Source organism: Roseateles sp. GW821-FHT09H11 (assembly GCF_059415845.1).
Window position 1 is genome coordinate 113087 of the sequence record NZ_JBWKOA010000003.1, and the last position, 57671, is coordinate 170757.

At 69.8% G+C, this 57671-nt stretch carries 41 protein-coding genes and 1 tRNA gene (2 of these 42 running past the window's edge); 24 read left to right on the plus strand and 18 right to left on the minus strand.

All coding sequences use genetic code 11. The annotated features are described in order from the left end of the window. The 3 genes from AC07PR_RS11355 to hutU all read right to left on the minus strand — a co-directional run. Positions 1 to 499 carry the 5' end (the start) of an alpha/beta hydrolase gene (locus tag AC07PR_RS11355; RefSeq protein WP_495135364.1) on the minus strand. It extends 875 nt beyond the left edge of the window, so 499 of the gene's 1374 nt are visible here — the first part of the coding sequence; its start codon is at positions 497 to 499; the stop codon falls past the left edge of the window. 49 nt (positions 500 to 548) lie between these two features. Then, complete coding sequence (gene hutH, locus AC07PR_RS11360) at positions 549 to 2108, minus strand: histidine ammonia-lyase (RefSeq protein ID WP_483107558.1); 1560 nt, start codon at positions 2106 to 2108, stop codon at positions 549 to 551. Between the two features lie 75 nt (positions 2109 to 2183). Next, on the minus strand, positions 2184 to 3899 hold the full coding sequence (hutU, locus tag AC07PR_RS11365; RefSeq protein ID WP_377160983.1) for a urocanate hydratase: 1716 nt from the start codon (positions 3897 to 3899) through the stop codon (positions 2184 to 2186). Between the two features lie 141 nt (positions 3900 to 4040). On the opposite strand from hutU, the gene hutC reads away from it, so the two are divergent. The 7 genes from hutC to AC07PR_RS11400 all read left to right on the plus strand — a co-directional run bounded on the left by hutC (position 4041) and on the right by AC07PR_RS11400 (position 12406). Then, complete coding sequence (gene hutC / locus AC07PR_RS11370; RefSeq protein ID WP_483107556.1) at positions 4041 to 4775, plus strand: histidine utilization transcriptional repressor HutC; 735 nt, start codon at positions 4041 to 4043, stop codon at positions 4773 to 4775. Positions 4776 to 4897: 122 nt separating this feature from the next. After that, positions 4898 to 5452 carry a HutD/Ves family protein gene (locus AC07PR_RS11375; RefSeq protein ID WP_377160987.1) on the plus strand — a complete coding sequence of 185 codons (555 nt, stop codon included), beginning with the start codon at positions 4898 to 4900 and terminating at the stop codon, positions 5450 to 5452. Continuing rightward, positions 5449 to 6702: an imidazolonepropionase gene (gene hutI / locus AC07PR_RS11380; RefSeq protein WP_495135365.1), complete on the plus strand. Its 1254-nt coding sequence runs from the start codon at positions 5449 to 5451 to the stop codon at positions 6700 to 6702. The genes AC07PR_RS11375 and hutI overlap by 4 nt, the downstream gene beginning before the upstream one ends. 69 nt (positions 6703 to 6771) lie before the next feature. Continuing rightward, positions 6772 to 7596 carry an N-formylglutamate deformylase gene (gene hutG, locus AC07PR_RS11385; RefSeq protein WP_495135366.1) on the plus strand — a complete coding sequence of 275 codons (825 nt, stop codon included), beginning with the start codon at positions 6772 to 6774 and terminating at the stop codon, positions 7594 to 7596. After that, positions 7593 to 8948: a formimidoylglutamate deiminase gene (hutF, locus tag AC07PR_RS11390; protein WP_495135367.1), complete on the plus strand. Its 1356-nt coding sequence runs from the start codon at positions 7593 to 7595 to the stop codon at positions 8946 to 8948. The genes hutG and hutF overlap by 4 nt, the downstream gene beginning before the upstream one ends. A gap of 79 nt (positions 8949 to 9027) precedes the next feature. Continuing rightward, a complete protein-coding gene (locus AC07PR_RS11395; protein ID WP_495135368.1) occupies positions 9028 to 10584 on the plus strand; it encodes a methyl-accepting chemotaxis protein in 1557 nt (518 codons plus the stop codon). Between the two features lie 265 nt (positions 10585 to 10849). Then, entirely contained in the window at positions 10850 to 12406 is a 1557-nt protein-coding gene (locus tag AC07PR_RS11400) for a methyl-accepting chemotaxis protein (RefSeq protein WP_495135369.1), read from the plus strand. A gap of 1 nt (position 12407) precedes the next feature. Here the strand turns inward: AC07PR_RS11400 and AC07PR_RS11405 are convergent, their stop codons facing one another. Then, positions 12408 to 14090, minus strand: coding sequence for a GGDEF domain-containing protein (locus AC07PR_RS11405; RefSeq protein WP_377160999.1), 1683 nt, complete (start codon positions 14088 to 14090; stop codon positions 12408 to 12410). Positions 14091 to 14200: 110 nt separating this feature from the next. On the opposite strand from AC07PR_RS11405, the gene AC07PR_RS11410 reads away from it, so the two are divergent. Together AC07PR_RS11410 and AC07PR_RS11415 are read left to right on the plus strand one after the other, a co-directional pair. Beyond that, on the plus strand, positions 14201 to 15085 hold the full coding sequence (locus AC07PR_RS11410; protein WP_495135370.1) for a DUF429 domain-containing protein: 885 nt from the start codon (positions 14201 to 14203) through the stop codon (positions 15083 to 15085). 78 nt (positions 15086 to 15163) lie between these two features. Next, the gene (locus tag AC07PR_RS11415) at positions 15164 to 16096 is read left to right on the plus strand and encodes a ketopantoate reductase family protein (RefSeq protein ID WP_495135371.1); all 933 of its coding nucleotides are present in this window, start codon (positions 15164 to 15166) and stop codon (positions 16094 to 16096) included. 75 nt (positions 16097 to 16171) lie between these two features. On the opposite strand, the gene rocF is transcribed toward AC07PR_RS11415, so the two are convergent. The 4 genes from rocF to AC07PR_RS11435 form a co-directional block, all read right to left on the minus strand. Beyond that, the gene (gene rocF, locus AC07PR_RS11420) at positions 16172 to 17092 is read right to left on the minus strand and encodes an arginase (protein WP_377161005.1); all 921 of its coding nucleotides are present in this window, start codon (positions 17090 to 17092) and stop codon (positions 16172 to 16174) included. 44 nt (positions 17093 to 17136) lie between these two features. Beyond that, positions 17137 to 18084, minus strand: coding sequence for an LOG family protein (locus tag AC07PR_RS11425; RefSeq protein WP_495135372.1), 948 nt, complete (start codon positions 18082 to 18084; stop codon positions 17137 to 17139). A gap of 120 nt (positions 18085 to 18204) precedes the next feature. Then, complete coding sequence (locus AC07PR_RS11430) at positions 18205 to 18954, minus strand: HesA/MoeB/ThiF family protein (RefSeq protein WP_483107549.1); 750 nt, start codon at positions 18952 to 18954, stop codon at positions 18205 to 18207. 14 nt (positions 18955 to 18968) lie between these two features. Then, the gene (locus AC07PR_RS11435; RefSeq protein WP_377161011.1) at positions 18969 to 20129 is read right to left on the minus strand and encodes a trypsin-like peptidase domain-containing protein; all 1161 of its coding nucleotides are present in this window, start codon (positions 20127 to 20129) and stop codon (positions 18969 to 18971) included. A 13-nt stretch (positions 20130 to 20142) separates the two neighbouring features. Here AC07PR_RS11435 and AC07PR_RS11440 point away from each other — a divergent pair, with 13 nt between their 5' ends. Together AC07PR_RS11440 and pdxA are read left to right on the plus strand one after the other, a co-directional pair. Further along, positions 20143 to 20895, plus strand: coding sequence for a Nif3-like dinuclear metal center hexameric protein (locus tag AC07PR_RS11440; RefSeq protein ID WP_377161013.1), 753 nt, complete (start codon positions 20143 to 20145; stop codon positions 20893 to 20895). Next, entirely contained in the window at positions 20892 to 21920 is a 1029-nt protein-coding gene (pdxA, locus tag AC07PR_RS11445; RefSeq protein ID WP_495135373.1) for a 4-hydroxythreonine-4-phosphate dehydrogenase PdxA, read from the plus strand. Before AC07PR_RS11440 ends, pdxA begins: the two co-directional genes overlap by 4 nt. Positions 21921 to 21956: 36 nt before the next feature. On the opposite strand, the gene AC07PR_RS11450 is transcribed toward pdxA, so the two are convergent. Together AC07PR_RS11450 and mscL are read right to left on the minus strand one after the other, a co-directional pair. After that, a complete protein-coding gene (locus AC07PR_RS11450; protein WP_483107547.1) occupies positions 21957 to 24374 on the minus strand; it encodes a DUF1631 family protein in 2418 nt (805 codons plus the stop codon). Between the two features lie 117 nt (positions 24375 to 24491). Continuing rightward, the gene (gene mscL / locus AC07PR_RS11455; RefSeq protein WP_377161020.1) at positions 24492 to 24935 is read right to left on the minus strand and encodes a large conductance mechanosensitive channel protein MscL; all 444 of its coding nucleotides are present in this window, start codon (positions 24933 to 24935) and stop codon (positions 24492 to 24494) included. A gap of 221 nt (positions 24936 to 25156) precedes the next feature. Here mscL and petA point away from each other — a divergent pair, with 221 nt between their 5' ends. The 7 genes from petA to AC07PR_RS11490 all read left to right on the plus strand — a co-directional run bounded on the left by petA (position 25157) and on the right by AC07PR_RS11490 (position 30482). Beyond that, on the plus strand, positions 25157 to 25753 hold the full coding sequence (gene petA, locus AC07PR_RS11460) for a ubiquinol-cytochrome c reductase iron-sulfur subunit (RefSeq protein ID WP_297529861.1): 597 nt from the start codon (positions 25157 to 25159) through the stop codon (positions 25751 to 25753). A 32-nt stretch (positions 25754 to 25785) separates the two neighbouring features. Next, the gene (locus AC07PR_RS11465; RefSeq protein WP_377161023.1) at positions 25786 to 27186 is read left to right on the plus strand and encodes a cytochrome b; all 1401 of its coding nucleotides are present in this window, start codon (positions 25786 to 25788) and stop codon (positions 27184 to 27186) included. A gap of 26 nt (positions 27187 to 27212) precedes the next feature. Beyond that, entirely contained in the window at positions 27213 to 27995 is a 783-nt protein-coding gene (locus tag AC07PR_RS11470) for a cytochrome c1 (RefSeq protein WP_377161776.1), read from the plus strand. 166 nt (positions 27996 to 28161) lie between these two features. Further along, positions 28162 to 28779 (plus strand): glutathione S-transferase N-terminal domain-containing protein, encoded by a 618-nt coding sequence (locus AC07PR_RS11475; protein WP_067276593.1) that lies wholly within the window; start codon positions 28162 to 28164, stop codon positions 28777 to 28779. Positions 28780 to 28792: 13 nt separating this feature from the next. Then, on the plus strand, positions 28793 to 29329 hold the full coding sequence (locus AC07PR_RS11480) for a ClpXP protease specificity-enhancing factor (protein WP_483107545.1): 537 nt from the start codon (positions 28793 to 28795) through the stop codon (positions 29327 to 29329). A 130-nt stretch (positions 29330 to 29459) separates the two neighbouring features. Beyond that, positions 29460 to 29535, plus strand: a tRNA-Thr gene (locus AC07PR_RS11485). A 266-nt stretch (positions 29536 to 29801) separates the two neighbouring features. Beyond that, a complete protein-coding gene (locus tag AC07PR_RS11490; RefSeq protein ID WP_377161028.1) occupies positions 29802 to 30482 on the plus strand; it encodes a DVUA0089 family protein in 681 nt (226 codons plus the stop codon). Positions 30483 to 30582: 100 nt separating this feature from the next. Here AC07PR_RS11490 and AC07PR_RS11495 read toward each other — a convergent pair whose 3' ends face one another. Then, positions 30583 to 30918 carry a hypothetical protein gene (locus tag AC07PR_RS11495; RefSeq protein ID WP_088403237.1) on the minus strand — a complete coding sequence of 112 codons (336 nt, stop codon included), beginning with the start codon at positions 30916 to 30918 and terminating at the stop codon, positions 30583 to 30585. A 256-nt stretch (positions 30919 to 31174) separates the two neighbouring features. Here AC07PR_RS11495 and secA point away from each other — a divergent pair, with 256 nt between their 5' ends. Next, complete coding sequence (gene secA, locus AC07PR_RS11500) at positions 31175 to 33934, plus strand: preprotein translocase subunit SecA (RefSeq protein WP_377161031.1); 2760 nt, start codon at positions 31175 to 31177, stop codon at positions 33932 to 33934. Positions 33935 to 34258: 324 nt separating this feature from the next. Continuing rightward, positions 34259 to 35356, plus strand: a complete 1098-nt coding sequence (locus AC07PR_RS11505; protein ID WP_495135374.1) for an FxDxF family double-cut PEP-CTERM protein — start codon at positions 34259 to 34261, stop codon at positions 35354 to 35356. Here AC07PR_RS11505 and AC07PR_RS11510 read toward each other — a convergent pair whose 3' ends face one another. After that, on the minus strand, positions 35357 to 36649 hold the full coding sequence (locus tag AC07PR_RS11510; RefSeq protein WP_495135375.1) for a hypothetical protein: 1293 nt from the start codon (positions 36647 to 36649) through the stop codon (positions 35357 to 35359). Between the two features lie 138 nt (positions 36650 to 36787). Here AC07PR_RS11510 and argJ point away from each other — a divergent pair, with 138 nt between their 5' ends. Further along, positions 36788 to 38017 (plus strand): bifunctional glutamate N-acetyltransferase/amino-acid acetyltransferase ArgJ, encoded by a 1230-nt coding sequence (gene argJ, locus AC07PR_RS11515; RefSeq protein WP_495135376.1) that lies wholly within the window; start codon positions 36788 to 36790, stop codon positions 38015 to 38017. Between the two features lie 82 nt (positions 38018 to 38099). Here the strand turns inward: argJ and AC07PR_RS11520 are convergent, their stop codons facing one another. Continuing rightward, positions 38100 to 39503, minus strand: coding sequence for a hypothetical protein (locus AC07PR_RS11520; protein WP_495135377.1), 1404 nt, complete (start codon positions 39501 to 39503; stop codon positions 38100 to 38102). 146 nt (positions 39504 to 39649) lie between these two features. Between AC07PR_RS11520 and AC07PR_RS11525 the strand changes: the two genes are divergently transcribed. Next, entirely contained in the window at positions 39650 to 40627 is a 978-nt protein-coding gene (locus AC07PR_RS11525) for a response regulator (RefSeq protein ID WP_495135378.1), read from the plus strand. 42 nt (positions 40628 to 40669) lie between these two features. On the opposite strand, the gene AC07PR_RS11530 is transcribed toward AC07PR_RS11525, so the two are convergent. Further along, on the minus strand, positions 40670 to 44191 hold the full coding sequence (locus AC07PR_RS11530) for a hypothetical protein (RefSeq protein WP_495135379.1): 3522 nt from the start codon (positions 44189 to 44191) through the stop codon (positions 40670 to 40672). 102 nt (positions 44192 to 44293) lie between these two features. Beyond that, positions 44294 to 48076, minus strand: coding sequence for a hypothetical protein (locus tag AC07PR_RS11535; RefSeq protein WP_495135380.1), 3783 nt, complete (start codon positions 48074 to 48076; stop codon positions 44294 to 44296). Between the two features lie 106 nt (positions 48077 to 48182). Between AC07PR_RS11535 and AC07PR_RS11540 the strand changes: the two genes are divergently transcribed. Then, positions 48183 to 49490, plus strand: coding sequence for a class I SAM-dependent methyltransferase (locus AC07PR_RS11540; RefSeq protein ID WP_483107537.1), 1308 nt, complete (start codon positions 48183 to 48185; stop codon positions 49488 to 49490). On the opposite strand, the gene AC07PR_RS11545 is transcribed toward AC07PR_RS11540, so the two are convergent. Beyond that, complete coding sequence (locus AC07PR_RS11545; RefSeq protein WP_495135381.1) at positions 49439 to 51964, minus strand: hypothetical protein; 2526 nt, start codon at positions 51962 to 51964, stop codon at positions 49439 to 49441. The genes AC07PR_RS11540 and AC07PR_RS11545 overlap by 52 nt on opposite strands. 101 nt (positions 51965 to 52065) lie before the next feature. Here AC07PR_RS11545 and AC07PR_RS11550 point away from each other — a divergent pair, with 101 nt between their 5' ends. Next, on the plus strand, positions 52066 to 54498 hold the full coding sequence (locus tag AC07PR_RS11550) for a membrane-bound PQQ-dependent dehydrogenase, glucose/quinate/shikimate family (RefSeq protein WP_495135382.1): 2433 nt from the start codon (positions 52066 to 52068) through the stop codon (positions 54496 to 54498). A gap of 10 nt (positions 54499 to 54508) precedes the next feature. On the opposite strand, the gene AC07PR_RS11555 is transcribed toward AC07PR_RS11550, so the two are convergent. Further along, a complete protein-coding gene (locus AC07PR_RS11555; RefSeq protein ID WP_495135383.1) occupies positions 54509 to 55144 on the minus strand; it encodes a hypothetical protein in 636 nt (211 codons plus the stop codon). A 768-nt stretch (positions 55145 to 55912) separates the two neighbouring features. Next, on the minus strand, positions 55913 to 57671 hold the 3' portion of the coding sequence (locus tag AC07PR_RS11560; RefSeq protein ID WP_495135384.1) for a prolyl oligopeptidase family serine peptidase. 443 nt of this gene lie beyond the right edge of the window; only the last 1759 of its 2202 coding nucleotides appear in the window; its start codon lies beyond the right edge, outside the window — the gene reads right to left on this strand; its stop codon occupies positions 55913 to 55915.

Sequence of the window (57671 nt, forward strand, 5' to 3'; positions counted from 1 at the left end):
AGATCGGCGCGCCCGGCGCGTTGAACGCGCGCGTGACGCGCACCTCGTCGGAGACCAGTTCCAGCGACCGGTTGGAGCCGGTCTCCCAGTCGCCTTCGGGATCGTTCTGGCCGGGGTGCTCGACGTGGAACTTGTAGGGCACGTTGCCGCCGGCCGGGAGGCGCTCGAAGACGGCGGTGGCGCTGTACCAGCCCTCGCGTCCCAGGCCCGCGGCCGGCGCGACCAGCGAGCGGCCCCAGTTGAGCGGCGCCGCGCCGCCGCGCACGCCGACGATGTCCTTGGCGGGATCGAAGCGGCCGGCGGCGATCTCCTCGCGCATGTCGATGTCGAAGACGACCTTGGTCGCGGCGAAGGCGTGCGGCGCGACGAGCATCGCCGCGATCAGCAGCAACAGGCCCGCAACGAAGCGCACAAGCTGGGGCGAGGCGCGTTCCGGCACGGGCAGGGTGGAAACGCGAACGGCGCGCGGAGAGCGCGCCGTCGAGGCGGTGTGTGGCATGCGGGACTCGCGAGGCAGTGGCGGGCGAGGCCCGCCGAGGCCTCGGATATTAGTCCAGCACGACCATCTCCGTGCGCGCGCGCAGCAGCGCGGCCGGACCGCGCGGGCCGTCGTCGTTGACCAGCACGAAGGCGCGCTCGATGTCGGGCGCCAGGTAGTGGTCGGTGGGCATCGCCGGGCAGCGCTCGCGCAGCAGCGCGTGCACGTCCTCCAGCGGCGCGGAGCTGCGCAGCGGCCGCAGGAACTCGATGCCCTGCGCGGCGGCCAGCAGTTCGATGGCGACGATGTGCGCGGTGTTGTCCAGCATCGGCCCCAGGCGACGGGCGCCGAAGGTGGCCATCGAGACGTGGTCCTCCTGGTTGGCGGAGGTCGGGAGGCTGTCGACGCTCGCCGGATGCGCGAGCGACTTGTTCTCGCTGGCCAGCGCCGCGGCGGTGACGTGCGCGATCATGAAGCCGGAGTTCAGGCCGGCGTTCTCGGTCAGGAAGGCGGGCAGGCGCGAGACGCCGGTGTCGATCAGCATCGCGATGCGACGCTCGGCGATGGCGCCGACCTCGGCGATCGCGCAGGCCAGCGCGTCGGCGGCCAGCGCCACCGGCTCGGCGTGGAAGTTGCCGCCGGAGACCATCGCGGCGGGGCCGTCCTCCGACGCGAACACCAGCGGGTTGTCGGTCACCGCGTTGGCCTCGCGCAGCAGCACGTCGCGGACGTAGCGCGACTGGTCCAGGCAGGCGCCCATGACCTGCGGCTGGCAGCGCAGGCAGTACGGGTCCTGCACGCGGTCGTCGCCGTCGCGATGCGACTGGCGGATCGGGCTGCCGGCTAGCAGCGCGCGGTAGGCGGCCGCGGCCTCGATCTGGCCGGGCTGGCCACGCACCTCATGGATGCGGGGATCGAAGGGACCGTCGCTGCCGCGCGCGGCGTCCAGGCTCAGCGCGCCGCTGACGACCGCGGCGGCGTAGACGGTCTCGAAACGCAGCAGGCCCTCCAACGCCAGCGCCGTCGAGGTCTGCGTGCCGTTGATCAGCGCCAGGCCTTCCTTGGCCTCGAGCACCAGCGGCTTCAGGCCGGCCTTCTCCAGCGCCGCCAGCGCGGGCTGGCGCTGGCCGTCGACCAGCATCTCGCCTTCGCCCATCAGCGCCAGCGTCATGTGCGACAGCGGCGCCAGGTCGCCCGACGCGCCCACCGAGCCTTGCGCCGGCACGTAGGGCACGAGGCCGGCGTTGAAGGCGTCGAGGATGCTCTGCACCACCGATTCGCGCACGCCGGAGAAACCGCGCGCCAGCGAGGCGGCCTTCGTCGCCAGCATCAGCCGCACGACCGGCGGCGCCAGCGGCGCGCCGACGCCGACGCAGTGCGAGCGGATCAGGTTGCGCTGCAGGGCGGCCAGTTCGTCCTTGCCGATGCGCTTGGACGCGAGCTTGCCGAAGCCGGTGTTGACGCCGTAGACCGGGTCGTCGCCGGCCGCGGCGGCCTGCACGACGGCGGCGCCGCGGCGGATCGCCGGCCAGGCGTCGGCGTGCAGCGCGAGCGTCACGCCGCCGGCGCGGATGCGGCGCAGCTGCTCCAGCGAGAGCTTGCCGGGGATGAGTTCAAGGGAGGTCGTCATGGGATCTCGGATCGAAGTCTGAGCGGAGTCTGGGGCGGGCGGGTTCAGGAGACGCGGGGCCGGGCCGGCAGGGGCTCAGCGGCCCAGCATCGGCAGCTTCAGGCCGCGCTCCTGCGCGGTCTTCTCCGCCAGCTCGTAGCCTGCGTCGGCGTGGCGCATGACGCCGGTGCCGGGGTCGTTCCACAGCACGCGGGAGAGGCGCTTGTCGGCCGCTTCCGTGCCGTCGCACACGATCACCACGCCGCTGTGCTGCGAGTAGCCCATGCCCACGCCGCCGCCGTGATGCAGCGAGACCCAGGTCGCGCCGCCGGCGGTGTTGAGCATGGCGTTGAGCAGCGGCCAGTCGGAGACGGCGTCGGAGCCGTCCCGCATCGATTCGGTCTCGCGGTTGGGGCTGGCCACCGAGCCGGAGTCCAGGTGGTCGCGGCCGATGACGATCGGCGCCTTCAGCTCGCCGGTGCGGACCATCTCGTTGAAGGCGAGGCCGGCCTTGTGGCGCTCGCCCAGGCCCAGCCAGCAGATGCGCGCGGGCAGGCCCTGGAAGGCGATGCGCTCGCGCGCCATGTCCAGCCAGCGGTGCACGCCGGCATGGTGCGGGAACAGTTCCTTGATCTTGGCGTCGGTCTTGTAGATGTCCTCCGGATCGCCGGACAGCGCGACCCAGCGGAACGGGCCGCGGCCTTCGCAGAACTGCGGGCGCACGTAGGCGGGCACGAAGCCGGGGAAGTCGAAGGCGTTCTTCACGCCCTGGTCGAAGGCGACCTGGCGGATGTTGTTGCCGTAGTCGACGGTCGCGATGCCCATGGCCTGGAAGTCCAGCATCGCCTGCACATGCACCGCGCAGCCGCGCGCGGCGGCGGCCTTCAGGTCGGCGTGCTTGGCCGGATCGGCGGCCGCGGCCTTCCATTGCTCGACGCTCCAGCCCACCGGCAGGTAGCCGTTGATCAGGTCGTGCGCCGAGGTCTGGTCGGTGACCAGGTCCGGCTTGATCGCGCTGCCGGCCTTCACGCGCGCGACCAGCGCGGGCAGGACCTCCGCCGCGTTGCCCAGCAGGGCGATGGAGACGGCCTTCTTCTCGGCCGTGTACCTGGCGATGCGCGCCAGCGCGTCGTCGAGGTCCGTCGCCTGCTCGTCGACGTAGCGCGTCTTCAGGCGGAAATCGATGCGCGACTGCTGGCACTCGATGGTCAGCGAGCAGGCGCCGGCGAAGGTCGCCGCCAGCGGCTGCGCGCCGCCCATGCCGCCCAGGCCCGCGGTCAGCACCCAGCGGCCGACCATGTCGCCGCCGAAGTGCTGGCGGCCGGCTTCCGCGAAGGTCTCGTACGTGCCCTGCACGATGCCCTGCGAGCCGATGTAGATCCACGAGCCGGCCGTCATCTGGCCGTACATCATCAGGCCCTTGCGGTCGAGCTCGTTGAAGTGCTCCCAGTTCGCCCACGCCGGCACGAGGTTGGAGTTGGCCAGCAGTACGCGCGGCGCGTCGACATGCGACGGGAACACGCCGACCGGCTTGCCCGACTGGATCAGCAGCGTCTCGTCCTCGTTGAGGTTCTTCAGCGAGCTCAGGATCTGCTCGAAGCAGTCCCAGTTGCGCGCCGCCTTGCCGATGCCGCCGTAGACCACGAGCGCATCGGGGTTCTCCGCCACGGCCGGATCCAGGTTGTTCTGGATCATCCGGTAGGCGGCCTCGATCAGCCAGTTCTTGCAGCTCAGCTGCGTGCCGGTAGGGGCGCGCACCGGGCGCGGCTGGGCGGAGTGGATGGGCGTCGTGGTCGTCGGTGTCGTCGTCATCGAGATCTCCTGGTCTGAGCTGCGAGGTCCGGCTGCCGTGGATGGCTCGGCCGGCCGGTGCTGTGCGGTCCGATGGGGCGCGATCATAGGATCGCTTTCCGTGGTTGTCTATACAAGTACAGTCAAGTAGGATGCCGCCCCATGGCGACCCCCTCATCGAGCCCGGGCGGCGGCGGTCCCGCGCCGCAATACCTGAAGGTGAAGACGCATCTGCGCGAAGGCATCGCCAGCGGACGCTGGCGCCCGGGCGAGCGCCTGCCGTCCGAGGCGGAACTGACCGGGACCTTCGGCGTCAGCCGGATGACGGTGAACCGCGCGCTGCGCGAGTTGCATCAGGAAGGCATGATCGACCGCGTGCAGGGCGTGGGCACCTTCGTCGCGGAGCTGCACCGGATCGCCTCGACGCTGACGGTGCGCGACGTGCATGAGGAGATCGCCGAGCGCGGTCACCGGCACGAGGCCAAGGTCCATGTGCTGGAGACCTTGAAGGCGAGCGCCGAGCAGGCCGCGATGCTCGGCCTGCGCGCCGGCTCGACCTTGTTCCACAGCGTCATCGTGCACCGCGAGAACGGCATCGCGATCCAGTGCGAGGATCGCCTCGTCAATCCGGCCTGCGCCCCGGGCTACATGGACCAGGATTTCGAGCGCGTGACCCCGACGCATTACCTGCTGGAGGTCGCGCCGCTGTCGGAGGCCCGCTATACGATCGAGGCGGCCATGCCCAATGCCCTCGAGGCGAAACTGCTGGGCATGCCGCGCGGCGAGCCCTGCCTCGTGGTCAAGCGCGCCACGTCGAGCCAGGGCCGCACGGTGACGGCGGTGCGGCTGGTGCACCCGGCCAGTCGCTATTTCCTTGAAGGCAGCTTCCAGGCGTGACGCTGTTCACGAGTTGGCGGGCAAGTTGTGGCAGGAGGGCGGATGTGACGTTTCGTGACGTGACGAGATGGATGAGTCTTCGAAAATCCCGGGCTTCAACAAAAACCAACAAGCTGCCGGACATGAGCTGGATGAGGATCACCGCCGATGATGTCGCGCCCACCCCGTGGCGCAACGGGGGAGGCCGGACGCGCGAGTTGCTCGCCTGGCCGCACGTGGCGGATTGGAAGGTCCGCGTCAGCATCGCGGACATCGACCGCGACGGGCCGTTCTCCGCCTTCCCGGGCGTGGACCGTTGGTTCGGCGTGCTGTCGGGCGCAGGCGTGATCCTGCGCGGCCGGGCGCTGAAACCCAACGAGGGCATCGTGCAGTTCGCCGGCGAAGACGCGCCGAATTGCGTGCTCATCGACGGTCCGACGCAAGACTTCAACGCGATGCACCGCCGCGACGCGGGCGTGTTCCGCGTGCAGCCGGCCGACCGGCCCGTGATCCCGCACGGGGCGCAGTGGCTGGGGCTGTTCACGCAGGAGGGCGGGATGATCATCCACGGTCATCGTTCGGTGCCGCTGGCGCCGCACACGCTCGCGTGGTGCGAGTCGCCGGCCTCGCAGAGCTGCGTCTTCGACGATGGCGATCAACACGGCCCCGCCTGGTGGCTGATCTGGAGCGAGTCATGACGATCGAGTCCTCGACGGCCGCGGCGGCGTCGGCAGGTGCGCCGCGGCGCGTGCTGTACGCCAATGCGACGCTGACCACCCTGGCGGGCGACCGCGACTGGGGCCTGGTGAGCGACGGCGCGCTGCTGGTCGAGGGCGAACAACTGCGCTGGGTCGGCCCGATGGCGGACCTGCCCGCCGACCTGCGCGACAGCGCGGGCGAACTGCGCGACCTGGGCGGCCTGCTGGTGACGCCGGGCTTGATCGATTGCCACACGCACCTGGTCTACGGTGGCGAGCGCTCGGCGGAATTCGAGCTGCGCCTGCAGGGCGCGACCTACGAGGAGATCGCGCGCGCCGGCGGCGGCATCCGCTCGACGGTCGCCGCGACGCGGGCGGCGAGCGAGCCGACGCTGCACGCGCTCGCCGTGGCGCGTGCCCGGGCGCTGATGGCCGAGGGGCTGACGACGCTGGAGGTGAAGTCCGGCTACGGCCTGTCGCTGGCGGACGAGGCCAAGTGCCTGCGCGTCGCGCGCCAGCTGGGCGAGCTCGGCTTGACGGTGAAGACGACCTACCTCGGCGCGCATGCGCTGCCGCCCGAATTCGACGGTCGTCAGGACGATTACGTCGACGCCGTCTGCGCGTGGTTGCCGGAGCTGCATCAGCAGGGCCTGGTCGATGCGGTCGATGCCTTCTGCGAACGCATCGGCTTCACGCCGGAGCAGACGCGTCGCGTGTTCGAGGCGGCCCGCGCGCTCGGCCTGCCGGTGAAGCTGCATGCGGAGCAGCTCAGCGACCAGGGCGGCGCCGCGCTCGCGGCCGGGTTCAACGCGCTCTCCTGCGACCACCTCGAATACCTGAGCGATGCGGGCATCGCCGCGATGGCCCGGGCCGGCACGGTGGCAGTGCTGCTGCCCGGCGCCTTCTACTTCCTGCGCGAGACGAAGCTGCCGCCGATCCAGGCGCTGCGCGACGCCGGCGTGCCGATCGCGCTGGCCACCGATCACAACCCGGGCAGTTCGCCGGGGCTGTCGCTGCTGCTGATGCTGAACATGGCCTGCACTTTCTTCCGGATGACGCCGGAAGAGGCGCTGCGCGGCCTCACGACGAACGCGGCTCGGGCCCTCGGTTTGCCCGATCGCGGGCGGCTGGCGGCAGGCCAGCGCGCCGATTTCTGCGTCTGGGACGCGACGCACCCGCGCGAGCTGAGCTACTGGTTCGGCCGCAATCCGCTGCGGCAGACGGTCGTGGGCGGCCGGCCGCGCGGCTGAGACGAACAATGAGCCCGCGGCGCGCCCGAGGCGCCTGCCGCGGCCTCATGGAGACAAGAGGAACGAGCGATGAAGCACGACGTCTTTGAACTGCGGCGCGGCCGCACCCCGCTGCTGATCAGCATGCCGCACGTGGGCCGCGAGATCCCGGCCGACCAGCACCACCGCTACGTCGAGCGCGCGCTCGGCAGCGAGGACACCGACTGGCACCTGGAGCCGCTGTACGCGCCGATCGCCGAGCAGCTCGGCGCGGGGCTGCTGGTGCCGCGCTTCTCGCGTTACCTGATCGACCTGAACCGCCCGCCCGAGGACACGCCGATGTACCCCGGCGCCTCCAACACCGAGCTGTGCCCGACGCGCTTCTTCACCGGCGAGCCGCTCTACAAGGACGGCCTCGCGCCCGACGCCGAGGAGAAGCAGCGCCGCATCGAGGCCTACTGGGCGCCGTACCACCAGGCGCTGCAGGGCGAGCTGCAGCGGCTGCGCCAGGAGCACGGCTTCGCGCTGCTGTTCGAGGCGCACAGCATCCGCTCGGAACTGCCCTGGCTCTTCGAGGGCCGCTTGCCCGACCTGAACATCGGCACGGTCGAGGGCAAGTCCTGCAAGCAGGTCACGCGCCAGGCGATGGAGATCGCGCTGCAGGCGCAGGACCGCTTCAGCTGGGTGGTCGACGGGCGCTTCAAGGGCGGCTACATCACGCGTCAGTACGGGCGGCCGGAACTCGGCCAGCAGGCCGTGCAGCTGGAGATGTGCTATCGCTGCTACATGGTCGAGAACGACCTGGGCTACACCGGTTATGAGCTCGACGCGGCCTGCGTCGAGAGCGTCCGGCCCGTGCTGACGACGCTGCTGCAGGCCTACCTGCTGGCCAATCCGACGCGGAACGCCGCATGAGTCCGACGACCTTCCACGCGGCACTGGTCTGGCTCGACGGGCGCTGGCAGGCGGACGTGCTGATGCGCGTCGGGGCCGATGGCCATTGGGTCGAGCTGGTCGCCGGCACGCCGGCCCCGGTGGACGCCGTGCGCCTGGGCGGGCCGGTGATGCCGACGCTGGTCGACGCGCACAGCCATGCGTTCCAACGCGCCTTCGCGGGACTGGCCGAGCAGCGCGACAGCGACAGCGACGACTTCTGGTCCTGGCGCGACCGCATGTACGGCGTCGCGCTGCGCGTGACGCCGGCGCAGCTGAAGACCATCGCGGCGCAGCTCTACACCGAGCTGCTGGCCGGCGGCTACACGCAGGTCTGCGAGTTCCACTACCTGCATCACCGCGAGGACGGGACGCCGTACGAGGACGAACTCGCCATGGCGATGGCGCTGGCCGAGGCGGCCCAGGAGACCGGCATCGGCCTGACGCTGCTGCCGGTGCTGTACGCGCATGCCGGCTTCGCGCACCAGGGCCTGCGGGACACGCAGCGGCGCTTCCGCACCGATGCGGCATGGGTGTGGCGCGCCTGCGAGCGCATCAACGCGGCGGGCCTGCCGCTGGTGCGCGCCGGCGTGGCGGTGCACTCGCTGCGGGCGGCCCATGCCGAGGATGTGCGGGCGCTGCAGGCGCTCGTCGGCGACGCGGACATCCCCATCCACGTGCACGTCGCGGAGCAGCAGCAGGAAGTCGACGATTGCCTGTCGGCGACCGGGAAGCGGCCGATCGACCTGCTGGCCGACTACGGGCTGGATCCGCGCTGGCACCTGGTGCACGCGACGCACAGCACGCGGGACGAGATCGCGCGCATCGCCGCGAGCGGTGCCGGCGTGGTGATCTGTCCGGGCACCGAAGGCAACCTCGGCGACGGACTGGCGGACCTGCCCGGCTGGCTGGCGGCGGAGGTGCCGCTGACGGTGGGGTCGGACAGCCAGGTCACGCGCGGCTGGGTCGAGGAGCTGCGCTGGCTGGAATACGGCCAGCGCCTCGGCCTGCAACGGCGCAACGTGGCGGCGCGGCCGGGGCGGCAACCGTCGACGGCGGCCCGGCTGTTCGACGCCTGCGTCGCGGGCAGCGCGCGGGCGGCGGGCTTGTCCGCATGGGGCCTGAAGGCCGGCGCGCGCGCGGACTTCCTGGTGCTCGACACGGCCGCGAGCGGCCTGGCCGGACTGCCGGCGGCGGCGCTGCTCGATGGCCTGGTCTTCGCCAGCCAGGGGCCGACCTGGCGCGAGGTCTACGTCGCCGGCCAGCGACGCGCGATCGACGATGCCGGCCGCCGCGAGGACTTCGTCGCGACGATGAACACGCTCTGGCGCTGACCCCCCGTTTCCGCAGGATGTCCGGCAGGCACGCCGGCTGCTAGGCTTTTCCCACTCCTTCTTCAACGGTGGGAATGCCATGTGGTCCATGCGTAACTTCACGATCCGGACGCGCCTCATGGCGCTCGGCCTGTTGTCGGTGTTCGCGATGCTGCTGATCGGCGGCGACGGGCTGTGGGCGATGGCCCGCACGAAACAGGACGTCGAGCACTACGTGAAGCACGATGTCGAGTCGCTGGTGCAGCTCTCCGAGATCCGGGCCGGCGTCGGCAACCTGCGGCGCTACGAGAAGGACATGCTGATCAACATCGGCGACGACGCCGCCGTGAGGCGCTACCAGGAGGATTGGCGCAAGGCCTTCGAGGGCGTCAACAAGAGCCTGGACGCCATCGGCCAGCTCGACATCCTGCCGGAGATCAAGTCGATGCCGCCGGCGATGAAGGCCTCGCTGGGGAGTTATCGCAGCGGACTCGACGGCATCGTCGAGCGCATCCTGAAGCAGGAGTTCGTCGATTCCGCCGAGGCCAACCGGCAGACCGAGCCGATCAAGGGCCCGGTCCGCGAGATGGACAAGCAGCTCGGCGCCATGACGAAGGCGATCATGGAACGCGGCAACCAGGAGGTGCAGCGCATCGACGCCGAAGAGACCCGCATCCGGATGGCGCTGGGCGGCGTGATGCTCGTGGGCGTGCTGGTGATCGGGACCTTCACCTTCTTCAACATCGCGTCCATCCTGACGCCGCTGGCCCAGGCGGTCAGCACGACCGAGCGCATCGCGCGCCAGGACCTGAGCGAACGTCTCGACGTGCTCGGCACCGACGAGACCGCCGCGATGATGCGCGGCGTGCAGGGGATGCAGACCTCGATCCGCGACGTGGTCAGCGGCGTGCGCAGCGCCACCGACAGCATCGCGACGGCCTCGCGCGAGGTCGCGGCCGGGGCGCACGACCTCAGCTACCGCACGGAGCAGACCGCCTCCAACCTCGAGGAGACCGCGTCGGCGATGGAGCAGCTCACCGCGAGCGTGCAGCACAACGCGGACTCGGCGCGGCAGGCCAATGCACTGGCGGAAGAGGCGGCCGGCGCCGCCGGACGCGGCGTCAACGTGGTGGGCGAGGTGGTCCAGACCATGGGCAGGATCAGCGCGTCGTCCGCGCGCATCGGCGACATCATCGGCACCATCGACGGGATCGCGTTCCAGACCAACATCCTCGCGCTGAACGCGGCCGTCGAGGCGGCCCGCGCGGGCGAGCAGGGGCGCGGCTTCGCCGTCGTCGCCAGCGAGGTGCGCTCGCTCGCCCAGCGCAGCGCCGAAGCGGCCAAGGAGATCAAGCAGCTGATCACCGCCAGCGGGGACAGCGTCTCCAGCGGCGCCGCCCTTGTCGAACGCGCGGGGCAGACGATGAACGAGATCTCCGATTCGATCACCCGTGTGTCGCGCATCGTGGCCGAGATCAGCCACGCCACCACCGAGCAGAGCGGGGGCATCAACCAGATCGGCTCGGCGATCTCGCAGCTGGATCAGATGACGCAGCAGAACGCCGCCCTCGTCGAGGAGTCGGCGGCGGCGGCGCAGAGTCTCCAGCATCAGGCGGATGCGCTGTCTCAGTCGGTGGCGGTGTTCAAGCTGGGTTGAATGCCTGTCCTTCGACTGTCGGGGCGTTGGCCGCCATGTCATGGGGCCTTGGCGGCAAGCGCCAAAACCCCACGACATGCCGTCCCCGATCACTGTCGTACTTCCGCGGTTTTGCGACCGAGGACTGCGGGCGCTCGGGCGGGCCGTCGGGTGTGACATCGGTGCGGGAGAACTCCACGCTTGTCAGGCTTTAGAGTGCGGCGTCCTCGGGCGGTGGCATGGCGGCTGCTAGGCTTTTCCCATCGATCCATCTCGTTGGGAAAACATGCAGTCTCTGCGCAACTACACGATCCGGACGCGCCTGCTCGGCCTGGGCCTCCTGTCCGTCCTCGCACTCCTGGTCATCGGCGGCGCCGGCCTCTGGGCCATGGGCAGCTCGCGGTCCGACTTCCAGCAGTACGTCGCGCAGGACGTCGGCGCACTGACGCAACTCTCCGAAGTCCGCGCCGGCATCGGCAACCTGCGCCGCTTCGAGAAGGACATGCTCATCAACATCGGCGACGACGGCACCGTCAAGCAGGCACAGGCCGATTGGCAGAAGACCTACGCCGGCGTGATCCGCTCGCTCGACACGCTGGCCACGCTCGAGATCAGCCCGGAGATCCGCGGACTGCCGCCCAAGCTCAAGCAGTCGCTCGAGGCCTACAAGGCCGGCGTCGACGACATCGCCAAACGCATCCTGAACGCCGACTTCGTGGACGCCGCCGAGGCGAACCGCTCCACCGACGTCATCAAGGCGCCCGTGCAGGCGATGGACAGCGGCGTCGGTGAGATGACGCAAGCCATCCTGCGGCACGGCCAGGATGAGGTCGAACGCCTTGGCACGCGGGAATCGAGCGTGCGCGGCGTGCTCGGTATCGTGATGCTGATCGGCGCCGCGCTGATCGGCCTGCTCACCGTGTTGAACATCCGCTCCATCCTGGCGCCGCTGGCCCAGGCCGTGAGCACGACCGAACGCATCGCCCGCAAGGACCTGAGCCAGCCCGTCGAGGCGGAAGGCGCCGACGAGACCGCCGCGATGGCGCGCGGGGTGCAGGGCATGCAGGCCTCGATCCGGGAGGTCGTCAGCGGCGTGCGCAACGCCACCGACAGCATCGCGACGGCGTCGCGCGAAGTCGCCGCCGGCGCGCACGACCTGAGCCAGCGGACCGAGCAGGCCGCGTCGAATCTGCAGGCCACCGCCTCGGCAATGGGGCAGTTGACCTCGAGCGTGCAGCACAACGCGGCGTCCGCCGGCGAGGCGAAGGCGCTGGCCGAGCAGGCCGCCGAGGTCGCCGTCCGCGGCGTGAGCGTGGTGGGCGAGGTCGTGCAGACGATGGGCAGGATCAGCACCTCGTCGGCACGCATCGGCGACATCATCGGCACGATCGACGGCATCGCCTTCCAGACCAATATCCTGGCGCTGAACGCGGCGGTGGAAGCGGCCCGCGCCGGGGAGCAGGGCCGTGGTTTCGCGGTGGTCGCGAGCGAGGTCCGATCGCTCGCGCAGCGCAGCGCCGAAGCCGCCAAGGAGATCAAGCAGCTGATCACCGCCAGCGGCGAGAGCGTCTCCAGCGGCGCCGTGCTCGTCGAGCGCGCCGGCCAGACGATCAACGAGATCTCCGACTCGATCTCGCGGGTGTCGCGCATCGTGGCGGAGATCAGCCACGCCACCGCGGAGCAGAGCGGCGGCATCAACCAGATCGGCTCGGCGATCTCGCAGCTGGATCAGATGACGCAGCAGAACGCGGCGCTCGTCGAGGAGTCCGCGGCCGCCGCGCAGAGCCTGCAGCATCAGGCCGACGCGCTCGCCCAGTCGGTCGCGGTCTTCAAGCTCCACTGATTCAGCAGGCCATGAACTGCACGCGGTTGCGCCCCGCGTGCTTCGCGGCGTAGAGCGCCTGGTCGGCGGTTTCGACCAGGAGGGACGGTTTCGCGGGCGGCTCGCCCGCGGCCAGGCCGATGGAGACGGTGACCTGCAAGCCCGCCACCAGTTCGCCCCAGTCGTGGCTGGCGATCGCGCCGCGCAGCCGCTCGCAGATGTCCTGCGCGCGCTCGGGCGGAACGCCGACGAAGACCAGCATGAATTCTTCGCCGCCGACCCGCGCCAGCAGGTCCGCGCTGCGCAACTGACGCCGCAGCAACTGCGCGACCTTCTGCAGCGCCTGATCGCCGGCGCCATGGCCGAACGCGTCGTTGACCTGCTTGAAGTGGTCGATGTCCAGCAAGCCCAGCGAGATCGGCTTGTCCTCCTGCCGCGCGCGCTCCAGCAGCAAGGGCAGCGCGAACTCCGCATGCCGGCGGTTGTTGAGCCCCGTCAGCGCGTCCTCATGCGCCATGCGACCGAGCTCGGCCGCCTGACGCCGCAGGCGTTGCTGCTCCTGTTCCGCGAGGTCCGCGCGCTCGCGCTCGCGCCGCGCGTCCTGCATGGCGTGCTCGGCGCGCGCCTGCGCCTGCTGGAACTCCTGCCGGATCAGCATCGCCTCGGTCTGCAAGGCCATCGCGTTGCGTGCCGACTGGCGCTCCAGCGCGGTCAGCTGCTCGTGCGCCGCCAGTGCTTTCACCGCGTCGCCGCGGAGCTTGTAGCCGCGATAGATCGCCAGGGTGAGCTGCCGCCGCAAGCGGGCCGGCAGCGATTGCGGCGCCTGCTGGCCGACCAGGTCCTGGAGCGTCTCGAGCGCGGGCAAGGCGTCTCGCGCGCCCGCGGCGTCGTCGCGCTTGAGCTGCAGCAGCGCCCGCTGCGCCCGCGCCTGCAGCACCATGCCGGCATAACCGTGCCGCTGCGCGAGACGCTCGTATTCATCGGCGATCTGGAGCGCTTCCTCGATTGCGCCGGTGCCGAGCTGCAGTTCGACCAGATTGGACAGGGAGACGACGACCAGGAAGGGATTGCCTTCCTCCCGCACCAGCGTGGCGGCCCGCACCGCGTAGGGCTCGGCCTGGGCGAGCGCCTCGGCGGAGGCGGTCCTGTCCTCGTCCCGGATGGCTTCCCCATGCGCCTGCAACCAGAAATGGGCGAGGTTGTTCAGGCACGACAGCAGCAGTTCCCGCTCGCCGGGCGCCTGCTGCTGGACGATCTCCAGCGCCTGCAGCGTGTGCTGGCAGGCCTGCTCGACCTGGTCCGACACCGCGAAGGCCACGGCCAGCCGGTTCAGCGCCCAGGCCTCGCGGGCCGGATCCTCGGCGCGACGGGCCGCCGCGAGGGCCTGCCAACCGGCCTGCATCGCGTCCCGCCCCATCTGGAACTGCGCGTAGACGTAACAGAGCTCGGTGAGCGCCTCGGCCGTCCAGGCGTCCTGGTCGTCGCCGTCGATCAGCCGGACCAGCGCCGCGGCCTCGCTCGCGCGCCGCAGCGCGCCCTGCAGGTCACCCTGGCGGGGCAGGTTGTGGGCGATGAGGATCAGCGCCCGCGCCCGGTCGCGCACCGTGTCGGCGGCCACCAGGGACAGCTCCAGCGCATCGGTAGCGTCGCGGTAGGCACCGCGGCGGCTCAGATGCAGGGCTCGGGCCAGTTCGCGTTGGAACAAGGCGGACTCTCCTCCGTCGATGTTGTCGACCTTGATGCCGCAGCATTCGCCGCCGCATAGCGCACGTCAATGGCGACTGGCCCCAGTGGACGATGGATACAGTCGCAGGCATGCCAAAAGTCTCGAAAGCGCCTGCCGCATCCGGCCTCATCGCGGAGCCGCCTGCGGCCCGGCCGGCGACCGCGGTGGACCGGGCGCTGGTGGGCGTCGACTTCACCAGCGCGCCGACGGCCCGCAAGCCGATCCGGCTGGCCTTCGGCCGTCGGCAAGGGAGCGTCCTGAAGCTGGAACGCCAGGTGGCGATCGCGAGCCTGGACGCCTTCGAGGCGTGGCTCGCGGAACCCGCGCCCTGGCTCGGCGGCTTCGACCTGCCGTTCGGCCTGCCGCGTGAGCTCGTCGTCACCCTGGGCTGGCCGACCGAGTGGGCGGCGCTGATCGCGCATTACGCGAGCCTGTCGCGCGCGCAGATCCGGGACACCTTCGCCGCGTTCTGCGATGCCCGCCCGGTCGGGAGCAAGTTCGCGCACCGCGCCTGCGACGGTCCGGCGGGTTCGTCGCCGAGCATGAAGTGGGTCAATCCCCCGGTGGCCTACATGCTGCATGCCGGCGTGCCGCGTCTGCTGCGGGCGGGCGTCCATCTGCCGGGGCTGCATGCCGGCGACGAGACGCGCGTGGCCCTGGAGGCCTATCCGGGCCTGCTGGCGCGCGAGTTGATCGGCACACGCAGCTACAAGAGCGACGATCGCGCCAAGCAGACGCCCGACCGGTTGATCGCCCGCAAGGATCTGCTCGAAGCGCTGGAGCAAGGCCGCAGCCGTCTGGGCCTGCGCCTGAAGCTCAGCCACGCGCAGCGGGACGAACTCGCCGACGACGGCAGCGGCGACAAGCTCGACGCGGTGCTGTGCCTGATGCAGGCGGCCTGGGCCGATGCGCGCCCGGACTACGGCCTGCCCGCCGGGATGGATCCGCTCGAGGGCTGGATCGTCTGTGCCTGACGGCCTGTCCGTTCCCCGCCCATTTGCTTGCCCACTTCTCCGCCCACTTTCCCGACTTCCAACCACGAGGATGACGCCATGACCCGCATCGATGACACGCCGGCCCCGCAGACGCCGCTCCAGGTCGCCGTGATGGGCGCGGGCGCCGTGGGCTGCTTCTTCGGCGGCATGCTGGCCCGCGCGGGGCACGATGTGACGCTGATCGGCCGCCCCGGCCATGTGGAAGCGATCCGTGACCGTGGCTTGCGCATGGAGACGCGGATGTTCGATGAGCAGGTCCGTCTGCGCGCCGACACCGAGCCTTCCGCCGCGCGTGGCGTGCAGGTGGTGCTGTTCTGCGTGAAGTCGACCGACACGGTGTCCGCCGCGCAGGCGCTGGCGCCGTACATCGGCGCGGACACGCTGCTGCTGTCGATGCAGAACGGTGTCGACAACGCCGAGCGGCTGCGCGACACGGTGCCGCAACCCGTGTCGGCGGCGGTGGTCTATGTGGCGACGGAGATGGCCGGTCCCGGCCATGTGAAGCACCACGGGCGCGGCGAACTGGTCATCGAGCCGGCCCCCGGCGCCGAGCGCGTCGCGCAGGCGCTGATCGCGGCAGGCGTGCCCACCGAGGTCTCGGACAACGTGCGAGGCGCGCTGTGGTCCAAGCTGCTGATCAACTGCGCCTACAACGCGCTGTCGGCGCTGGCGCAGCAGCCCTACGGCGAGCTGGTGAAGGGCGAGGGCGTGTGGACGGTGATGGACCAGCTCGTCGACGAGGGCCTGGCGGTGGCCGCGGCGGATGGCGTCACGCTGGTGGGGGACGTGCGCCAGGCCGTGCGCAGGATCGCCGAGACGATGCCGGGACAGTTCTCCTCGACCGCGCAGGACATGAGCCGTGGCAAGCGCACCGAGATCGATCATCTCAACGGCTTTCTGGTCCGCCGTGGCGAGGTGCTGGGCGTGCCCACGCCTGCCAACCGCGTGTTGCACACGCTGGTGCGACTCGCCGAACTCAGTCGGGACTGAGAAGGGCAGGCGCGAGCTCGGATACCGACCGCGCGTGCATGAAGCGCGCGGCGGTGGCGGGTCGCCCGTCGCCCGTCACTTGCGCATCAGCGTCGACTTGCCGAACAGCGATTCGACAAGGTCCACCGCGACCAGCGCCGTCTTGTTCCGGACATCCAGCGCCGGGTTGAGCTCCATGATGTCCAGCGACCCCAGCCGCCCGGTGTCGGCGATCATCTCCATGCAGAGCTGGGCTTCGCGATAGGTCGGGCCGCCGGGGATCGTGGTGCCGACGCCGGGCGCGACGTCCGGATCGAGGAAGTCGACGTCGAAGCTCACATGCAGATGGGTGTTGGCGTCCATCGTCGCCAGCGCCAGTTCCATCGTGTGGCGCATGCCCATCTCGTCGATGTAGCGCATGTCGAAGACCTCGAGGCCGACCTCGTGCACGAAGCGCTTCTCGCCCTCGTCCACGCTGCGGATGCCGATCTGGCGGATCCACTTCGGATCGATGGCCGGGACCTTGCCGCCGATCTCGATCAGCTCCTGCGGACCGTAGCCGCACAGGCAGGCGACCGGCATGCCGTGGATGTTGCCGCTGGGCGTGAGCTTGCTGGTGTTGAAGTCGGCATGCGCGTCCAGCCACAGCACGCGCAGCTTCTTGCCGGTGTCGCGGCAGTGGTGGGCCACCGCGGCGATCGATCCCAGTCCCAGGCAGTGGTCGCCGCCGAGCAGGACGGACATGCGCCCGCCGTTGAGCTCCGCGTAGACCGCGTCGTGCACGGCCTGGTTCCAGGCCGTCACTTCGTCCAGGTGGCGGTAGCCGTCGGTCGGCGGCTGCCACGGATTGGACGGCCCCACGAGGTTGCCGCAGTCCTTGACCTCGACGCCGTGCGCCCGCAGCGCTTCGGCCAGTCCGGCGACCCGCAGGGCCTCCGGTCCCATGCTGGCGCCTCGGGCGCCGGCGCCCACGTCGGTCGGGGCGCCGATCAGGCTCACGTGTCGTGCTGCGGTCATGGTCGAACCTCTCTTGCTTGCTGGATGGCCCCGCGGGGCCGGAATCAGGGGCTGTCGCCCGCGACCGCGCCGGTCCCGGGGCTGCCAGTCGTGGTGCTCGTACCGCTCGTGCCGTTCGTGGCTCCGCCGATGTCGTATTCCTTCTTCAGCAGGGCCCACGCCTCGTCGGCGGTTTCAACGTAGTGGAAGAGCTGCTCGTCGCCGGGGCTGATCATGCCGGTGTCGATCAGCAGCTCGAAGTCGATCAGGCGCGACCAGAAGTCGCGTCCGAACAGCAGGATCGGACGCCGACGGCACTTGCCGGTCTGGATCAGCGTCAGCGTCTCGAAGAGCTCGTCCAGCGTCCCGTAGCCGCCCGGGAACGCCGCCAGCGCCACCGAGCGCATCAGGAAGTGCATCTTGCGCAGCCCGAAGTAGTGGAAGCGGAAGCAGAGCTCCGGCGTGATGTACTGGTTCGGACGCTGCTCGTGCGGCAGCACGATGTTCAGTCCGATGCTGCGGCCGCCGGCCTCGTGCGCGCCGCGGTTGCCCGCTTCCATGATGCCGGGCCCGCCGCCGGTGACCACATACAGCGGATGGGCGAAGTCCTTGGTCGTCTCGGTGACCAGCCGCGCGAACTTACGCGCTTCCTCGTAATAGCCACTCATCACCAGGCGGCGCTCGGCGCGTTGCACCGCCGCCTCGTCCTTGGCGGCGCGGGCGGCGTCGACGGCAGCCTGCGCCGACTCGCGGTCGGCGATGCGCGCGCTGCCGAAGATCACCACCGTCGACTGGATGTTCAGCTCCTGCTGGATCAGCTCCGGCTTCAGCAGTTCCAGCTGCATGCGCACCGGGCGAAGTTCGGGACGGACCAGGAAGTCGGTGTCGGTGAACGCGAGCTGGTAGGCCGCGGGCGGATTCGCGTCGAAGGTCGTTTCGAAAGAGGCCTGCTGTTGGACCTCCTCCTGCGCGGAGGGGAAGTTGCGGGCGGTGAGTTTGTCGCTTCTGATCATGATTCGATGGCCCGAGAGATTACGGGCGTTGGCACTTAATTTCCGTTCGTTCGCCGGCGCCGTGCGCGACCCCGGGCGGTGGTTTGTTGCGCGGGGGCGCCTGCGTGCTCCTCGACGGGGTCAGTCCGTGCCACAGCACGGGCAGCGCGGGTCGCGAGCGACCTTCAGGTCGGTCCATTCCATGCGGCGCGCGTCCAGCATCAGCAGCCGACCCGGGAGCGTCGAGCCCATCCCCGCCAGCAGCTTCAGGGCCTCGGCCGCCTGCATGCTGCCGATGATCCCGACCAGTGGCGCGAACACGCCCATCACCGCGCAGCGCTGTTCCTCGGGCGGCTGGTCGGCAGGGAACAGGCAGGCATAGCAGGGGAACGCACGATCGCGGCTGTCGTAGACGCTCAGCTGTGCGTCGAAGCCCAGCGCCGCACCGGAGACCAGCGGCTTGCCGTGCTTCACGCAGGCGGCATTGACCAGGTGGCGCGTGGGGAAGTTGTCGGTGCAGTCGAGGACGACGTCGGCCGACGGCACGAGTTCGTCCAGCAGCGCCGCGTCGGCGCGTTCGGTGACGGCCCGGACGCGCGGTTCCGGATTGATCGCCGCGATGCCGGCCGCGGCCGATTCGGCCTTGGGCTGGTCCACCCGCGCGAGGCTGTGGGCGATCTGGCGCTGCAGATTGGTCACGTCGACGCGGTCGTGATCCACCAGCGTGATGCGGCCGACACCCGCCGTCCCCAGGAACAGCGCCGCGGGCGATCCGAGCCCCCCCGCGCCGATCACCAGCGCGTGCGCCTCCATCAAGCGCTGCTGGCCCTCGACGCCGATGTCGTCCAGCAGGATGTGGCGCGAATAGCGCAGCAGTTGGTCGTCATCCATGGATCACTCCGCCCTCATTCCGGCACGGCGTCGTCCGTCGTCTGCGGCTGCCGCAGGCCGACCTGCAGCGGCAGCTTCAGCGATTCCTTGCCGCGTTGCACCGAGATCAGCGTCTGGCTCTCCGGCTTCAGTGCCGCGACGACGTTGACCAGCTCGCGCGGCGAGCGCACGGCCTGGCCGGCCACCGCGGTGACGACGTCGCCCGCCTCCAGGCCGGCCTTGGCCGCCGGACTGGCCTTGAAGACTTCCTTGACCAGCACGCCGTGGTCGACCGACAGCTTGAGCGTGTCGACGACCTCCGGGTTGATGTCGCCGGTGATCACGCCCAGCCAGCCGCGCGAGACCTTGCCGTCCTTCACCAGCGCCTCCAGCACCTGGTACGCCGAGTCCACCGGGATCGCGAACCCGATGCCCAGGCTGCCGCCGCCGGTGCGCGAATAGATCGCCGTGTTGATGCCGACCAGCCGCCCCTGCACGTCGACGAGCGCGCCGCCGGAGTTGCCGGGGTTGATCGCGGCGTCGGTCTGGATGAAGTTCTCGAAGGTGCTCAGGCCGAGCTGGGTGCGGCCCAGCGCGCTGATGATGCCGGAGGTGACGGTCTGGCCGACGTTGAACGGATTGCCGATGGCCAGCACCACGTCGCCGACCTGCAGCTCGCCGGCCTTGCCGGGATGGATCACCGGCAGCGGCGCCGGCAGCGTGATGCGCAGGACGGCCAGGTCGGTTTCCGGATCGGTGCCGACCAGGCGCGCCGGCGTGTCGCGGCCGTCGGCGAGCTGCACGCGGATCTCGGTCGCACCGGCGACGACATGGTTGTTGGTCAGCACATAGCCTTCGGGCGAGACGATCACGCCGGAGCCCAGGCCCGTCTGCGGGCGCTGCTGCTGCGGCCGCTTGCCGAAGTGGAAACGCAGCCAGGGATCGGCGTCGATCTCGCGCTGGCTGGGCGCGGGCTTGTTGGCCAGCACCGCGACGACCGCGGGCGACGCCGCCTGCGCCGCCGCGGCGAAGCTGAACTGGACCGACGCGCGCGGCGGCGCGCCCGCGGCGGCTGGCAGCGTGGGCACGATCCGGGGGGCCTCGTGCAACCATTCGGGCTTGAGCGTCGACACGACGAAATAGCCGGCCAGCGCCACCGTGGTGGCCTGGGAGAAAATCAGCCAGGTTTGACGCAAGAGAGATCCTGTCATGGCACATCGCACGGAGCTGGAGCGGCTGCTCGCCGCCACGCTGGAGCCCACGCGCTTCAAGGATTATGGGCCGAACGGTCTTCAGGTCGAGGGCCGCGACCAGATCCGGCAACTGGTGTGCGGGGTCACCGCGAGCCTCGCGCTGATCGACGCCGCCATCGAGTCCGGCGCCGATGCGATCCTGGTCCACCACGGCCTGTTCTGGCGCGGCCAGGACGGTCGCGTCACCGGCTGGATGAAGCAGCGCCTGTCGCGGCTGCTGACCCACGAGGTCAACTTGTTCGCCTACCACCTGCCGCTGGATGCGCATCCGGAACTCGGCAACAACGCGCAACTCGCGAAACATCTGGGCTGGGCCGCCGAGGGCCGGTTCGGCGACCAGGATCTGGGCTGCATCGGCGCGCTGCCGACGGCGTTCGAGTCGCTGGATGCGCTGAGCGCCCATGTCGAGCAGCGGCTCGGCCGCGCGACGATCCAGGCCGCCGGGGATGGTCGTCCGCTCAAGCGAGTCGCCTGGTGCACCGGCGGGGCGCAGGGCTACTTCGAGGCCGCGATCGCCGCGGGCGCGGACGTGTTCATCACCGGCGAGATCTCCGAGCCGCAGGCGCATTACGCGGCCGAGACCGGTGTCGCGTTCATCGCCGCCGGACACCATGCGACCGAACGCTACGGCGTGCAGGCGTTGGGCCGTCAGGTGGCCGAACAGCTGGGCCTGCAATACCGCTTCATCGACATCCCGAACCCCGCATGAGCACCGTCATCCAGAGTTCCCGCCCGTTGCTGCTGACGATGGGCGATGCCTGCGGCATCGGCCCCGAGATCGCCGTCGCGGCCTGGTCGAAGGATCGCGGGGCAGACCTGCGTCTGGTCGGCGACGTCGAGGTCTTCCGACGGGCGCTGGGCTTCGTGGGTTTGCGTTTGCCGGTGGCGGTGCTTGAGCGCGCCGACGATCCGGCTCCCCCCGATTGCCTGCCCGTGTGGCAGCCGTCGGGATTGCCGGGCGATCTGCTTGCGCAGCCGCTGGGCCGGGTGAGCGCCGCCGCCGGCGCCGCGGCGGCGCGCTGCATCGTCGCCGCCACGCAGGAGCAACGTGCGGGACGATCCCGCGCGCTGGTGACGGCGCCGATCCACAAGGAAGCCCTGCATGCCGCGGGCATCGATCATCCCGGCCACACCGAGCTGCTCCAGGCGCTGTGCGCGGATCCGGACGGTCGGCTTCCGCCGGTGCGGATGATGCTCGCCAACGAGGAGCTTCGCGTCGTGCTGGTGACCATCCACGTGGCACTGCGGCAGGCGGTCGATCAGATCACCACGGGCCGTGTGCTGCAGACGATCCGCGTCGCCGATGCCGCGCTGCGTCGCGCGGGCATCGCCGCGCCGCGCATCGCGGTGGCGGGCCTGAACCCGCATGCCGGGGAGGGCGGTCTGTTCGGCGGCGAGGAGATCGAGCACATCGTCCCGGCGATCGAGCAGGCGCGCACGCTGGGCATCGATGCGCGCGGTCCGTTCGCGCCGGACACGGTGTTCATGCGGGCGCGCCATGCACCGCCCAAGCATCCGGGCGAGTTCGACGTGGTGGTCGCGATGACGCACGACCAGGGGTTGATCCCGGTGAAGTACCTCGGCGTGGAAGAGGGCGTCAACGTGACGCTGGGCCTGCCGCTGGTACGGACGAGTCCCGATCACGGCACCGCCTTCGACATCGCCGGGACGGGCCGCGCGGACCCGTCGAGCATGTCCGCGGCGATCCGCATGGCCCGCGCGCTGGCGGGCTGAGCCTCAGTCCGGATTCAATCCGGATTCAGCCCGGCGTCAGTGCTTGGCGCCGAGCGCCGCCAGCTGCTGACGCGCGCGCGCCGTGGCGCGCTCCAGCAGGTGGGCGTGTTCGAACGCCCGCAGCCGGCCGGCCTCGCACAGCTTGTGCAGCATGCGCGAGGTCATCGTCAGCGTCTCCTGGTGCTTCGTCCCGTGGGTGAAGATGAAGAAGCTGCGCGTGGCGCTGATGTGGGCGAGCCGCACCTTGATCCAGTCGCCGTCGCGGTGCATCCGGTAGGCGGTGCCGATCTGCAGGTGGTCGATCAGCAGCTCGCCCGTGGGCGGGGAAGGGGCCTCCTCCGCGGCGGGCAGGCCGTCGATGCTGATGTCCACCGCCTGCAGCGGCTGGTGTTCGTCGGCGCCGAGGTCGAGGTCGATGTCGACATGCCCGTCCCAGTCGACGTGCTCGTCCTCCATCAGGCCGAGCCGCTTGGCTTCCTCATCGGAGAGCTTCTCGCTCAGGTCGAGGTCCAGCGGCGTCGAACCGGCCGCGGGCAGGTCCTGCTCGCGCGGAGGCGCCATGCCGAAGACGGACTCCAGCTGCTTGGCCAGCAGGTTGTATTCGAGCGGGCTGAGGGCTTGTCCCTTCAGTGAATCGGCATGCGCCGGCAGCAGCTCGGCGAAGAATTTCTTGCGGTCCGGCTCGGGCCAGCGGACCAGGTCCAGGCCCTCGTTGAGCGTGCGCATCAGCACCGGCAGCGAGGCCAGGAAGCCTTGTCGCTGCTGCGGTGTCGTCTTCGGCTGGACCGACAGGACCAGGTCGCGACCCATGTTGCGCAGCCGCTCGACCAGGGCCGCGTCCAGGTCCGGATGGCGCGAGGCGTGCACCAGGACCTCGCTCCAGGTCTGGGTCAGGAAGTCGCGCAGGAAATCGCGCATGTCCACGCTGGACATCGCCTGCTGCAGCTGCTGCATGTAGCGGCGCTGCAAGCGGAGCTCGGTCTCCTTGCGCTCCAGCAAGGCCGCCGTGTCGCCCTGCGACTTCAGCGTCTGGGCGGTCTGGTCCTGGATGAACTGTTCGAGCTGGCCCAGCTTGGACTCGTACAGCTCCATCCGGTCGAAGTCGCCGCTGACGACGTCCTGGATCAGGTCGCGCACCAGCGTCAGGTAGGACTTGCCGGGATCTTCGGTGAAGTCGTCGTAGGCGGCGGCCAGTGTCGCGATGCGATTGACCAGCCGTCGCACCGGGTGCCGGCGCGAAGAGAAGAAGGAGCGATCCCCCAGCGCCGCGCGCAGCACCGGGAGCTGCAGTCGCGCGATCTGCTGCGCCATCAGCGGCGGCAGCTTGGCGTCGGACAGGATCTGGTCGAACAGGCCGGCGACGACGTCGATCACCATGTGATCGAGCGAGCCGCTGGCCGCCTGCCGCAGTTCGTCGCGGTGCAGGTGGATCAGGTTGGGCGGCAGCACGATCGGGCCGCCCTCGACATAACTGCCGGGATCGCCGTCCCAGCCCTGCCATTGGCTGTTCACGGGCAGCGCGCCGCTGCCGGTCACGGGCATGCCGACGGACGGGCTCATGGCCAGCCGCCGCATCAGGTCCATCAGTTGCGGATCGACCGACCATCCGCCCATGCCGCCACCGGCAGGACCGCCGCCGGTCGTTGCGTAGCCTTCGTGGCTGCCGCCGTGGAATCCGCCGGCCATGCTGTGCAGACCGCCCGCGCGGCTGCCGTGGACGGCGGGATGCAGCGCGCCGGGCAGGGTGGCGTAGCGGCTGTCGTGCAGCGGCACGCCGGATGTCGTGCCGCCATGCAAGGACTGACCCCGCGAGGTTCCCGCCGTCGCCCGCACGCGCAGGTCCTGGGGACGCAGGCCGCGGCTGCGGAACAGGCCGGCGATGTCGGCATAGCAGGCGCGCATCTCCAGCGCCAGCGCCCGGGTGAGTTCGTCGGTCAGGACCTGGCGCGTGTCCGGATCGTCGGTGACGGCGTTGACGCCCTCGATCAGCGCCTGCGCGATCGCCTGCGGGCGCAGCGGGTGGCGGTCCTCGGCGATGCCGGGGATGTCGCCCATGTAGGAATTGACCTCGCGCAGCTCCCACTCGCTCTGGTGACCGAGCGCCAGGCCGATCCGGTCGGTCGCGACCATCGTGTTGACCTGGTCGTCGTCCATCAGCGAGAGCTCGTCCCACTGCGTCGCCTTGGGCGCCGCGCGCGACGCGGTGGTCGGGGCGGACCCGGCGCCCGGCGTTTCAGCCGCCTGCTGGCGCATCGACTGGTCGAAGCGCTGGGAGAACAGGGCCTGGTGCTTGCGGAAGAGGAATTGCGCGGACAGCAGCGCATCCCGCCGCTTGGCCTGTCCAGAGGACAGGGCGGCGAGACCGAGACCTTCAGCGCCGCGTTCCGCGGCTTGTTCCGCCGCGAGGCGTACGCGTTGGAGCGCAGCGTCGACGTGGGGGTTCAGACGGTTCATCGAGGCATCGAGCACATTGTGGTGACCGCACCACACGCCAAGTATCGGCGATGGCCATCCCCCGTCCGGGTGGGGCTCACCCGGCTTGTGCGCAAAAGGTGACGAATGAGAGCAGCTTTACGCTTTGTCACGCCTCAGCGCGTCGCGGATCTCGCGCAGCAGCTGGATGTCTTCCGGCGTCGCGGCGGGTTCCGCCGGCGCTGCGGGGGTGTCGCGCTTCAGGCGGTTCACCTGCTTCACCATGATGAAGATGATGAAGGCCAGGATGATGAAGTTCAACAGCACCGTCAGGAAGTTGCCGTAGGCGAAGAGCGGCACGCCCGCCTTGGTGAGGGCCTCGTAGGTCATCGGCCCCGCGTAGTTGGCCGGCGGGTCCGACAGGGTGATGAAGTAGCTGCTGAAGTCCAGTCCGCCGACCGCCTTGCCGACGATCGGCATGATGAGGTCCTTGACCACCGAGTCGACGATCTTTCCGAAGGCGGCGCCGATGATCACGCCCACGGCGAGGTCCATCACGTTGCCCTTGACGGCGAACTCACGGAATTCGGTCAAAAAACCCATCGCTTGCTCCTTGTGCTCCACGTGTGCGAAGGCGCCAACTACCAAGCGCTTTCCCGGGGGCGCCCTCCGCCTCCGGGCAAGCATCCTAACGGCGTTTGCACCACGACAAATGTCAACGTGGTGCACCGATGCACATCGGTAGAGCGCCTAGGGGCGGACCGGCACTTTCTTACCTAGAATCTTTGGTTGCCCCTGATCAGAAGTTCCCTGTAAGGACCCTCATGAGTGACCCACAAGTGGACCAAGGCAAGCGCACCTGGCTGATCGCCACCGGTTGCGCGGGAGCAGTAGGCGGCGTGGCCACCGCCGTCCCGTTCGTCAGTACCTTCGCTCCGAGCGAGCGCGCCAAGGCGGCCGGTGCCGCCGTCGAGGTGGACATCGGCGGCCTCGCCCCCGGTCAGAAGCTGACCGTCGAATGGCGTGGCAAGCCGGTGTGGATCGTCCGCCGGACCAAGGAGCAGCTCGACGCGCTCAAAGGCAACGATCCGGAACTGGCCGACCCGCAGTCCGATCGCAAGGCGTTCCCCATCCCGGAGTACGCGAAGAACGAATGGCGCTCCCTCAAGCCGGAGTACCTGGTCGTGGTGGGCATCTGCAGCCACCTCGGCTGCTCGCCCAGCGACAAGTTCCAGTCCGGTCCGCAGCCCTCGCTGCCGGACAACTGGCACGGCGGTTTCCTCTGCCCCTGCCACGGCTCGACCTTCGACATGGCCGGTCGCGTCTTCAAGAACAAGCCCGCGCCCGACAACCTCGAGGTGCCGCCGTACGCGTTCCTGTCCGACACCCGGCTGTTGATCGGTGAAGACAAGAAAGCCTAACTCCCCAGGAACAGGACCGAGGCAGACAACACATGGCTGAATTCAAGGAAGCACCCGCCGGAGCCCCCTTGGGCGTCAAGCTGATGACCTGGGTGGACAACCGGTTCCCCGCGTCCAAGCTCTACAAGGAGCACATGTCGGAGTACTACGCTCCGAAGAACTTCAACTGGTGGTACATCTTCGGCTCGCTGGCGCTGCTGGTGCTGGTGATCCAGATCGTCACCGGGATCTTCCTGGTGATGCACTACAAGCCGGACTCGACGCTCGCGTTCGCGTCGGTCGAATACATCATGCGGGACGTCCCCTGGGGATGGCTGATCCGCTACATGCATTCGACGGGCGCGTCGGCGTTCTTCGTCGTCGTCTACCTGCACATGTTCCGCGGGCTGCTGTACGGCTCGTACCGCAAGCCGCGCGAACTGGTGTGGATCTTCGGCTGCGCGATCTTCCTGTGCCTGATGGCCGAGGCCTTCATGGGCTACCTGCTGCCGTGGGGCCAGATGTCCTACTGGGGCGCGCAGGTGATCGTGAACCTGTTCGCCGCCGTGCCCTTCGTCGGCAACGACCTGGCGCTGCTGATCCGCGGCGACTACGTGGTCGGGGACGCGACGCTGAACCGCTTCTTCAGCTTCCACGTGATCGCGGTGCCGCTGGTGCTGCTGGGGCTGGTCGTCGCGCACATCATCGCGCTGCACGAGGTGGGCTCGAACAACCCGGACGGCGTGGAGATCAAGGCGAAGAAGGGACCGGACGGCCATCCGCTGGACGGCATCCCGTTCCATCCGTACTACACGGTGCACGACATCTTCGGCGTGGGCCTGTTCCTGATGGCCTTCTCGGCGGTGATCTTCTTCGCGCCGGAACTGGGCGGCTACTTCCTGGAGTACAACAACTTCATCCCCGCCGACCCGCTGAAGACGCCGCCGCATATCGCGCCGGTGTGGTACTTCACGCCGTTCTATTCGATGCTGCGCGCCACGACCGACGTGATGGTGCAGGTGCTGTGCGGCGTGATCGCGCTGTCGGCGATCATCACGCTGCTGCGCGGCGGACTCTCGGTCCTGGGCAAGGGGATCGTCGTGGTCGGCGCGGTGGTCGGCATCGCGCTGCTGCTGACCTTCGACGCGAAGTTCTGGGGCGTGGTCGTCATGGGCGGCGCGGTCATCATCCTGTTCTTCCTGCCCTGGCTGGATCACAGCCCGGTCAAGTCGATCCGCTACCGGCCCGACTGGCACAAGTACCTCTACGGCATCTTCGTGCTGCTCTTCCTTGTGCTGGGCTACCTGGGCGTCAAGCCGCCGTCGGATGCGGGAACGATCGTGTCGCAGATCGGCACGCTGTACTACTTCGGCTTCTTCCTGCTGATGCCGTGGTGGAGCAAGGCCGGCCAGTTCAAGCCGGTGCCCGATCGCGTCACGTTTCACCCGCACTGAACCGCCAACGTCACGGAGTCGAACGAATGAAGAAAATCATCGCCACGCTGCTGACGTCGCTGTGCCTGGGCGCGGGTCTGACGTCGACGGCGCTCGCGTCTGAGGGCGGCATCGAGTGGGACCGTTTCCCGACGTCGAAGATGAACGATCTGGCCGCGCTGCAGCATGGGGCCAAGATCTTCGTCAACTACTGCCTGAACTGCCACAGCGCGAACTTCATGCGCTACAACCGGCTGAAGGACATCGGCCTGACCGACGAGCAGATCAAGGGCAACCTGCTGTTCGCCGGAGAGAAGGTGGGCGAGACGATGAAGGTCTCGCTGGACCCGAAACAGGCCAAGGAATGGTTCGGCGCACTGCCGCCGGACCTCACCGTGATCGCCCGTTCGCGGGCCGACGGCGCCAAGGGAACAGGGGCTGATTACCTCTATACCTACCTCAGAAAATACTACCGCGACGAAACCAAGGCCACGGGATGGAATAATCTCGCTTTCCCCAGCGTTGCCATGCCGCATGTGCTGTGGGAGCTCCAGGGCGTCCGCACCGCCAGGTTCGAGGAAGAAAAAGACCCGCATGACCCGAGCAAGGTCACGCATGTCTTCAAGGACTTCGTACAGGTGACGCCCGGGACGATGACGCCGCAGCAATACGACGAGTCCGTTGCCGACCTGGTCGCCTATCTCCAGTGGATGGGTGAACCGGCGCAAGGGACGCGTTTCCGGCTCGGGATCATCGTGGTGCTGTTCCTGCTGGGGTTCACCGTGTTCGCCTGGCGCTTGAATGCCTCCTTCTGGAAGGACATCAAGTAAGAACCGATGACTCGGCCGAAGGCCGGGTCCTCAAGCGCAGTGGGGCGCCGAACAGGCTCCCACTGCGTTGTCGTTTGTCTGTTCGGTCTTTGACCGCGCTGGCGTTGAACTGTGTTGTTTGTAGAAATCGATGAAGCCGAGAGGCTTCGATCAGGAGTCCACTGCCATGATGGTGCTTTATTCCGGAACCACTTGCCCCTACTCGCACCGTTGCCGGTTCGTGCTGTTCGAGAAGGGCATGGACTTCGAGATCCGTGACGTCGACCTGTTCGCCAAGCCCGAAGACATCGCGCTGATGAACCCGTACAACGAGGTGCCCATCCTCGTGGAACGCGACCTCATCCTGTATGAGTCGCACATCATCAACGAGTACATCGACGAGCGCTTCCCGCATCCGCAGCTGATGCCCGGCGACCCGGTGGCCCGCGCCCGCGTGCGCCTGTTCCTGTTCAACTTCGAGAAGGAGCTGTTCGCCCACGTCAACGTGCTGGAGAACCGCGGCCAGACGGTCAAGCCGACCGAGAAGCAGCTGGAAAAGGCGCGTTCGCAGATCCGCGACCGCCTGACGCAGCTGGCGCCGATCTTCCTGAAGAACAAGTACATGCTGGGCGACGACTTCTCGATGCTGGACGTCGCGATCGCCCCGCTGCTGTGGCGCCTGGATTACTACGGCATCGACATGTCGAAGAACGCCGTGCCGCTGCTCAAGTACGCGGAACGGATCTTCTCGCGTCCGGCCTACATCGAGGCGCTGACGCCGTCCGAGAAGGTGATGCGCAAGTAATACACTGGCTCCCATGGATGACAGCAAGGACGGCGGCGGTCTCGCCGCCAGCTCGACGCGGCCGTACCTGATCCGCGCCCTGCACGAATGGTGCACCGACAACGGGTTCACGCCCTATGTCGCGGTTCACGTGGATCGCACGGTGCAGGTGCCGCTGGAGTACGTCAGCAACAACGAGATCGTGCTCAACGTCGGTTTCGACGCGACCAGCAACCTGGACCTGGGCAATGAACTGATCCAGTTCAAGGCCCGGTTCGGTGGCGTGGCGCGCGAGATCATCGTGCCGGTCGATCACGTGGTGGCGATCTATGCGCGCGAGAACGGCCAGGGCATGGCCTTCCCGCCGCCGAATCCGGAAGATGCCGCCACGCGTCAGCCCGCGCCGAGCGCGCCGCGAGGTCTGCGTCTGGCATCCGACGTCAACGGCGGTGCGCCGCAAGGCGAGTCCAAGCCGGAGCCGGTCGCACCGGCGGCGGCGACACCGTCCGACGACGACGATCCGGGCGCGGGTCCGTCGGGCGGTCGCCCGGCGCTCAAGCGCATCAAGTGATCATCCGAACCCCGTCCAAGTGCGGGGGGCGAGTCGAGAGGGAAGGCGCGGTTTTTTGCTCCGGACCTCTCGAAGCTGCGTCTAGAATGCAGCTCGCGCCGCAGCTTCTGCGGCGCTCCAGTTTCCTAGTGCCGGCTTAGCTCAGTTGGTAGAGCAACCGCCTTGTAAGCGGTAGGTCATCAGTTCGAATCCGATAGCCGGCACCATCGAACACACAGGCGACAGCCTGCCCCGAAGCCCCGTTTCGTCGACCGACGAGCCGGGGCTTCGGTCTTTTCGCCTTCGCACCTTGAGCCCGAGCACCCCCAAAAGGCGGTGTCGCCGCGCTTGACACTTGTGTGACGTTACTCGCGTAACCGCATGTACGTTATTGATTTCAAAAGGAAATCAGTCGTGGCATAGCCTTTGCTGTGGCCGCCCCCGTGTTCAACATGCCGGTCACCTCCTTGCACCGGCTCTCACGGGAAACTTCATGCACAGCTTGTTCCGTCGTGGTGTCGCCGCCCTGGCCGCCGTCGCAGCCCTTGGCATCTCTGTCGTCGCGCATGCGGCGCCGACCAACTTCTCGTTCGCCGGCAGCTTCGCGCAGGCCAACGACGTCCAGACCTTCACCTTCACGGCGAACGGCTCGTCGGCGGTCCGTCTGATCACCTACAGCTACGCGGGCGGCACGCAGTCCAACGGCAACGTGGTCGCCGCCGGCGGCTTCGACCCGATCCTGGCGCTGTTCAACGCCAGCGGCGTGCTGGTCGGCCAGAACGACGATGCCACCAGCAGCACGCCCGGCACCTGCGGTGGCGCCGCGGTGAATCCCGATCCGGCGGGCGGCATGCGTTGGGACACCTGCCTGGACCTCACCCTGGGCGCCGGGGTCTACACGGTCGCCGTCATGCAGTTCGACAACTTCGCCCTCGGCCCCAACCTGGCCAACGGCTTCACCTATGACGGCAACCCCAACTTTCTGAACGGCAAGTGCGCCAACGGCGTGTTCTGCGATGCCGGCGGCCGTGAGCGCAACGCGCTGTGGGCCTTCGACATCCTGAACGTCGAAGGCGCCCAGCAGAACGATGTGCCGGAACCGGCCTCGCTGGCTCTGGCCGTCATCGCCCTGGCTGGCCTGGGCGGCGCGCGCCGTCTGCGTCGCAAGGCCTGACCCCGACGCGGGGGAACGACAAGGGACCGCCTCGGCGGTCCCTTTCCTTTTGTTGAGCGAAGTGAGGTTGGAAAGGCAGGCGGCGGGAAAGGCGGGCGGATCAGGATTGCCTGACGCGGATCCGCAGTTCGCCTTCCAGCAACAGGCCTTCCTCGCGCAGCAGGCGCAGCAGGGTGGGCTGCAGGTGCCGCAGCTTGGCCGCGATGGCGGCGTTGTCGGCCACCAGGGTCCAGCCTTGCTCGTCGAGCGTGCCGGCCTGCACGAAGCGCTTCATCGCGCCCGGCAGCGCCACGCTCACCGCCGCCAGATGCCGCCGCGACAGCGCCAGCTGGTTCCCCAGGCGCGCCAGCATGCCGTTCTGCGACATGGCCCGGCCGAAGTCCAGCGGATCGGGCGCATCGGGCTTGGCGCGGGGGGGCAGATAGCGGGTGGCCATGGGGCGTCAGTGTAGTGCCGCCGCTCGGAAACCCGGAGTCCGCCGCCGGTCCGGGGCGGTGGCCGCCGCCCGGTGCCGCCAGGGGCCCGGTGCTAAACTCCGCCGGTTTTTCTCCGCGCAGACGCTTGCAACCCGAGGCTCCCGTCCTCATGTGCACCGGTCGCGCGGCGCTGCCCTCATCAGGCCGCCCACGAGGCGGTCCGCCGGGCGTCCAGGCCCGGTCGACCGGGCCTTCCACAGAACTTCAAAAAGCCGCATGTTGCCCAAGCTTTTGACCCAGATTTTCGGCAGTCGCAACGAGCGCCTGCTCAAGACCTATCGCAAGGACGTCGAGCGCATCAATGCGCTGGAACCGCAGTTCGAGGGCCTGAGCGACGACCAGTTGCGCGCGAAGACCGAGGAGTTCAAGCAGCGCATCGCCAACGGCGAGACCGTCGACGACATCCTGCCGGAGGCGTTCGCCGTCTGCCGCGAGGGCAGCAAGCGCGTCCTCAAGATGCGTCACTTCGACGTGCAGCTGATCGGCGGCATGGTCCTGAACGCCGGCAAGATCGCTGAAATGCGCACCGGCGAAGGCAAGACGCTGATGGCGACGCTGCCGGTCTACCTGAACGCGCTGACCGGCAAGGGCGTGCACGTCGTGACGGTCAACGACTACCTGGCCCGCCGCGACGCCGAATGGATGGGTCGCCTGTACCGCTTCCTCGGCCTGACCGTGGGCATCAACTACTCCGGCCTGCCGCGCGACGAGAAGCAGGCCGCCTACGGCGCCGACGTCACCTACGGCACCAACAACGAGTACGGCTTCGACCACCTGCGCGACAACATGGTCTACGAGGTCCGCGACCGCGTGCAGCGCAGTCTGGCCTACGCGATCGTCGACGAGGTGGACTCGATCCTGATCGACGAGGCGCGCACCCCGCTGATCATCTCCGGCCAGGCCGAGGACCACACCCAGATGTACGTGGCGATCAACGCGGTGTCGCCGCAGTTGAAGCGCCAGGTCGGCGAACTGGATCCCCGCACCGGCGAGGGCGTGATCGAGCCGGGCGACTTCACCGTCGACGAGAAGTCGCACCAGATCTACCTGACCGAGGACGGTCACGAGAACGCCGAGCGCCTGCTGAGCCAGGCCGGCCTGCTGGCCGAGGGCGCGTCGCTGTACGACGCCGCCAACATCACGCTGATGCACCACCTGTACGCGTCGCTGCGCGCACACCACGTGTATCACCGCGATACCAACTACGTCGTGCAGAACGGCGAGGTCATCATCGTCGACGAGTTCACCGGCCGCCTGATGACCGGCCGCCGCTGGAGCGACGGCCTGCACCAGGCTGTCGAGGCCAAGGAAGGCGTGCAGATCCAGGCCGAGAACCAGACGCTGGCCTCGGTCACCTTCCAGAATTACTTCCGCATGTACGGCAAGCTGTCGGGCATGACCGGCACGGCCGACACCGAGGCCTACGAGTTCCAGGAGATCTACGGCCTCGAGACCGTGGTGATCCCGCCGAACCGCCCGACGGTGCGCAAGGACGAGCTGGACCTGGTCTACAAGACGACCAAGGAGAAGTACGACGCCGTCACGCAGGACGTGCGCGACTGCCACGAGCGCGGCCAGCCGGTGCTGGTGGGCACGACCTCGATCGAGAACTCCGAGAAGGTCGCCGAGCTGCTGACCAAGGCCAAGCTGCCGCATCAGGTGCTGAACGCCAAGCAGCACGCCAGAGAGGCCGACATCATCACGCAGGCCGGTCGTCCGGGCGTGATCACGATCGCGACCAACATGGCCGGCCGCGGCACCGACATCGTGCTGGGCGGCAGCATCGAGAAGGACGTCGTCGCCATCGAGAACGACGAGTCGCTGTCGGAGTCCGACAAGCAGGCGAAGATCGCCGCGCTGAAGGCCGAGTGGCAGAAGCTGCACGAGCAGGTGAAGGCCGCGGGCGGCCTGCGCGTGATCTCGACCGAACGTCATGAGAGCCGCCGCATCGACAACCAGCTGCGGGGCCGTTCCGGTCGCCAGGGCGATCCGGGCTCGTCGCGCTTCTACCTGTCGCTGGACGACCAGCTGATGCGCATCTTCGCCGGCGACCGTGTCCGCGCGATCATGGACCGGCTCAAGATGCCGGAAGGCGAGGCGATCGAGGCCGGCATCGTCACGCGTTCCATCGAGAGCGCGCAGCGCAAGGTCGAGGCCCGCAACTTCGACATCCGCAAGCAGCTGCTCGAGTACGACGACGTGTCGAACGACCAGCGCAAGGTCATCTACCAGCAGCGCAACGAGATCCTCGAGGCGCAGGAAGTGCTGGAGCAGATCACCCACCTGCGCAAGGGCACGCTGACGGACGTGGTCCGCGGCTTCGTCCCCGAGGAATCGCTGGAAGAGCAGTGGGACCTGGCCGCGCTGGAGCGCGTGCTGCGCGACGAGTGGAAGCTCGAGGTGCCGCTGGCCGAGATGCTCAAGAAGAGCGAGACGCTGACCGACGAGGACGTGCTGGACGCCGTGCTGAAGGCGGGCGACGCGTCCTTCCAGGACAAGCTGGACCGGGTCGGCCTGGAGCAGTTCACGCCGTTCATGCGCATGGTGCTGCTGCAGAGCATCGACCAGCACTGGCGCGAGCATCTGGCCTCGCTGGACTACCTGCGCCAGGGCATCCACCTGCGCGGTTACGCCCAGAAGAACCCGAAGCAGGAATACAAGCGCGAGGCCTTCGAGCTGTTCTCGCAACTGCTGGACGCGGTGAAGCTGGAAGTGACGCGCGTGCTGCTGAATGTGCGCATCCAGTCGCAGGAGGAGGCCTCCGCCGCCGCCGAAGCGATCGAACAGCGCGCCGAGAGCGTCGGCAACGTGACCTACACGCATCCGAACGAGGACGGGTCGGTGTCGCAGGACGCGGCGCCGATCGCGGGCGGTACCGAAGCCGTGCCCGCCGAATGGGGCCACGTCGGCCGCAACGACCCCTGCCCGTGCGGCAGCGGCAAGAAGTTCAAGAGCTGCCACGGCAAGCTGGCCTGATCGGTCGCTTCTCCCCCCAATCGACGGCGCCCTTCGGGGCGCCGTCGTCGTTTCCGGTCGGGATCCGCTCGGGGATCCGCCGGGCGTGCGGCAAAGGACCGTGCAGCGGCACCGTGCCGGGGTCAGTCCTTGCGTGAGGCGTCGTGGATCGTGCGTGGCGCCCGGCGGACGCGGCGTGTCCGCCCTGTGCGCTTTCTCACGGGAACGGCGCGCACGCGCGTCGCTCCCCCCGTGGCGCGGGGGACACCGTACGGCACCCCCTCGATAGAGTCCGCCGCATCGACCTGCCGCCGCGGGTCTCCGAGGTCCCCGGACCGCATCGCCATGAAGCTCACGACCCGTCTCTTCGCCGCTGCCATCCTGACCGCTGCCGCCGCTTCCACCGCGCTGGCCGCGCCGGTGACCGCGGCCCAGTCCGTCGCGCTCCAGCAGGGCGCGAGCGCCGATACCAAGACGGCGGGCTTCAGCATCGTGCATTCGACGGCCGGAGAGTTCGTCGACACCTTCACCTTCACCGGCATCGATCGCTGGGGCATGGTCAACGCCAGCCTGACAACGATCGGCATGTCGGCCGCGTTCGACATCAACTTCGTCAGCGCGGTGCTCAACGGCGCGACCTACAACTTCACGCGCTCGACGATGGGCGGCTACAGGAACGCGCTCGAGATCGCCGCGCTGCCCGATGCGCGCCTGAGCGGGCCGCTGGTGCTGACCGTGCGCGGCTACGCCGGGCAGGGCCTGGCGGCGGGCACGCCGATCAGCGCGAGCTACTCCGGCACGCTCAACGTCACGCAGGTCCCCGAGCCGGGCACGCTGGCGCTGGCCGTGCTGGCGCTGCTGGGCGGCGGCCTGATCGTGGCGCGCCGTCGGCAAGCCCTGGTCCGTGGCGGTGCCGCGGCAGCGCTGCTGGCCGTGGCCGCGACCGGCGCCCAGGCGGTGGACCTGACCCAGAACGTCCCGTTGGCCGGCGCGGGCGCGGGCCTGACCGCGGCACCGTTCGCGATCCACACCGAGGTCGGCAGCTTCGTCGACACCTTCCACTTCAGCTTCACCGGCAATGGCTGGGTCGATGCGTCGCTGATCACCGTGTACTCGGGTCAGTCGCAGCAGATCAGCTTCAGCGAAGCCACGCTGAACGGCCAGGCGCTGTCCATCGGTGCGCCGGACGGCGACGGCAATGGCACCAGCTGGATCAGCGCCAGCCTGCCCAGCAAGCTCGTCGCCGGCGACTACACGCTGATCGTCAAGGGCTACGCCGGCGGCAACCTGGCGGCCGGCACCAACGGCATTGCCGCGAGCTACTCGGGCACCTTCAACGTGCTGCCGGCCAGCGCCGTGCCGGAACCGCAGAGCTACGCGATGTTCATCGGCGGACTCGTGTTGGTGACGGCGATGCTCGGACGCCGCCGCCGCCAGTCCTGATCAGGTGCGACGACCGACGAAGCAACTGAGCAGGTTGCTGCGCCTCGCCTGACGACTGTGCGCGGCCTGTCGCGCTGGAGCGGCAGCGGTGGCGGTGGCGGTGGCGGTGGCGGTGGAGCGTTCCTTCGGCGCGACCGGAGACGGCGGGACGCGGTCCCACGAACTGCGCGTCTGCATCGGTGCCGCCCGGCCGGTGGTTTTCAGATCCGTCGCTTCCCTGTGACTCAGCCATCCCTGCAACAGGGCGCGATCGATGCACTTGATCAGCAGCGCGTGGCAGGCGGGCTGACGCTGGGCCAGTTCGTCCATGGACCAGCCGCGTGGCAAGCAGCGGCTGAATGCCTCCCGCAGGCCGTCAACGGGCAACTCGTGGTGTTTGGCGGCATCGAAGAGCCGCTTGAAGTAGAGGCTGAGGTGGGCGCCTTTCCCCGATCGGAATGCTTCACGCAAGGGAGCGTTCGATGCGGTATCGGATGGCAGTGCCAAGCTCAGATACTGCGGCGCGTCGATGTCCAACAGGCCATTGCTGTAGACGCGCTGGTCGCGGCATCGCTTGAGGTGATGGCCATGCAAGCCCAGCAGATGACTCATGTAAGCGCCTAGGAGCTTCGCTTCGGGATGATCGAACGCCGCGTCGAGCGTCGTACCTTGAGGACCTTTTCCGAGCATCAGGGTGGCGACTTGTTCGCTGCGCAGGCCGAATGTCCAGTTGTTGCAGCGGCGCATCTCTGTCAGAAAGGCATCGAAGGCATCGGCGGAGCAACGACCGCGGATGACGTCCTGAAGCAGCGTGCCGCATTGCGGCGAACCGATGAGCACCGTTGCCATGTCCGATTCATTCAGCCAGTGCTTCTCGCGTTTCGCGTCCATGCACGCATCCATGTGCATGGCGACGAGTGAGCGGGGAGCCGTCGACGCCAGCACGTGAAAGAGCCCGCGTTCCGTCGATGAGCGACCCGACTCCGCGCCGCGCCCGGCCAGCAATTGCATGAAGCTGCCATCGCCGATGGCGCGGCACGCGCGCAATTCCGACAAGGTGCGGTACCAATGCCCCGCCGCCGCGCTGTCGCCGTCCTGCATCCACTGGACGATCATGGCAGGCGATCCGGGACGCTGCCAGTCGGTGAGCCGGCGCACGATGGCGTCCTCGTCCAAGCGGGCTGCGCGCGCCTCGGCCAACACCGCGTCGAGGCAGGCACTGGCGTAACCCGGAGGTTCATCCGGCGGCGCGGACGCTTCACGATAAGGCGGCGTCACGAGCAGAGAGGCATCCGGCAACGGGAGCTTGAACATCGGGTAGGCCTTTGGCAGTCATGTCAGAGACTGGGATCAGTGGGCCCTTCTACAATTCCGTGCACTGATGCTGTCGATTGATCTCATCCCGAACGCATCTGTCCGGACATCGTCTCTCCTTACCTTCTTCGCCCTGCCATGCCCGTCAACCTGACCGCTCCCGATCCGCAAGCCTTGCTGCCCGTGCCCGGCGTCCGCCTCGGCGTCACGATGGCGGGGGTGCGCAAGGCCAATCGCCGCGACCTGACCGTGATCGCGCTCGACGAGGGCGCCAGCGTCGCGGGCGTGTTCACCGCCAACCGCTTCTGCGCCGCGCCGGTCCAGGTCTGCCGCGAGCACCTCGCCGCCGGCAGCGCGATCCGCGCGATCGTGATCAACACCGGCAATGCCAACGCCGGCACCGGCGCGGACGGCCTGGCCCGTGCGCGCCAGACCTGCGACGCGCTCGCCGCCGAACTCCAGCTCGATGCGCGGCAGGTGCTGCCGTTCTCGACCGGCGTGATCATGGAGACGCTGCCGGTCGACCGCATCATCGCGGGCCTCCCGGCCGCGATCGCCGCGCTGAAGGCCGACAACTGGGCCGAGGCCGCCGCCGGCATCATGACCACGGACACGCTGCCCAAGGCCTGTTCGAAGCAGGTCTCGATCGGCGGCAGGACCGTGACGATCTCGGGCGTCTCCAAGGGCGCCGGCATGATCCGTCCGAACATGGCGACGATGCTGGGCTTCGTCGCGACCGACGCGGTCCTGGCGCCGGAGCTGCTGCAGCCGCTGGTCAAGGAAGCGGCGGACCTGTCCTTCAACCGCATCACGATCGACGGCGACACGTCGACGAACGACTCGTTCGTGCTGATCGCGACGCATCAGGCCGGCCACGCCCCGATCACCTCGCTGACCAGCGCCGAAGGCCGCGCGCTGCGCGACGCGGTCGTGGCGGTGTCGCAGCAGCTGGCGCAGGCCATCGTGCGCGACGGCGAGGGCGCGACCAAGTTCATCTCGGTGGTGATCGAGGGCGGCAGGGACGAGGCCGAGTGCCGCAAGGCCGCCTATGCGATCGCGCACTCGCCGCTGGTCAAGACCGCCTTCTTCGCCAGCGACCCCAACCTGGGCCGCATCCTGGCGGCGGTCGGTTATGCCGGCATCGACGACCTCGACCAGAGCCTGATCGACCTGCACCTGGACGACGTCCACGTGGTCACGCAGGGCGGCCGCCGCCCCGAGTACAAGGAAGAGGACGGTCAGCGCGTCATGAAGCAGAGCGAGATCACCGTGCGCGTGGGCCTGAACCGCGGATCGGCCCAGACCACGGTCTGGACCTGCGACTTCAGCCACGAGTACGTGACGATCAACGCCGACTACCGGTCCTGAGTGTCCTGGCTGTCCTGAGGCTCCAGGGCGCGTGGGATCCCGAGCGGTCCTGAGGCGCCCTGAGGGCCCCTGAGGGGCCCGATCAGAAGTCGACGGCCCGGGTCCCGCGGATCCCGCGGGCCAGCAGCGTGGCGTTGATCAGTTGCGCTTCCTCTCGGCTGCCGAAGGGCCACACGGCCGCGCGCCAGCCGTCCTTGGTCTGGAAGACCTCGCCGTTCGGGACCGTGCGGCCGCCGAGCGTGGCGCCGATCATCTCACGCATGCGCGCCAGTTGTGCTTCGGCGTCGGCCTTGTCCTTGTGCGGCTGGCCCACCAGCGCCACCAGCTTGGCGCCGGGCGCGGCGTCGCGCCTCATGAGACTGGTCAGCCCGGCGTCGACGCTCACGCGGCGCTCGGTTTCGGACGTCGGGGCGGAGGCGCCCGGCCGGGCCGGATCGGCAGCGGCCGTTGCACCCGCCGGCCCTGAGGGTGCCGTCGTTGCCGGTGCCGGCGGCTTCTCACCTGCGGCGCGTTCGACGGCGCCCTGTAGCGTCGGACGGATGTTGGGGATCGCCCCGGCGGGCGTCGAGGCGGCGGGGCTCTGCGCCGGCGCGGAGGCCGAAGCGCTCGCGGCCGAAGCCGGCTCGGTGGCCGTGACGGCGGATGCGGATGCAGATGCAGATGCGGCGGCGGCTTGCGCGGCCAGCGCCGCCTGACCGGCCGCGGCAGCCAGGGCGGCTGCCGAGGCGGCCTGGGCGGCGGATGCGGCGGAGGCCGCTTCGGCGGCCGCCAGCGCGGCCAGCGCCTCCTTGGAGGGCTTCGACGAGGGCCACAGGGCCCAGATCGCCGCGATCAGCACCAAGGCCGCCACGCTGCCGGCCACGCCCAGCCGCGCCGGATCCAGCGCGCGTTGTCCCAGCACCTGGTCGCGACGCCCCACGAGCACGCGTCGCCGCGCCGGACCTGCATCGAAAGCGGCGCTCAGCAGCACCAATTCCATCGGCCACGCACCAGGCTGGTTCGCGTCGGCGGCCAGCGCCCGTTCGTCGATGTCGACGCGGCGCAGCGGCAACTCGTCGGGCGCGGTGGTGAAGCCGTTGTCCAGGGCCATCGTGGCGACCGCCGCGGTCTTCAGGCCGGGAATGAATTCGTCGATCCACGCAGGCCGCGGCCCCGCGCCCGCGGCCTTGCGCTGCCAGGGCAGGCGGCGACGGGGCGGGGAGGGCGCCGCCTCGGCGGGCGTGCCGCCCTCGAGGCTGGGCTCCTTGGGCAGCGCCTGCGCCATGAAGGGCAGGGCCACGGCGCCGACCGTGTGGACGTCGGCGATGGCGAGCCGGCGCGCCAGCGGATGCTTGTTGTGCCAGTTCACCAGCAGCCAGGCGACGACATCGGGCGACGGCCCTTCCCACGGCGCCGCGGGGGCGGCGGGCGCGGGGACAGGCGCGGCGGCCCCGCCGGTGGGCGGGGCGGTCGGATCGATGTCGGGCGAGGCGGGGGTATCGTCCATGGCGCCGGCCATTGTGCGTCAGCGCTCGCGGCGCCGATCGTCGCGGGACGGGGGCGATCGCCCCGGAGTTCGCGGCTTCGGCTCCGCGTCTTTCCCGCGACGGCGGCGTCTTGAGAGGCGGGCACGGGACTTGTATGGTGAAGGCCATGCCCATGCCGCCGCCCGCCGACCTGCCCCTTCCGCGCACCACCGCGCCGGCGCGACTCCTGGTCGTCCAGTCGCTGGCCGTGCAGCCGCTCGCGGCGGTGCTGGAGGAGAGCGGTTATGAGCTCCTGCGCGCGGCGGATGCGATCGCCGCGATGCAAGGTCTGGGCGCGGGACCGGCGCTGGTGATCATGGACATGGAGCTGCCGGAGCTGCCCGGCGACGGTCCGCTGGAGTTGCTGCGTCGCCTGGGCGGCGGTGGTGTCCCGGTGCTGACGCTGAGCCGCCCGCGCGATCCCCTGCGGCTCGGCGCCCTGCTGGCGGCGGGGGCCGCGGAGTGCCTCGTCAAGCCCGTGCGGTTGAGCGAACTGCTCGCGCGCGTCGAACGCCTGCTGCACCCCGCGCCCGCGGCGGGACCCGCGGCGCCGCGCCGGCCCACGGCCAGCATGACCGTGCGGGAACGCGACGGCCATTGCGCGTGGCAGACGCCGCAGGCGCGCGCCCTGATGGCGGCGTACTTCCCGCCGCCCTGGTCGGAGCACGCGCGTCTGCCGCCGGAGGTGCTGGCCTGGCTGCATCGCGAGGCGCTGCGTCGGCGCGCGGGCGCGCCGCCCTCGTCGCTGACGATCGCGCCGCCGTCGGGGGCGCCGCGGCAGCGCCTGAGCTTCACGCTGATGATGGCGGACGCCGCCGTCATCGGCGACGGACACTGGCTGCTGGTGCTCCACGAGGCCGACGAGGCCGCGAGCCTGGCGACCCTGGCCAAGGCGCTGGACCTGCCGCTGTCGGACGCGGAGCTGCTGTTCGGCCTGCTCGGCGAACCCGCGCCGGACCAACAGGCCCGGGCGCTCGGCCTGGGGGACGCGGCCTATCGCGTGCGGCTGGAGGAACTGTGCCGGCGCCTGGGCGTGCCTGACGTCGCGCAGGCCCTGGAAAGCGCCCGCTCGGCCCTGGGGACGTCCAAGCTCGCGGAACGATGACGGGCGCGTCGCTCCGGGCGGTCCCCTGCACCGCGGAGCGGATCAGGCCTCAGGCGGCGCCTGCGCCGGATCGAGCGCCGCCAGGTCGTCGGCACTGAGCCACCCGCGCCGGGCGCTCCGCCGCAAGGCCTCGCGCCAGACCTCGAGGCAGCGGGCATGACCGCCCTCCGATGCCGCGTCGCGACCGGGGCGCTCATCCGCGCCATAGGCGATGAGCAGTTCCCGCAGGTCGCCGTCGTCCAGCAGCTTGTCGGCGCGCGCCTGCAGGACCGCGTCCAGCCACACGGTCAACGCCTCGTCGTATCCACGCGCGAAGGCGACATGCGCGCCGGCGCCGTCGGACGCGGATCCCGCTTCGAGCAGGCGCCGCACGAGCGGCTGAGACAACCGGGCTTCGCGTCCGGCACGCAGCGTCGCCCTGGCGACGGCCTCGATCACATCGGGCCGGTTGCGTTCGAAGGCGAGCGCCAACGGTGGGCGCGTTCCGTGCCGGCCCTCCAGACGCAGGCGCAGCGTCGCGCGGTCGATCCACCGCTGTGAGACGGCAGAGACCAGCGCCTGCAGCACTTCGGGGAGACCGGGGTAGCGCACCGCCGTCGTGGCGAGGTCGTCCAGTTCGTCGATGTCGAGCACGGCCGCCAGCGCCGGCACATGGCGGTCCGATCTCCGCGGCCATGACATGAGTTCGTCCAGACACTGCGTCAGCATCGAGCGATCCTCGAGGCTCATCAGCCGGCCCAGCAGCGAGGGGGCGTCGGCGGACCGAGTCGCCAGCAGCGAGCGCAGTTGCGGCGGGGACAAGCGCCGGTCTTCGACGAGCGCGCGCAGGCCTCGCAGGTAGCGCTTGAGCATCGGCCAGCCGTCGGTCGGACTGATGCCGGGCGGCGGCCAGAACAGACGGCCCCCGGCGTCGCGCAGATCCAGCCAGCCGAGCTGCTGCGCCGACATCGGCTCCGAGCCGACCACGGCGGTCTGCACCAGGGCCATGTACCGGTCGAGGGCGCCGGGGATCCGATGTTCGAAGGCTTCCGCGAGCGCCGGCACGCCGCCGGCGCTCTCCGCCCGCAGCAGGGGGCGGACCTGATCCGCGGGGAGGATTCCCCGCGCATGCATCTCGAGGATGCGCTGCCAGTAGAGCTCGACCGTGCCCAGGTGACCCTGGCGCAGCGCGAGGGCCAGGGCACCGGTGCCGTCGCCGTCCGGTGGCGGTTCGATGCGCAGCAGATCGATGGCCTGCGGCAGCGACAGCAGCCGCCGGCCCAGCGCGACGGTGACCGCCTGCAGATAGAAGGCCAGCGCCGTCGTGGCGCCGTGAGACAGCCCCTGCACCAGGGCGGTGGTCCCGGCTCCGCCCTCCGACGCGCGCAACATCCGCTGGAGCCACACGCCATCGCCGGCGTCCGGCCGGCACAGCGCCAGCAGGCAGCCGAGCACCGCCAGGACCGAGGCATCGTGGTCGCCCGCCATGCCCTCGCACAAGGGCCAGGCGCGGCGTGCCGGGGTGGCTTGCAAGGAGCCGTCCCCCGTGTCGTCCCGGAACGCCTCCGGCTCGATCAGCAGTTGTCCGATCAGCGCCCTGTCCAGATACCCACGTTGATGGAGGCGCCCCAAGGTGCCCAGGATCGTCGCCAGCCGAGAGACCTGCGCGCCCTGCGTCATCAGGACGCGCAGCCAGTGCGGCCGGTCCCGGGGCGCGCTGAACAGCGCCGCGGCCAATGCGGGATCGCGCGCCTTGTTCTCCCGGGCCGCCGCTTCCACCAGTGTCAGGTAGCGGTCGAGGACGGTCGGGCCGGCCGCCTGCAGCAGTGGCCGGGCCGACCCTTCGGCGCGAACCGCCAGCAGCAGCATGGCGACCGTGGGTGCGTCGAGCAGGGGCAGCGCGGTCGCCAGCGAATCCAGGTAGGCCTCCGCCACCGGATCCTGGCCCCGCGCGAGCTGGGCGAGGTAATGAGGCAGCACGGCGCCGTTGTGCCAGAGCTGGAGGCTTCGCTGCGCGCCCACGTTCTTCAGCAGGGAGACGATGAGCTCGACGTCCCCCCGCGACTCGGCCACGGCGATCAGCATCCGCGCGGCCTCGACGGGCAGCGTGTCCTCCCACCGGAGCTTGCACCAGCATCGGAAGCGGTCGTCTCCGAGCCGCCGCGCCATCGCGAGGGCGTCCTCCACGCGGGCGAACCAGAGGGCCGGCAGGCGGGTGATCTCGTCCACGGGGGCATGCCGCAGCACGACCTCGAGCAGGGCGGCTCGCGCGGGGGCATCGAGGCGTCCGCCAGGGTCGGCGGTCGACGGGCTCCCCAGCAGGCCCGCGCGCTCCACGCGGCGGAGATGGCGCGCCTCGGGCAAGGTGTCCACCGGCGCGTCTCCCGTCTGCGCGCTCACCACCGCCAGGTCGTCGTCCAGCAGGACCAGGCGACGCGGACCGCCCGTGCCGGGCCACTCATGGAGCGAACGCTCGCGCATCGGCAGGGTCAGGTCTTGCCTGGCGAGGTTGCGGCGGATCTGGGCGCCCACGAGCGTGGCATCGCGGTGGAGCGTCATCGCGCCGTCGCTGTCCGTCCGGACGAAGGCGTCCATCGTGAGCGGCCCGTACGCCGCCTCCAGCCCCTGCACCAGCATCGAGAGACGCGCGCAATGCGAGGTGTGGCCGTCGTCCTCCTTCCGTGTTCCGGACCTCAGATCCAATGGCTGGTCACCCAGCCAGCCCGCGAGGTCCGCCGACACGCGCGACACGCATTCTTCCGCCAGGTGCCGCGCCACGCGCATCGGCGTCAGCGTTGTCGCCAGACGTTCCCGCAGCGGTTCGACCAGGTCCGCGACACGTCCGTCGTGCGGGGTGAACACATCGTCCCTGCGCGGCGCGCGCCCGCCCAGCCGGAGTTCCTCGATGGCGGCGGCGACCAGGTGGACCTCCAGCGACGTCGTCCGCTGCTGCCCCGGCCGGTACGGGGTGCGGTGCTCCGCCCAGCGGGCTTCCTGCTCCAGGATGCCCCGGATCGCGGCGCCGGTCCGGCGGCGCAGGCTGCCGTCGCGCAGCAGGTCCAGCGCGGCCCGGGCGCGCGCGAAGTCGTCGACGATGCGCATCCCGCACAGGCCCATGCCGGCGACCATCCGGCGGAAGATCCCGCACCGTTCCCTGGCCGGGAGATCCTCGTTCGACAAGCCCTCGACGCATGCCGCGAGCAGGCGTTTGCCCCGTCCGAAGAGCTGGGGCAGGTAGGACTCGTAGAAGGCCCCGTCGTTGTCCATCAGGTGCTGGTGGAAGACCCCCAAGGGTTCCGGCGCCACGGGATGCCGACGCGCGAACGCCTGGAGCGCCGCGATGGAGGCCTGCATCTGCGCCCGCGCGCGCGGCCAGTCGGGGCCGGCACGGAACGCGAGGAACTCCGGCGGCAGACGCCCCGAGGCGTCGCAGGGGCCGTCGTAGTCCACGATGTCGGCCACGGCGCTCGCGTCGATGTGCCCGGCATGTCCGGAGCGGCGGGCGCCGGACGGCGCATCGTCGTCGGGGTCGAAGAGCGTCGCATCGAAACCGAACGGAAATGCCGAGGGAGAGGACGGTTGCATGGCCCGATCAGTGGCGCGGGCCCGCCGCATTGGCGGGACGATCGCAGCGTCCGCCGCGCTCCCGCGAGCCCGGCAGGCCCCGGCGTCCTGCGCCCCGGTCCATCAAGTCAGGCTGATCAGCCCAGGCGTGTCGAGCGGGGCCACGATTTCCTGCCACTCGTCGGCATCGATCCAGCCGCGGGACCGGGCTTCTTCCGCGGCCTCGCGCAACAGCGCCGCGCAGGCGCGTGGGCGCAGGTCGTCGGCGGCGAGGGAGCCATCGGAGGCCGCCTCGATCGCGCGTCGGTCGCCGTCGGCATCGGCCACCAGCAGGGTCACATAGTCCCCGTTGGACAGGCGGTCCGCCTCGCGCAGTCGCCGGATGCCGGCCAGCCAGGCCGTCAGCGTGTCCACGCGGCCCAGGCGCAAGGCCTCGAAGGCGCCGTGGCGGTCCAGGGCGTCGTTCCTTCCCTGGACGATGGGGACAAGCCGACGCGCCAGGACCTGGTTCGTCGTCGTGGCCGTCACCAGCCAGTCGAAGAGGATGGACAGCCGTCGCGCGCTCCCCTGCGTCATCGCCTTGTACATCGACGTCGCCCCGCGCGTGCGGTGCGCCATCCCGAGCAGCTCGACGACTTCGCCGCTGCTCAGCCATCGTCCGGCCTCGGCGGTGCCCAGACGGTCCAGCCAGTCGCGCAGACCGTTGTCCCCGATCGCCTGCGCTTCAGCGGCTGCGGCGTCATCGGCGGCGTCGGCCGGCGCAGCCGTCTGACGCGTCGTGTCGAGCAACAGCAGCAGTACGGAGTCGTCCGTCCTGTGATGGGTCGCGGCGAGATGCCTGGACAACTGCGTCGAATCGATCCAGCCGCGCTGACGCGCCAGCAACGCGCTGTCCAGCGCCAGGTTGAACGAGGGGGACGGGGCCTTGCCGAGCTGCCGGCAATAACCCGCCAGCGTTACCGAGACGTCAAAGGACTGGACGTGCAGGAGGCCGTCGACATCGACAACGCGGCCGTGCCTGGCGGCGAGCTGCGCCACCAGGTCGAAGTAGGCGCGCAGGACGGACGCCCTGCGGCCGCTCATCGCCTCCTTCTTCCACTCGTCCGGCTTGATCAACGCGATGCATTGGTCGAGCGAGAACAGGCCCTCCGCTTGGAGCCGCTTGAGCAGGCCAAGACCCCGCTCAGCGTCGAGTGCGCCCATGCCGGCGGCGCGCGCAGCGGTCGAGGACAGGGACAGGGACAGCCTCTCGCTCAATTCATCGACGCCCAGGTAGCCCTGCCGGAAACGGTGGACCAGTTGTTCCTCCAGTTGCGGCGGTGTCCATCGCCTGGAGTCGGGCAGCACCGCCTCCGGTCCGTTCGCCGTCGGTGCGTCCGTTTCAGGGCCGTTCCTGGGCGCGCCGCCAACGGCCAGCGACGCCGGGCGAGCGCTGTCGGCCGCGGCACCGTCCATGAGCGGCGGCATGCCCGCCAGTTGCTGGGCGGCCAGCCTGCGCCATTCCCGCAGAACGGCTGCGCACGGCCCGTCTTCGCCGGCGGTCGCCACGGCGCGGCGGACCAGTTCGAGACCCTGTCCCGTCGGCAGGCCGTCCGGCGTGCCGACGGGCGGCACGCGGACCAGCCGTGCCAGTCCGTGCGCGGACAGATGGCCTTGCTGATGGAGCGTGACCAGCCCTTCCAGATAGGCCTTCAGCGCCCCGGCGATCACCGCCGACCGGTTGACCCGCGGCACCAGCACCTCGTCCGGCAGCGCCAGGGCCTGGATCGGCGGCATCCAGGGGGCGCTCGCGTGCTGCGTCATCCAGGACAGGAAGGTGGACACGTGAGCCCGCTGGCCGTGCATCACGGCGCTGCACAGCGGCGAGGTCGCGGGGCGGCCGCCGAGGCCGCCCGGGTCGCCGGGCTCGTCGGGCGTCGGGCGCAGCAAGGTGCGCATGTCCTGCGGCGACAGGGCCAGTTCGTCACCGGCGCGCGCCAGGCAGGCCAGCACCTGGCGCAGGGGCTCGGGGCTGGTCTGTAAGCGGGAGAAGTCCAGGAAGGCACCCAGTCGCACGTCGGCGTGCAGCAGCGCCACGATCACCGGTCCGGACAGCAGGCCCTCGCGATGCAAGGTCCCCAGACGCTGCAACACGGCGTCGGGCCATGGCGGCAGCGTCGCGCGGGCGGTCCAGCGCGCGAGCAGGCCGCGCCGGAAGTCATTCAACGCCTTGCGGCATGGCGTCCAGCGGACCCCGTCGGCCGCGGCGCGGAGGCGATCCAGCGCCGCCAGGCACGCGTCCGCGAACGCATCGTTCCCCTCCCGCAGCGCCTGCGGCAGATGCGGCAGGACCAGCGGCCACGCGGCGCGCAGGTTCTCGAGGTCCATGGCGCCGATCAGGCCGAGCGCCGCGGCCGGAAGTCGCCGGTGGAGTGCGGTCTCCAACGCGCGACAGGTGAGCCCGGACCCCGCCGCATCGGCCCGTCCGGCGACATCCCCGAGCAGTCGCGCGGCGGCCTCGTCCTCCAGCGACGCGCACACCTGGGAGAGGACGCCCGGCACCACCAGCCAGGCCGACTCCCAGGTCTCGGGCGGGGTGGTCTGGACGGCGATGACGCCGTCGATCACCCGCATGAGGATCTTCGGATCCGACAGAGGCCTCGCGACGGGCGCCTGTCCCGCGGCGGGCAGGTCGAGCGCGCCGGACGAGGCCGCCTCGCGCAGCACCCGGAGGACGTCGGCGGGCCGCGGCGTGCGCTCGCGAGGGCCGTCGTCGTCCTCCTCGATCACCGACGGAACATCGCCCTGCTTCAGCACCAGCGCCCATCGCGTGGCGTCGGCGTCTTCCTGCCACACCGTCAGGTCGGCCTTCTCTTCCACCAGGCGATCCTTGACCAGGTTCTTGCGGATGTTCGACATCACGGCCTGCGGGTCGTCGGTGAGGACCAGCGGCTCCAGGACGCCGTCGCCGCGCACGAAGCGGCGCGCCTCCAGCTTGCCGAAACGACTGCCGGCCTTGCGCACCGTGCGATCCAGCGTGGGCCAGTCCTCGCCCTCCAGGGTCGACGTCGCGTCCGTCCATTTGCACAGCGAGCGACGCACCTTGCCCATGCACTCGTGGGCGAGCGTTCGCGCGACGGAAGCCGGCGTCACCGACTGCCGCACGGCATTGCGGCAGTCCCGGACCCGCTGCGGGAAATCGTCGGGTTCGCGGAACCAGGGATCGTTGTCGGGCGCGTACGCCCAAGGCAGACCGATCCGTTTCTCGAATTGAAGCACCACATGCGGATTCGTCTGGTACTGATCCGACGCCGATCCGCCGCTGGCGAGTGCCTGCACGATCGCGGCCTTCGCCGTGTTCCGGCACACGCGCTGGACGGCGTTCTTCAGACCGTCGCACAGTTGCCGCATCCCGTACTCGGCATCGATCAGTTCCCCCACGGTCCGGCCACCGCAGTTGCGAAGGCCCTCGCCCAGTCGCCGCAGGCACCGCAGGGCGCCCGACCGGCGATCGTCGCCGCGGGCCTCCAGCCAGCCGAGCATGGCGGCGATCAGCTCCAGGGACCGCTTGCCGCGGGTGAAGAGGTCCGGCAGATAGATGCGCTGGAGCGCGTCGGGCGTCGGCGACGTCAGAACCACCACCAGGCGATGGATGTCCGTCGCGATCGGGTCTTCGCCGCGATCGCGGGCATAACGCGCCATCGTTTCGAGGCAGTGCATCATCTGCGTGGTCGCGCGGCGCCCGTCCTCGCTCTGGCGGAAGGCCTCGAAGGCGTGGCGATCCTCCGGGCCGTAGACCGGCTCGCCAGCGGCCGCCGCGGCCAGGACGTCGACGGCCGGAGGATCGTCGGCAAAGACCTCGCGCCGGAAACCGAAATCGAGCGGTCCCGCATCGGCGGCGGGCTGGTGAAGAACAAGTTCGAGCATCCGGCTGTGTGCATCGCCATCCCGGAACGGTTTCCTGGTCGGCAACGGGTCGCCCGGCGGTCATCCGGCTTTGGCGGGACAATCACGGATTGCCCCAGGACCGCCGATGTTCAGTTCCCTGATTGCCCCCGATGCCGGCGCCGCGCCGTCCGACGCGCGCGAACGCTTCCTCCGCCTGCTGCGCACCGCGCTGGCGGAGCGCCGTTTCCAGCGCCTGCTGCTGAACCGTCACGAGGGCGAGGACGCCTCGCTCGAACGGCTGACCGTGCGCGACATCGAGCTGCGCGGCGAGCGCGCGTTGAGCTTCCTGTGGCGGCACAAGACGAAGGACGTCACCAAGAACCATCCGCTGGACGAAGGCCTCGCGCTGATCGACGGCCTGCTGGGGCGCGACTTCCAGCAGGCGCATCTGGACACGCTCGGCGAGGAGGTGCAACTGCGCTTCAGCCGCAAGGGCAAGCCGCTGTTGCAAGTGGGGAAGAAGGCGGGTGCGGGCGCGCCCGCCGCGGCCGACGGCAGCGATGCCGAGGCGGACGCGGACGGCTCGAACGGCGCGACGGCGCCCGGCGGGCATGACCGCGCCAAGCCCCGGGAGTTGTCGACCGGCAGCCCGTTCTGGCGCGACCTCGGCGTCACGCACGAGCTCAAGGGCCAGCCCACGCTGGTGCCGGCGATGGCGCGCAAGTGGAAGCAGATCAACAAGTTCATCGAGATCTTCGGCGCGGCGGTCCGCAAGGCCGGGCTGGACGAACCCGGCACGCCCGTGCGGCTGGCCGACTTCGGCTCGGGCAAGGGCTACCTGACCTTCGCCATGCACGACTGGCTGCGCGCGCAAGGCCTGGCACCGCGGGTGCAGGGCGTCGAGCTCAAGCAGGACATGGTGGCGCTGGGCAACGCGGCGGCGGCGCGTCACGGGCTCGAGGGCCTGAGCTTCGAGCACGGCGACGTGCGCGAACGCGGCGACCAGCCGCTGGACGTGATGGTCGCGCTGCATGCCTGCGACATCGCGACCGACTACGCGATGCACTTCGGCCTGCGCAGCGGCGCGCGCATCATCATGTGCGCCCCGTGCTGCCACAAGGAGATCCGGCCGCAGATGACGACGCCGGCCGCGCTGCGGCCACTGCTGCAGCACGGCATCCACCTCGGCCAGGAGGCGGAGATGGTGACCGATTCGCTGCGGGCGCTGCTGCTGGAGCTGATGGGCTACGACACGCAGGTGATCGAGTTCATCGCGCTGGAGCACACCAGCAAGAACAAGATGGTGCTGGCCGTGAAGCGCCCGCAAGACCCGACCCCGGCGCGGCGCGCGGAGCTGCTGGCGCAGCTCGACGAGATCAAGCGCTTCTACGGCCTGCGCAGTCAGGCGCTGGAGACGTTGCTGCGCGTGGAAGGCAGGCTCGAGCCCGTCTGAGCGGCCAGCAGGCCCGGGAGCGACGCGCGCCAGGCCTGGAGGTCGGCCTCGCCGCCGCCGCGCGCCGCGGCGGCGCGCAGCAAGGTGCAGGGAGTGCCCTTGGGATACCCGGCGGCGGACAGCAGATCCACCGGCCGCAGTACGCCCGCCGCGCACGCGGTATCCAATCCGCAGAGGTAACGGGTCAAGGCCGCGTGCACATGCGGCTCCTTGACGGTGGACACGACCTGCTCCGCTTCCCGTGCGTCGGCCAGCAGGATGCGCCGAGCCGCGGCACTGTCGAGCCGCTCCTCCCGCACCATGGCGGTCGCCCACTTGAACAGGCTGTCCACCAGGAAGGGCTTCCCCGCGATCAGCGCGGCGCTCATGAGCGGTGACGGCACCGGGTATTGGGCGGTGCCGCTGACCTGCAGCAGGGCGGCGGTCTCCTCGGCGCTCAGCTCGAGCTGGATCGAGAGCCGACGGATCAGGGCGAGTTCCACCAGCAGACGCTCCGGACCGCCTTGGTAGAACGTCGTTTCCAGCGCGTCGGACAAGCCAGCGGACTCGTTGAGCAGCGGCGCCGTCAATCGGCGTCCAGGCCCGCTGCGCAGCGACTGCAGCGCTGAGATCAGGTCATCCCAGGCGGGTCCGCCGACCCTGGATCGATCGCTGCCCAACGGATAGGCATTCTTGAAACGGACCAGTCCAACGCGCGCGGGGAAAAGGGGAACGGTGCGTCCGAGTTGTTTCGCGAAGCGGCCGATCAACTGGCGTTGCGGCGAGGGGCGGTCGACGACCTCCGCGTCGCCGTCCTCGACCCCGTCCCCGCCCCGGACCCGCGCCTCGGTGTTCAACGACCGGTCGCGCACCGCCTGCTCGTGCAACTGACGCTGCCAGCTGTCGGTGAAACCCTCGGCGTCCCAGGACGCCAGCAGCGCTGCGAGCGGAGCGCCCCCGTGTCCGCGGAGCAGCAGATGCAGCGCGTGGTCCAAGGCGTCGGCTTCCCAATTCGGCGCGGCCTGGCTCAGCCACGAGGCCAGTGTCAGGTCGTCCAGTCCCTGGCGCTCGATCACGGTCTCGAGGCCCGCGGCGGTGGGGCAGGCGGCGACGCGCTCACGCGTCGCCTCCGGGTCTGATCGCGCCGCCGACGACGAGTCGGCGAATGCCCTCAGCGCCTGCCGGGTCCGTGCGTCGAGCCCGCGCGGCAGCCCGGTGGGCCGGAGCAGCGCGTCGATCTCCTGGCGATTCAGGAAGCGTCGCGGCGGATTCAATTCCTCTCCGGTTCCGTCGTCGAGCGCGATGTACGGCCATCGGCCTTCGAACAGCACGATGCGTTCGCGCTTGCCGTGGACGCGACGCTCCTGGAGCACCTGCTCCTGCGGGGGCGGGGCGATGTGCTGTTCCGCCATGTTGTGGCGGATGCCGATGGCCAGGAGGCGCGGATCGTCGGTCAGGCCGCCTGTGAGATCGCCCTCGTCGTCCAGCGCCGCGACCTGGTGGACATGCAGATCGCCGAAGCGCGGGACGAACGCTTCCAGGGCCTTTTCCAGCAGGGGCCAGTGGTCGAGGTCCTCCCACACGGCGAGCGTGGCCCCCTTCAGTTCGTCCTCCAGCTTCTGGCCGACTTCCATCAGACAGTCGTCGGCGAGATGCTCCGCGATCGTCGTCATGTCCATGCGCTGCGCCAGGGCGTCGGCGCAACGCCTGATCTCGTCCGCATGGGCGCGGACGTCGATGATGAAGGTGTCGGTCAACTCCGACGCCAGCGAGAAGCCCGGCAGGCGCAAGGCGGCGGCGAAGGGGTCCAGCGCGTGGGGGGTCGAGAGATCATGGTGCGCGAGCCTGGCTTCGCCGCGCAGCAGCTCCCTCAGATGAACGAGGGCCACGTCGGAGAACGCGGACCAGACCGAGGCGCCGAGCCCGCCGGCCAGCCCCGCGAGCCGCAGCGCCGCCCGTTTGAGCTCCGAGGCGTGGCGCTGCGGACACTCTTTGAGTCCCTCGATGCGCAGCAGCGTCTGGCAGCGGTGCAGCAGGCTGATGTCTTCGTTGCCGAGATGACGGACCACCGCTTCCAGGGCCTGCTTGCACTCGGGTCGATAGAGCTCGATCTCCCCTTGGGGCTTCGGCCCCGCGTGCTTCTTGCGGAACGCGAGCAGATGCGACAGTTCCGTCGTGGCCGCCGTCAGGCGATGTTTCCCGGTGAACTCGAGGACCGCCGTGATCGCCGTCAGCCATTCCTCCCGTGCGCGATGGCCTTCGGGACTCTCGAGGAACTCGCGGTTCTGCCTCTTCAGCATCGGCTTGAACTCGCTGATTTCTGAATTCGGCGGCGGCGGCGGGGCATACGCCGGCGCGGGTCCGGCATCGAGGCCATCGGCCCGGGCGCCGTCCAGCCTGCTCTCCTCGGCGTGCTTGCTGTCGAAGAACGCCGGTTCGAAGCTGTAAGAGGTCTGGACGCTGGGCGCCCAGGAAGACGAAGAAGGAAAGGTCATGAGTCCTGGGTGTGCAAGCGCCCGGGACGGTTCGCGAAGTTGCCGGAATGAAACTTGCCATGCGGGGCCATGGCCGTGCTTGCGGCGCTCCAGGCGACTCGATGTCCAACCTCCTTGCACCGTCCCCCGCTCCCGTCCCCTGGCTGGCCCGCGTCCTCGGCGCCGCGCTGCTGATCCTCGGCTTCGTCATGCTCGCCGCGGGCGGCCTGCTGGCCTCGCTCGGCGGCAGCTGGTATTACGCGTTGTCGGGACTGGCCTGGGCCGTCATCGGCGCGTTGATGTGGGGGCGGCTGCGCGAGGCGGTGCTCGGTTATGCGCTCTACTTCCTCGCCACGCTCGTGTGGAGCCTATGGGAAGTGGGCCTGGACTGGTGGCCGCTGGGCGCGCGCATCGGCGTGCCCTTCATCCTCGGCGCGGTGTTGCTCGCGCTGGTGCCGACGATGCGCCGTCATCTGCCCGTCGACGATCTCCGACGCGTCGCCTGGCGCAGTCCGCCGGCGCTCGCGCTCGCGGTGGTGCTCGGGATTTTCGTTGTCGTCGCGTTGACGTCGTGGACACGCGACCTTCATGCCGTCGAAGGCACGATGCCGGCCAACGGCGCCGCGCGTCCGCCCGGGGTGCCGGCCTCCGGCGCGGCATCGGTGCCCGACGGGGAGTGGCACGCCTACGGCCGCACCGGCTTCGGCCAGCGCTGGTCGCCGCTGGCGCAGATCACGCCGGCCAATGTCGGCGATCTCAAGCTGGCCTGGGACTTCCGCACCGGCGATGTCCGCGGCCGGCCCGGCGACCCCGTGGAGACCACCTTCGAGGTCACGCCCCTGAAGGTCGGCGAGCGGCTCTTCCTTTGCACGCCCCACCAGACGGTGCTGGCGCTCGACGCGACCACGGGCCGCGAGCTGTGGCGCTTCGATCCGCAGGTGCGCGGACAGCTGGCGCTGCAGCATCTGACCTGCCGCGGCCTGTCCTACCAGCCGCCGGCGGACACGATGGCCGCGGCCGGGGCGCAGCCCGCCGCCTGCGCGGCCAAGCTCTTCATGCCCACCGCCGATGCGCGGCTGATCGCCCTGGATCCCGCGACGGGCAAGACCTGCCCCTCGTTCGGGCGGCAAGGCGCGGTCAGCCTGATGGCCGGCATGCCCAACGCCAAGCCGGGCGCCTACTACTCGACCTCGCCGGTGGTGGTGACCCGCAAGCTGGTGATCGTCGGCGGCACGGTGCTCGACAACGCGTCGACGAAGGAGCAGTCCGGCGTGATCCGCGCCTATGACATCGAGACCGGCGCGCTGGTCTGGAACTGGGATTCCGCCAACCCCGACGCCACCGCGCCGATCGCGGCCGGGCAGACCTACACGGCCAACTCGCCCAACAGCTGGTCGGTGGCCAGCGTCGACGAGTCGCTCGGCCTGGTCTACCTGCCGATGGGCAACCAGCCGCCCGACCAGTGGGGCGGCAAGCGCTCCGCGGCGGTGGAGAGGCACTCGTCGTCGGTGGTGGCGCTGGACCTCGCGACGGGGCAGGTGCGCTGGGTCTTCCAGACCGTGCATCACGACCTGTGGGACTACGACGTGCCCGCGCAGCCGGTGCTGGTGGACCTGACGGTGAAGGGCCGGCGCGTGCCCGCGCTCGTGCAGCCGACCAAGCAGGGCGAGCTCTTCGTGCTGGACCGCCGCGACGGCAAGCCGGTGTTCCCGGTGACCGAGACGCCGGCGCCGCAGGGCGCGGCGGCGGGCGACTTCAGCGCGCCGACGCAGCCGGTGTCGGCGATCTCGTTCAACCCGCCGGCGCTGCGCGAGCGCGACATGTGGGGCGTGTCGATGTTCGACCAGCTCTGGTGCCACATCGCCTTCCACAGGCTGCGCTACGAGGGCCGCTTCACGCCGCCGTCGGAGCAGGGCTCGCTGATCAACCCGGGCAACTTCGGCGTCTTCAACTGGGGCAGCATCGCCGTCGATCCGGTGCGCGGCATCGCGTTCACGACGCCGGCGATCCTGGGCTTCACCTCGACGCTGGTGCCGCGGCGCGACGACACCTCGCTGCTGGTGCAGGACGGCGGGCCGCCCAAGGGCGCGCTGCCGGCGCTCAACGAGAACTTCGGCGCGCCGTTCGCCGCGAAGATGAAGCCCTTCACCTCGCCGCTGGGCATCCCGTGCCAGGCGCCGCCGTGGGGCACGGTGGCCGGTGTCGACCTGAACGAGGGCAAGGTCGTCTGGCGCCATCGCAACGGGACCGTGCGCGATCTGTCGCCGGTGCCGGTGCCGTTCAAGCTCGGCGTGCCGAGCCTGGGCGGACCGATGATGACGGCCGGCGGCGTGGCCTTCCTGTCAGGCAGCATGGACGACTATGTCCGCGCCTACGACGTCAACGACGGCCGCGTGCTGTGGGAAAGCCGCCTGCCCGCCGGCGGCCAGGCCACGCCGATGACCTACCTGGGCGCGGACGGGCGGCAGTACGTGCTGGTCATTGCGGGCGGCCACGGGTCGACCGGGACGAAGCCCGGCGACCATGTACGCGCGTATGCGCTGGAGAAGCGCTGAGCGAACCGGGTCAGCCCTTGGCGGCCACGATGGCTTGTGCATCCATGTAGGCCGCCAGCGCCTCGGGTTTGTTGCTTCGCTCCAGCATGGTCCTCAACGCCGTGTTGTAGGGGCCCTGCAGCACTGTCCGAGCTTCCTTCGCGGTGATCAGGCCGGTGGCCTGCGCCTGCGAGATCAGCGTGCCCCACTGACGCAGGCGATCGGCCTTCCCCGGATCCCCCGCCCATGTCCGGATGTCGGCGTGATATCTCAAGCTGGTCGGCAGCAGGGCCTGCTTGGCCTCCCTGGCGTTCATGCGGCCGCCATCGACGGCCAGCTTGAGCGCCTGCAGCCAGGGCGCGAAGACCTCCGGATGGTCGAGCGCCTCGTTGCTCATTGCCTCGGTCAGCAACTTGCGTTCGTCCTCGACCCCGATCGCCTTGTCCTTCCGGAGCACGCCGGCGGCGGAGAGCAGCAACTGCACCGATGCTTCGTGGCCGTTCGCCATGGCCCCACGCAGTGCGCTCTGACGATGGTGACCGGACGGCTCTTTCAAGAGTCGGGCGAGCTCGACGGGCGATGCGTGCAGCGCCTGCAGCGAGGCGCTGAGTGATGGCGCGTCGCCGGCTTTGAGCGCTGCCAGGAACGATTGGCGGGCCGCGTTCAAGTCGACTTCGGAGTCGGGCAAGGACGCGGGGAGAAGGGGGGCGACGGGGGGCAAGTACATGGCAGTCTCGGCGTGACGAAAGAGTGTCAGTCGACGCTGTTCGTCGCCGGTTCACCGAGGACATCCGGTTGCCCGACGCCGAAGAGACGAAAAAAAGCCCGGCCCCTCGTGGAGAGGCCGGGCAAGGGCGCTGTGACGCCGCCTGAACGCCCTGACTGCTGAGGGCGTGGCGCTGCGGCGTGGCGAATGGGGAGCGCTTGCGCGCCGGCCATGAGGCGACCCGCGAAGGGACGCGGCCTGGACGCGTGGATCGTGAGAACTCAGGTCCGCGGGGGCGGGACCGGCGCCGGGGCTGGCTTTCCGGGGCAGGGACGCGGGGGCGTGGACTGCGGGGAGGCGGGCGTGCGGCGTGTCGTCATGCTTCGCATCATCGCCGCAGCCATAAAAGCCGAGAAGGAAAGAACAGGGCGCAAATCCGGCCAAACAAGTGGCCGGTTTTTTCGTCCATTTCCGGGTCTTCAGGGAATCGGCGGGCGCCAGGGCACCTGGGAGGCATGTCGACGTCGGAGGCGATGGTTGGAAGGATCAGTTGTCGTCCGAGACCCCTCGGTTCGATCAAAGTCGGGTCCACCAACGACAAGCCCGGCGCGTACGAGACGGGCCGGGCCTGAAGATGATCCGGTCCGGTGCGCGCAAGCGCACCGACGGGTCAGCGCGTCGCCCTGTCGGGCATCTCGCGCAGGTCGCTCATCACGTGCATCACGCGCATCACTTGACGTCCATCCCGAACGTGTTCGCGATGAAGGCCAGGATGTCCGCGCGCTCCTCGATGATCTTGGAGGTCGGCTTGCCGGCGCCGTGGCCGGCCTGCGTCTCGATGCGGATCAGCTTGGGCGCGGGGCCGGTGTCGGCGGCCTGCAGCGTCGCGGTGTACTTGAAGCTGTGGGCCGGGACGACGCGGTCGTCATGGTCGCCGGTGGTCACCAGGATGGCCGGATAACGCGCGCCGCTCTTGATCGTGTGCAGCGGCGAATAGGCCTTCAGCCACTGGAAGTCGGCGGCGTTCTCCGAGCTGCCGTAGTCCGAGGTCCATGCCCAGCCGATGGTGAACTTGTGGAAGCGCAGCATGTCCATCACGCCGACCTGCGGCACGGCGGCGCCGAACAGGTCCGGACGCTGGTTCACGACCGCCCCCACCAGCAGGCCGCCGTTGGAGCCGCCGTTGATGGCGAGCTTCGCGGGCTGCGTGTACTTGCTGGACACCAGGTACTCGCCGGCGGCGATGAAGTCGTCGAAGACGTTCTGCTTCTTGGCCTTGGTGCCGGCTTCGTGCCAGGCGGCGCCGTACTCGCCGCCGCCGCGCAGCACGGCCAGCACGTAGACGCCGCCCATCTTCATCCAGGTCGCGGCGGTGACGCCGTAGCCCGGCGTCATCGGCACGTTGAAGCCGCCGTAGCCGTAGAGCAGCGTCGGGTTGCTGCCGTCCAGCTTCAGGCCCTTGCGGTGGGCGATGAAGATCGGCAGCCTGGTGCCGTCCTTGCTGGTGACGAAGACGCGCTTGCTCTCGAATTCGCTCGCGTCGAACGCGGTCTGCGCGCGCTTGAACAGCTCGGCCTTGCCGGTCTTCGCGTCCAGGCGCCAGATCTCGCCGGGCGTGGTCAGGCTGGTGTAGCTGAAGAAGGTCTCCGGGTCGTTCCACTTGCCGCCGAAGCCGGCGGCGGTGCCGACGCCGGGCAGCTGGATGTCGCGCACATGCTTGCCGCTGGGGGCGTGCACGCGCACCAGCGTGGCGGCGTCCTGCAGGTAGCTCAGCACCAGCTGGCCGCCGACGCCGTTGGCGGCGTTCAGCGCGTCCTTGGTCTCGGGCACCAGCGTGGTCCAGGTCTTCGGATCCTTGGCCGTCCAGTCCTTGTCCAGGTCGATCGCGATCAGGCGGCCGCGCGGCGCGTCCTTGTCGGTCTTGACGATCAGGCGCTGGCCGTCCAGCACGACGGGCGCGTACTCCGCGTCGAAGCTGACGGTCAGCGGCACCGGCTTGGCGCCGGCGTAGCCGCCCTTGCCGTCCAGCGGCAGCAGCATCAGGCCGTTCTTGCGGGCGGAGCCCTTCCACACGTTGATCAGTCCGAGGCGGCCGTCGTCGGTGACGTCGACGTTGAAGCCCCATTCCTTCTCGGCCGGGTTCTCCACGACCAGCGTGTCGGCGGACTGCGGCGTGCCCAGGCGGTGGTAGTAGACCTTCTGGAAGTAGTTGGCGCCGGTCAGGGCCGCGCCTTCCTTGGGCGCGTCGTAGCGCGAATAGAAGAAGCCCTTGCCGTCCGGCGTCCAGGACGCGCCGGAGAACTTGACCCACTCGATGGTGTCGTCCAGGTCCTTGCCGGTGTCGAGGTCGCGGACCTTCCAGGTCTGCCAGTCGGAGCCGGCGCCGGCGGTGCCGTAGGCCAGCAGGCGGCCGTCCTTGGACACGACGCTGCCCGTCAGGGCCACGGTGCCGTCCTTGGACAGCGTGTTGGGGTCGAGCGCGACCTGC

Excerpts from the sequence above, each read along its gene's own strand:
- hutH (WP_483107558.1), bottom strand. The coding sequence starts at position 2,108 with ATGACGACCTCCCTTGAACTCATCCCCGGCAAGCTCTCGCTGGAGCAG.
- hutU (WP_377160983.1), bottom strand. The coding sequence starts at position 3,899 with ATGACGACGACACCGACGACCACGACGCCCATCCACTCCGCCCAGCCG.
- hutC (WP_483107556.1), top strand. The coding sequence starts at position 4,041 with ATGGCGACCCCCTCATCGAGCCCGGGCGGCGGCGGTCCCGCGCCGCAA.
- AC07PR_RS11375 (WP_377160987.1), top strand. The coding sequence starts at position 4,898 with ATGAGCTGGATGAGGATCACCGCCGATGATGTCGCGCCCACCCCGTGG.
- hutI (WP_495135365.1), top strand. The coding sequence starts at position 5,449 with ATGACGATCGAGTCCTCGACGGCCGCGGCGGCGTCGGCAGGTGCGCCG.
- hutG (WP_495135366.1), top strand. The coding sequence starts at position 6,772 with ATGAAGCACGACGTCTTTGAACTGCGGCGCGGCCGCACCCCGCTGCTG.
- hutF (WP_495135367.1), top strand. The coding sequence starts at position 7,593 with ATGAGTCCGACGACCTTCCACGCGGCACTGGTCTGGCTCGACGGGCGC.
- AC07PR_RS11395 (WP_495135368.1), top strand. The coding sequence starts at position 9,028 with ATGTGGTCCATGCGTAACTTCACGATCCGGACGCGCCTCATGGCGCTC.
- AC07PR_RS11400 (WP_495135369.1), top strand. The coding sequence starts at position 10,850 with ATGCAGTCTCTGCGCAACTACACGATCCGGACGCGCCTGCTCGGCCTG.
- AC07PR_RS11410 (WP_495135370.1), top strand. The coding sequence starts at position 14,201 with ATGCCAAAAGTCTCGAAAGCGCCTGCCGCATCCGGCCTCATCGCGGAG.
- AC07PR_RS11415 (WP_495135371.1), top strand. The coding sequence starts at position 15,164 with ATGACCCGCATCGATGACACGCCGGCCCCGCAGACGCCGCTCCAGGTC.
- rocF (WP_377161005.1), bottom strand. The coding sequence starts at position 17,092 with ATGACCGCAGCACGACACGTGAGCCTGATCGGCGCCCCGACCGACGTG.
- AC07PR_RS11425 (WP_495135372.1), bottom strand. The coding sequence starts at position 18,084 with ATGATCAGAAGCGACAAACTCACCGCCCGCAACTTCCCCTCCGCGCAG.
- AC07PR_RS11430 (WP_483107549.1), bottom strand. The coding sequence starts at position 18,954 with ATGGATGACGACCAACTGCTGCGCTATTCGCGCCACATCCTGCTGGAC.
- AC07PR_RS11440 (WP_377161013.1), top strand. The coding sequence starts at position 20,143 with ATGGCACATCGCACGGAGCTGGAGCGGCTGCTCGCCGCCACGCTGGAG.
- pdxA (WP_495135373.1), top strand. The coding sequence starts at position 20,892 with ATGAGCACCGTCATCCAGAGTTCCCGCCCGTTGCTGCTGACGATGGGC.
- AC07PR_RS11450 (WP_483107547.1), bottom strand. The coding sequence starts at position 24,374 with ATGAACCGTCTGAACCCCCACGTCGACGCTGCGCTCCAACGCGTACGC.
- mscL (WP_377161020.1), bottom strand. The coding sequence starts at position 24,935 with ATGGGTTTTTTGACCGAATTCCGTGAGTTCGCCGTCAAGGGCAACGTG.
- petA (WP_297529861.1), top strand. The coding sequence starts at position 25,157 with ATGAGTGACCCACAAGTGGACCAAGGCAAGCGCACCTGGCTGATCGCC.
- AC07PR_RS11465 (WP_377161023.1), top strand. The coding sequence starts at position 25,786 with ATGGCTGAATTCAAGGAAGCACCCGCCGGAGCCCCCTTGGGCGTCAAG.
- AC07PR_RS11470 (WP_377161776.1), top strand. The coding sequence starts at position 27,213 with ATGAAGAAAATCATCGCCACGCTGCTGACGTCGCTGTGCCTGGGCGCG.
- AC07PR_RS11475 (WP_067276593.1), top strand. The coding sequence starts at position 28,162 with ATGATGGTGCTTTATTCCGGAACCACTTGCCCCTACTCGCACCGTTGC.
- AC07PR_RS11480 (WP_483107545.1), top strand. The coding sequence starts at position 28,793 with ATGGATGACAGCAAGGACGGCGGCGGTCTCGCCGCCAGCTCGACGCGG.
- AC07PR_RS11490 (WP_377161028.1), top strand. The coding sequence starts at position 29,802 with ATGCACAGCTTGTTCCGTCGTGGTGTCGCCGCCCTGGCCGCCGTCGCA.
- AC07PR_RS11495 (WP_088403237.1), bottom strand. The coding sequence starts at position 30,918 with ATGGCCACCCGCTATCTGCCCCCCCGCGCCAAGCCCGATGCGCCCGAT.
- secA (WP_377161031.1), top strand. The coding sequence starts at position 31,175 with ATGTTGCCCAAGCTTTTGACCCAGATTTTCGGCAGTCGCAACGAGCGC.
- AC07PR_RS11505 (WP_495135374.1), top strand. The coding sequence starts at position 34,259 with ATGAAGCTCACGACCCGTCTCTTCGCCGCTGCCATCCTGACCGCTGCC.
- AC07PR_RS11510 (WP_495135375.1), bottom strand. The coding sequence starts at position 36,649 with ATGTTCAAGCTCCCGTTGCCGGATGCCTCTCTGCTCGTGACGCCGCCT.
- argJ (WP_495135376.1), top strand. The coding sequence starts at position 36,788 with ATGCCCGTCAACCTGACCGCTCCCGATCCGCAAGCCTTGCTGCCCGTG.
- AC07PR_RS11520 (WP_495135377.1), bottom strand. The coding sequence starts at position 39,503 with ATGGACGATACCCCCGCCTCGCCCGACATCGATCCGACCGCCCCGCCC.
- AC07PR_RS11525 (WP_495135378.1), top strand. The coding sequence starts at position 39,650 with ATGCCCATGCCGCCGCCCGCCGACCTGCCCCTTCCGCGCACCACCGCG.
- AC07PR_RS11530 (WP_495135379.1), bottom strand. The coding sequence starts at position 44,191 with ATGCAACCGTCCTCTCCCTCGGCATTTCCGTTCGGTTTCGATGCGACG.
- AC07PR_RS11535 (WP_495135380.1), bottom strand. The coding sequence starts at position 48,076 with ATGCTCGAACTTGTTCTTCACCAGCCCGCCGCCGATGCGGGACCGCTC.
- AC07PR_RS11540 (WP_483107537.1), top strand. The coding sequence starts at position 48,183 with ATGTTCAGTTCCCTGATTGCCCCCGATGCCGGCGCCGCGCCGTCCGAC.
- AC07PR_RS11545 (WP_495135381.1), bottom strand. The coding sequence starts at position 51,964 with ATGACCTTTCCTTCTTCGTCTTCCTGGGCGCCCAGCGTCCAGACCTCT.
- AC07PR_RS11550 (WP_495135382.1), top strand. The coding sequence starts at position 52,066 with ATGTCCAACCTCCTTGCACCGTCCCCCGCTCCCGTCCCCTGGCTGGCC.